At 74.2% G+C, this 56,901-nt stretch carries 53 protein-coding genes (2 of these 53 running past the window's edge); 34 read left to right on the forward strand and 19 right to left on the reverse strand.

All coding sequences use genetic code 11. The features are described 5' to 3' along the window. From R2737_07865 to R2737_07895, 7 genes are all read left to right on the forward strand, one after another. Positions 1-168 carry the 3' portion of a hypothetical protein gene (locus R2737_07865; GenBank protein MEZ5116169.1) on the forward strand. Its footprint begins 135 nt before the window's first position, so the window shows 168 of its 303 coding nt (coding positions 136-303); its start codon lies off the left edge, out of view; its stop codon occupies positions 166-168. Then, a complete protein-coding gene (locus R2737_07870) occupies positions 165-329 on the forward strand; it encodes a hypothetical protein (protein MEZ5116170.1) in 165 nt (54 codons plus the stop codon). The genes R2737_07865 and R2737_07870 overlap by 4 nt, the downstream gene beginning before the upstream one ends. A gap of 362 nt (positions 330-691) precedes the next feature. Beyond that, positions 692-1,570, forward strand: coding sequence for a hypothetical protein (locus R2737_07875; protein MEZ5116171.1), 879 nt, complete (start codon positions 692-694; stop codon positions 1,568-1,570). After that, complete coding sequence (locus tag R2737_07880) at positions 1,567-1,827, forward strand: hypothetical protein (GenBank protein MEZ5116172.1); 261 nt, start codon at positions 1,567-1,569, stop codon at positions 1,825-1,827. Before R2737_07875 ends, R2737_07880 begins: the two co-directional genes overlap by 4 nt. Positions 1,828-1,939: 112 nt before the next feature. Further along, positions 1,940-2,200, forward strand: a complete 261-nt coding sequence (locus R2737_07885; GenBank protein MEZ5116173.1) for a hypothetical protein — start codon at positions 1,940-1,942, stop codon at positions 2,198-2,200. 49 nt (positions 2,201-2,249) lie between these two features. Beyond that, positions 2,250-2,663 carry a hypothetical protein gene (locus R2737_07890; GenBank protein ID MEZ5116174.1) on the forward strand — a complete coding sequence of 138 codons (414 nt, stop codon included), beginning with the start codon at positions 2,250-2,252 and terminating at the stop codon, positions 2,661-2,663. Further along, positions 2,650-2,895 (forward strand): hypothetical protein, encoded by a 246-nt coding sequence (locus R2737_07895; GenBank protein MEZ5116175.1) that lies wholly within the window; start codon positions 2,650-2,652, stop codon positions 2,893-2,895. Before R2737_07890 ends, R2737_07895 begins: the two co-directional genes overlap by 14 nt. A 408-nt stretch (positions 2,896-3,303) precedes the next feature. Here R2737_07895 and R2737_07900 read toward each other — a convergent pair whose 3' ends face one another. Continuing rightward, the gene (locus tag R2737_07900) at positions 3,304-3,882 is read right to left on the reverse strand and encodes a GNAT family N-acetyltransferase (GenBank protein ID MEZ5116176.1); all 579 of its coding nucleotides are present in this window, start codon (positions 3,880-3,882) and stop codon (positions 3,304-3,306) included. A gap of 82 nt (positions 3,883-3,964) precedes the next feature. On the opposite strand from R2737_07900, the gene R2737_07905 reads away from it, so the two are divergent. Continuing rightward, complete coding sequence (locus R2737_07905) at positions 3,965-4,876, forward strand: acyltransferase (protein MEZ5116177.1); 912 nt, start codon at positions 3,965-3,967, stop codon at positions 4,874-4,876. Here the strand turns inward: R2737_07905 and R2737_07910 are convergent. Genes R2737_07910 through R2737_07920 form a run of 3 tightly spaced genes read right to left on the reverse strand, consistent with a single transcriptional unit; the run spans position 4,857 to position 8,466 of the window. Then, complete coding sequence (locus tag R2737_07910) at positions 4,857-6,116, reverse strand: glycosyltransferase family 4 protein (protein ID MEZ5116178.1); 1,260 nt, start codon at positions 6,114-6,116, stop codon at positions 4,857-4,859. The genes R2737_07905 and R2737_07910 overlap by 20 nt on opposite strands. A 50-nt stretch (positions 6,117-6,166) precedes the next feature. Next, complete coding sequence (locus R2737_07915; GenBank protein ID MEZ5116179.1) at positions 6,167-7,711, reverse strand: 1,4-alpha-glucan branching protein domain-containing protein; 1,545 nt, start codon at positions 7,709-7,711, stop codon at positions 6,167-6,169. Continuing rightward, positions 7,708-8,466 carry a methyltransferase domain-containing protein gene (locus tag R2737_07920; GenBank protein ID MEZ5116180.1) on the reverse strand — a complete coding sequence of 253 codons (759 nt, stop codon included), beginning with the start codon at positions 8,464-8,466 and terminating at the stop codon, positions 7,708-7,710. Before R2737_07920 ends, R2737_07915 begins: the two co-directional genes overlap by 4 nt. Before the next feature lie 62 nt (positions 8,467-8,528). Here R2737_07920 and R2737_07925 point away from each other — a divergent pair, with 62 nt between their 5' ends. The 5 genes from R2737_07925 to mnmA all read left to right on the forward strand — a co-directional run bounded on the left by R2737_07925 (position 8,529) and on the right by mnmA (position 13,632). Then, positions 8,529-9,245 carry a TIGR00266 family protein gene (locus tag R2737_07925; protein MEZ5116181.1) on the forward strand — a complete coding sequence of 239 codons (717 nt, stop codon included), beginning with the start codon at positions 8,529-8,531 and terminating at the stop codon, positions 9,243-9,245. Between the two features lie 189 nt (positions 9,246-9,434). Beyond that, a complete protein-coding gene (locus R2737_07930; GenBank protein MEZ5116182.1) occupies positions 9,435-10,196 on the forward strand; it encodes an electron transfer flavoprotein subunit beta/FixA family protein in 762 nt (253 codons plus the stop codon). A 30-nt stretch (positions 10,197-10,226) separates the two neighbouring features. Next, complete coding sequence (locus R2737_07935; protein MEZ5116183.1) at positions 10,227-11,180, forward strand: electron transfer flavoprotein subunit alpha/FixB family protein; 954 nt, start codon at positions 10,227-10,229, stop codon at positions 11,178-11,180. A gap of 119 nt (positions 11,181-11,299) precedes the next feature. Continuing rightward, complete coding sequence (locus tag R2737_07940; protein ID MEZ5116184.1) at positions 11,300-12,517, forward strand: cysteine desulfurase family protein; 1,218 nt, start codon at positions 11,300-11,302, stop codon at positions 12,515-12,517. Between the two features lie 11 nt (positions 12,518-12,528). After that, positions 12,529-13,632, forward strand: coding sequence for a tRNA 2-thiouridine(34) synthase MnmA (gene mnmA, locus R2737_07945; protein MEZ5116185.1), 1,104 nt, complete (start codon positions 12,529-12,531; stop codon positions 13,630-13,632). 132 nt (positions 13,633-13,764) lie between these two features. Here the strand turns inward: mnmA and R2737_07950 are convergent, their stop codons facing one another. Both R2737_07950 and R2737_07955 read right to left on the reverse strand, forming a co-directional pair. Continuing rightward, the gene (locus R2737_07950; protein MEZ5116186.1) at positions 13,765-14,466 is read right to left on the reverse strand and encodes a TRIC cation channel family protein; all 702 of its coding nucleotides are present in this window, start codon (positions 14,464-14,466) and stop codon (positions 13,765-13,767) included. Next, complete coding sequence (locus R2737_07955) at positions 14,463-15,137, reverse strand: TRIC cation channel family protein (protein MEZ5116187.1); 675 nt, start codon at positions 15,135-15,137, stop codon at positions 14,463-14,465. Before R2737_07955 ends, R2737_07950 begins: the two co-directional genes overlap by 4 nt. A gap of 23 nt (positions 15,138-15,160) precedes the next feature. Between R2737_07955 and R2737_07960 the strand changes: the two genes are divergently transcribed. From R2737_07960 to R2737_07990, 7 genes are all read left to right on the forward strand, one after another. Then, complete coding sequence (locus tag R2737_07960) at positions 15,161-16,231, forward strand: methionine synthase (GenBank protein ID MEZ5116188.1); 1,071 nt, start codon at positions 15,161-15,163, stop codon at positions 16,229-16,231. After that, entirely contained in the window at positions 16,224-18,425 is a 2,202-nt protein-coding gene (gene ligA / locus R2737_07965) for an NAD-dependent DNA ligase LigA (protein ID MEZ5116189.1), read from the forward strand. The genes R2737_07960 and ligA overlap by 8 nt, the downstream gene beginning before the upstream one ends. Before the next feature lie 104 nt (positions 18,426-18,529). After that, positions 18,530-20,590, forward strand: coding sequence for an EAL domain-containing protein (locus tag R2737_07970; GenBank protein ID MEZ5116190.1), 2,061 nt, complete (start codon positions 18,530-18,532; stop codon positions 20,588-20,590). Between the two features lie 43 nt (positions 20,591-20,633). Then, positions 20,634-20,930 carry an Asp-tRNA(Asn)/Glu-tRNA(Gln) amidotransferase subunit GatC gene (gatC, locus tag R2737_07975; GenBank protein ID MEZ5116191.1) on the forward strand — a complete coding sequence of 99 codons (297 nt, stop codon included), beginning with the start codon at positions 20,634-20,636 and terminating at the stop codon, positions 20,928-20,930. A 2-nt stretch (positions 20,931-20,932) separates the two neighbouring features. Beyond that, on the forward strand, positions 20,933-22,432 hold the full coding sequence (gene gatA / locus R2737_07980; protein ID MEZ5116192.1) for an Asp-tRNA(Asn)/Glu-tRNA(Gln) amidotransferase subunit GatA: 1,500 nt from the start codon (positions 20,933-20,935) through the stop codon (positions 22,430-22,432). Continuing rightward, entirely contained in the window at positions 22,429-23,946 is a 1,518-nt protein-coding gene (gene gatB / locus R2737_07985) for an Asp-tRNA(Asn)/Glu-tRNA(Gln) amidotransferase subunit GatB (protein ID MEZ5116193.1), read from the forward strand. The genes gatA and gatB overlap by 4 nt, the downstream gene beginning before the upstream one ends. 63 nt (positions 23,947-24,009) lie before the next feature. Then, positions 24,010-24,813, forward strand: a complete 804-nt coding sequence (locus R2737_07990) for a TipAS antibiotic-recognition domain-containing protein (protein MEZ5116194.1) — start codon at positions 24,010-24,012, stop codon at positions 24,811-24,813. A gap of 170 nt (positions 24,814-24,983) precedes the next feature. Here R2737_07990 and R2737_07995 read toward each other — a convergent pair whose 3' ends face one another. Together R2737_07995 and R2737_08000 are read right to left on the reverse strand one after the other, a co-directional pair. Beyond that, on the reverse strand, positions 24,984-26,150 hold the full coding sequence (locus R2737_07995) for a PQQ-dependent sugar dehydrogenase (protein ID MEZ5116195.1): 1,167 nt from the start codon (positions 26,148-26,150) through the stop codon (positions 24,984-24,986). Positions 26,151-26,184: 34 nt separating this feature from the next. Then, positions 26,185-27,480 (reverse strand): hemerythrin domain-containing protein, encoded by a 1,296-nt coding sequence (locus R2737_08000; GenBank protein ID MEZ5116196.1) that lies wholly within the window; start codon positions 27,478-27,480, stop codon positions 26,185-26,187. Between the two features lie 74 nt (positions 27,481-27,554). Here R2737_08000 and R2737_08005 point away from each other — a divergent pair, with 74 nt between their 5' ends. After that, positions 27,555-28,178, forward strand: coding sequence for a TetR/AcrR family transcriptional regulator (locus R2737_08005; protein ID MEZ5116197.1), 624 nt, complete (start codon positions 27,555-27,557; stop codon positions 28,176-28,178). Here R2737_08005 and R2737_08010 read toward each other — a convergent pair. The 3 genes from R2737_08010 to R2737_08020 are packed head-to-tail and all read right to left on the reverse strand — an operon-like array spanning position 28,123 to position 30,781. Further along, positions 28,123-28,956, reverse strand: a complete 834-nt coding sequence (locus R2737_08010; GenBank protein MEZ5116198.1) for an endo alpha-1,4 polygalactosaminidase — start codon at positions 28,954-28,956, stop codon at positions 28,123-28,125. The two genes, R2737_08005 and R2737_08010, sit on opposite strands and share 56 nt — an antisense overlap. A 3-nt stretch (positions 28,957-28,959) precedes the next feature. Further along, on the reverse strand, positions 28,960-29,877 hold the full coding sequence (locus tag R2737_08015; protein ID MEZ5116199.1) for an aldo/keto reductase: 918 nt from the start codon (positions 29,875-29,877) through the stop codon (positions 28,960-28,962). Between the two features lie 16 nt (positions 29,878-29,893). Beyond that, entirely contained in the window at positions 29,894-30,781 is an 888-nt protein-coding gene (locus tag R2737_08020) for an alpha/beta hydrolase (GenBank protein ID MEZ5116200.1), read from the reverse strand. A 234-nt stretch (positions 30,782-31,015) separates the two neighbouring features. Here R2737_08020 and R2737_08025 point away from each other — a divergent pair, with 234 nt between their 5' ends. Both R2737_08025 and ilvD read left to right on the forward strand, forming a co-directional pair. Further along, the gene (locus tag R2737_08025) at positions 31,016-31,939 is read left to right on the forward strand and encodes a 2-hydroxyacid dehydrogenase (protein MEZ5116201.1); all 924 of its coding nucleotides are present in this window, start codon (positions 31,016-31,018) and stop codon (positions 31,937-31,939) included. Between the two features lie 30 nt (positions 31,940-31,969). After that, complete coding sequence (gene ilvD, locus R2737_08030; protein ID MEZ5116202.1) at positions 31,970-33,658, forward strand: dihydroxy-acid dehydratase; 1,689 nt, start codon at positions 31,970-31,972, stop codon at positions 33,656-33,658. On the opposite strand, the gene sulP is transcribed toward ilvD, so the two are convergent. Further along, positions 33,629-35,359 (reverse strand): sulfate permease, encoded by a 1,731-nt coding sequence (sulP, locus tag R2737_08035; protein ID MEZ5116203.1) that lies wholly within the window; start codon positions 35,357-35,359, stop codon positions 33,629-33,631. The two genes, ilvD and sulP, sit on opposite strands and share 30 nt — an antisense overlap. 85 nt (positions 35,360-35,444) lie before the next feature. On the opposite strand from sulP, the gene R2737_08040 reads away from it, so the two are divergent. Continuing rightward, positions 35,445-36,698 carry a S8/S53 family peptidase gene (locus tag R2737_08040; protein MEZ5116204.1) on the forward strand — a complete coding sequence of 418 codons (1,254 nt, stop codon included), beginning with the start codon at positions 35,445-35,447 and terminating at the stop codon, positions 36,696-36,698. 13 nt (positions 36,699-36,711) lie between these two features. Here R2737_08040 and R2737_08045 read toward each other — a convergent pair whose 3' ends face one another. The 4 genes from R2737_08045 to R2737_08060 form a co-directional block, all read right to left on the reverse strand. Beyond that, positions 36,712-39,318: a CHAT domain-containing protein gene (locus R2737_08045; GenBank protein MEZ5116205.1), complete on the reverse strand. Its 2,607-nt coding sequence runs from the start codon at positions 39,316-39,318 to the stop codon at positions 36,712-36,714. A gap of 23 nt (positions 39,319-39,341) precedes the next feature. Next, positions 39,342-39,797, reverse strand: a complete 456-nt coding sequence (locus tag R2737_08050) for a hypothetical protein (protein ID MEZ5116206.1) — start codon at positions 39,795-39,797, stop codon at positions 39,342-39,344. Then, positions 39,794-40,429 (reverse strand): sigma-70 family RNA polymerase sigma factor, encoded by a 636-nt coding sequence (locus tag R2737_08055; protein ID MEZ5116207.1) that lies wholly within the window; start codon positions 40,427-40,429, stop codon positions 39,794-39,796. Before R2737_08055 ends, R2737_08050 begins: the two co-directional genes overlap by 4 nt. A 113-nt stretch (positions 40,430-40,542) precedes the next feature. Beyond that, a complete protein-coding gene (locus R2737_08060) occupies positions 40,543-41,001 on the reverse strand; it encodes a hypothetical protein (GenBank protein ID MEZ5116208.1) in 459 nt (152 codons plus the stop codon). Positions 41,002-41,534: 533 nt separating this feature from the next. Between R2737_08060 and R2737_08065 the strand changes: the two genes are divergently transcribed. The 5 genes from R2737_08065 (at position 41,535) to R2737_08085 (ending at position 47,834) form a co-directional block, all read left to right on the forward strand. Next, on the forward strand, positions 41,535-43,343 hold the full coding sequence (locus R2737_08065; GenBank protein MEZ5116209.1) for an acetolactate synthase large subunit: 1,809 nt from the start codon (positions 41,535-41,537) through the stop codon (positions 43,341-43,343). Then, on the forward strand, positions 43,343-43,867 hold the full coding sequence (ilvN, locus tag R2737_08070) for an acetolactate synthase small subunit (protein ID MEZ5116210.1): 525 nt from the start codon (positions 43,343-43,345) through the stop codon (positions 43,865-43,867). The genes R2737_08065 and ilvN overlap by 1 nt, the downstream gene beginning before the upstream one ends. Positions 43,868-44,002: 135 nt before the next feature. After that, positions 44,003-45,022, forward strand: a complete 1,020-nt coding sequence (ilvC, locus tag R2737_08075) for a ketol-acid reductoisomerase (GenBank protein MEZ5116211.1) — start codon at positions 44,003-44,005, stop codon at positions 45,020-45,022. A gap of 114 nt (positions 45,023-45,136) precedes the next feature. Continuing rightward, on the forward strand, positions 45,137-46,723 hold the full coding sequence (serA, locus tag R2737_08080; GenBank protein ID MEZ5116212.1) for a phosphoglycerate dehydrogenase: 1,587 nt from the start codon (positions 45,137-45,139) through the stop codon (positions 46,721-46,723). A 109-nt stretch (positions 46,724-46,832) separates the two neighbouring features. Continuing rightward, a complete protein-coding gene (locus tag R2737_08085; protein ID MEZ5116213.1) occupies positions 46,833-47,834 on the forward strand; it encodes an NAD-dependent epimerase/dehydratase family protein in 1,002 nt (333 codons plus the stop codon). A 61-nt stretch (positions 47,835-47,895) separates the two neighbouring features. Here R2737_08085 and leuA read toward each other — a convergent pair whose 3' ends face one another. Both leuA and R2737_08095 read right to left on the reverse strand, forming a co-directional pair. Beyond that, positions 47,896-49,653, reverse strand: a complete 1,758-nt coding sequence (leuA, locus tag R2737_08090) for a 2-isopropylmalate synthase (GenBank protein ID MEZ5116214.1) — start codon at positions 49,651-49,653, stop codon at positions 47,896-47,898. 197 nt (positions 49,654-49,850) lie between these two features. Beyond that, complete coding sequence (locus R2737_08095) at positions 49,851-50,354, reverse strand: hypothetical protein (protein ID MEZ5116215.1); 504 nt, start codon at positions 50,352-50,354, stop codon at positions 49,851-49,853. Between the two features lie 106 nt (positions 50,355-50,460). On the opposite strand from R2737_08095, the gene R2737_08100 reads away from it, so the two are divergent. The 3 genes from R2737_08100 to cimA all read left to right on the forward strand — a co-directional run bounded on the left by R2737_08100 (position 50,461) and on the right by cimA (position 54,514). Continuing rightward, entirely contained in the window at positions 50,461-51,507 is a 1,047-nt protein-coding gene (locus R2737_08100; GenBank protein MEZ5116216.1) for a 3-isopropylmalate dehydrogenase, read from the forward strand. Between the two features lie 68 nt (positions 51,508-51,575). Beyond that, positions 51,576-52,745 (forward strand): branched-chain amino acid aminotransferase, encoded by a 1,170-nt coding sequence (locus R2737_08105; GenBank protein MEZ5116217.1) that lies wholly within the window; start codon positions 51,576-51,578, stop codon positions 52,743-52,745. A 176-nt stretch (positions 52,746-52,921) separates the two neighbouring features. Next, positions 52,922-54,514, forward strand: a complete 1,593-nt coding sequence (gene cimA, locus R2737_08110) for a citramalate synthase (protein MEZ5116218.1) — start codon at positions 52,922-52,924, stop codon at positions 54,512-54,514. A 6-nt stretch (positions 54,515-54,520) separates the two neighbouring features. Here cimA and R2737_08115 read toward each other — a convergent pair whose 3' ends face one another. Further along, positions 54,521-54,775, reverse strand: coding sequence for a hypothetical protein (locus tag R2737_08115; GenBank protein ID MEZ5116219.1), 255 nt, complete (start codon positions 54,773-54,775; stop codon positions 54,521-54,523). A gap of 74 nt (positions 54,776-54,849) precedes the next feature. Between R2737_08115 and R2737_08120 the strand changes: the two genes are divergently transcribed. After that, the gene (locus R2737_08120) at positions 54,850-55,641 is read left to right on the forward strand and encodes a fumarylacetoacetate hydrolase family protein (GenBank protein MEZ5116220.1); all 792 of its coding nucleotides are present in this window, start codon (positions 54,850-54,852) and stop codon (positions 55,639-55,641) included. Then, positions 55,634-56,901, forward strand: the 5' portion of a protein-coding gene (gltX, locus tag R2737_08125) for a glutamate--tRNA ligase (GenBank protein ID MEZ5116221.1). 229 nt of this gene lie beyond the right edge of the window; the window shows 1,268 of its 1,497 coding nt (coding positions 1-1,268); the start codon lies at positions 55,634-55,636; its stop codon lies off the right edge, out of view. Before R2737_08120 ends, gltX begins: the two co-directional genes overlap by 8 nt.

A 56,901-nucleotide genomic window follows, 5' to 3' on the forward strand; every position in this document is an offset into this window, starting at 1 on the left:
GACCCGCTGCCGCTGACCCTCGCCCAGCACCCCGACGGCGGCTGGGGCGTGGCCCTCGTCCTCGACGGCTGGTACGCCGGCGAGTCCGACGCGCAGGCCGTCCTCGACGGCTACTGGCGCGAGGTCGTCCGCGCTGCCGTGGACGCGACCCGGGAGCCGACGCCGTGACCGCCCCCGACCTGCACCACCGGCCTGGCTGCGGCGAGCCGCCGCCCGTCGTCACCGTAACCCGGCCGTCGGCCGACGGCGCCGGCTGGCCGTGGAAGGTCGCCCGCTGCTCCGACTGCGGGGCGGTCGCCGTCGAGCCGCTCGACGGCGAGGAGGACTGACGTGTACGTCTGCAGGGACCACCACGACGTCGTCCTGCGCGGACCGACCTCGAGGTGCGCCGTCTGCGCCCGAGCCGCCGTCCGACGCCGCGACGCCGAACGCGCCGAACGCGCCCGCCTGCGCCGCGAGAAGGCCGCGAGAAGGGCGGGCTACGGATGAGGACGACCTGCCCGTTGTGCGAACCCGGCGACCACGACGCCCAAGCCGGCGTGCCGCACGACACCGCCTGCGCCGCCCGGGCCGTCCCCGTCGACCCGCCGGCCGTCGTCCGGCTGCGGGCCCGCCTGACTCCCTACGAGATCGCCGAGCGAGCCCTCGGATCACCAGCCCCGCACCACCCGACAGCGAACGGAGATCGAACGTGAGCACCTACCTCGACACCGACCCGCCCACCGACATCGAGCCGCGGCCGCGGCCGTGGACGCCGCCGGACCCGCCGCGCTGGCGCTACGGCACCGTCAGCAAGAACAGCGCCGCCGGCCTGCGCCTGGTCGCGGAGGCGTTCGACTCCGCCGGCGTCGGCGAGGCGGTCCGGCCGTGCGTCGACCTGCTCGACCGGGCCGACGCCTTGGACGCCGAGCACAAACGCATGAGGGCCACCCTCGCGGACAATGCCGAGGCCTCGCTCGACGCCCTGGTCGCCGGCGACGTCACCCCGCAGCAGGCGGCTGCGAGGCTGCGGAAGGCCCGCGCCGAGCAGGCTGACGCCGAGCAGGCCTGCGAGGCCCTCGCCATCGCCCGGGACCGGGCCCGACGCGAGGCTCTGGACTGGTGTCGCGCCAACGCCGAGCCGCTGCTGGCCGCCCTCGACGGGGTCGTCCGGGATGCGGCCGCGGACTGCTCGGAGGCGGCGCTGCAGCTCGACGGCGTGACGACCGCCGAGGATGCGACCCGCGCCGGCGTCGGCGACCACTGGGGGGCCATGCTCCGGGCCGTCGACAAGGCGGACGCCGCGTGGGCCGCCTCCGACCGGCTCGACGCCGCTGCCGCGATCCTCGAGTGCGCGATGCCGTCGGTCCTGCCGGCACGCTCCCCGTGGCGACACTGCCACCGGCCCGACAGGCTGCCGCAGCGACTCCCCGTCGACCCCGGGCTCCGGCTGGCCGCCGCCCTCGACGCCGGCGCGAGGCCCGGCGTCGTCGGTGTCGAGCAGGCGTGGGCCAACGTGATCGAGTACGCCACCGAGCAGGCCGCGGCCGGACGGCACCCCGAGCCGTGGAACGTCGGGGGCCTGCGATGACCGCCGACCCGACGCCACGCGAGCTCGCGCTCGCCGCCCGCAACCGGACGTGGTCGCACGGCCGAGACAAGGGCGCCGACTCCACGCGACTTGACCCGATCTTCATCGAGCCCGACGTCGACGACGACCCGGCCGCGCGTATCCGCGCCGGCAAGGGCGGAGCCGACACCTCGGGGGACCCCAGCGGCTACGACGGACCCTCGGCGCGCGAGCTGGCACGTCGAGCCCGCGACCGGGCGGCCGGCGAGGGCCGCTGAATGAGACCCCCGGCCGGGCGGGCTGCGCCCGCGGTGTCAGTTCCACGGGGCGGCACCGCCCGTGGCCGGCGCTCCCGCCCGGTCGGGACCCCTGCGCGAGAACGGAGACCCCGTGCCCGTACTGCACCGCGGCGCACTCGCACCGCGACCCGGCGAGGACGTCGCCGACACCGTGGCCCGGGTCCGCGCCGAGCTGCACCGCCGCGGCATCGGCGACGCAGCACTGGCGCAGGCCGTCGACCTGCTGCGGCGCACCGGCGCACCCGCCGTCCGCATCCTCGACGACCGGGTCGAGCCGCTGACCGACGCCGACGTCGTCCAGCACCCCTGGGGAGGGACCCTCCCGGCCGGCGCCCCGCCCTGGTCGGCATAGCGCTCCCCGCCCGCTGGAATGCCAACACGAGCGATCCTGAGAGGACACCATGACCGCGAAGGACAAGCCCCCGGCCCCGCCCAAAGGGCTCGGGGACGCCGGCCGGAGCCTGTGGCGCAGCATCACAACCGAGGTCCACGACGCCGGGTTCGAGCTCGACGGCCGGGAGTGCGCGACCCTCGCCGCCGCCTGCCGCCAGGCCGACGACATCGCCGCCCTTGAGGCGGTGATCGACCGCGACGGACTGGTCGTGCTCGGCGCCGCCGGCCAGCCGAGACTCAGCGCCGCCGTCACCGAGGTGCGACAAGGCCGGCTGGCGCTGGCGAAGATGCTCGGCGAGCTGGCGCTGCCCGACGAGGACGGGGTGACCCGCACCCAGTCCCAGGCGAGGGCAGCCCGGGCCGCAAACGCGCGCTGGGACAGGTTCCAGGGCCGGCGCGGGGTGCGCGGTGGCACGGCGTAGCGGTGCAGCCGGCGGCACCGACGTGCGGGGGTTCCTGCTGGCCGAGGAGCGCCGCCTGGCGGCCGTGTACGACGAGGTCGAGGGCGCACCGTTCGCCGCCCGGGCGGCCGCCCTGCTGGCCGGCGAGGACGTCGTGGTGCGCGGGTACGACCTGCCGCACGGCGTCGTTGAGCACCCGATGGGCCGATACCGGGTCGACGGCGACGGCACCGTGAGCGAGGTCGAGCCGTGACGACCACGACCACCGACCACGACCTGCCGAGCCGTCGCTGTCCGGCCTGTGGCCGCCCCATGCGCGGGCGCCCGGTCGACGACCGCACGACCAGCGGGCGGTCCGCGCGTCGACCTCGAGGCCGGCCATCGGGAGGTTGCAGGCCGGGCAGCGGCGGGACGGGATCGGCATGGGGACGACGGTAGGCACGGGCCGCGAGTCCGCAAGGAGTCCGCAAGACGTCCGACAACGCTCCCCGCGTCCCAACGGCTCCCAACGGTGTTTCCGCAGGTCAGAGGCGGTATGACCCCGAGTCCCCTCACGGCACCGCCCCTCAAGGTGAGTTCTTCTACAACGTCTGCGTCACCGGCCTGAAGCCCTGACGACGGGGCACCACAACGCGGGGGACCGGGGCGACGACGTACGCCGTCAGGGGCGGGGCGGCCGGACCGGGGGGTCGTCGGGCTCGATCAGCCCGCCGAGGCTGCCGGTGCCCAGCAGCAGCCGCCCGACCAGCGTCCCGTCGCCGGGCTCCTCCCACGCGGCCGCGCCGGCCGCGGCCAGGACCCGGCGCGCCGCGTACGACGACGGCAGGGTGAGCGCCCGCACGGCCCGGTGGCGCAGCAGCCGGGCCACCCCGGCGGCGTGCCGGACCAGCAGGGTGCCCAGGCCGCGGCCCTGATAGGCGTCCTCGACCAGCACGGCCAGGTCGGCCTCCCCGTCCCCGCGCGGCGAGGCGTTGAGCAGGGCGACCATCCGGCGCCCGTCCCACACGGTCAGCGCGACCTCGGTGAGCAGCAGCCGGCGCTGCCAGGACCGGCTGACCTGCGGGACGGCGGTCAGGTAGCGGCGGTAGACCGTCTCGGGGCTGCACCGCCCGTGCAGCAGTGCGGCGGCGTCCGCGTCCGCCGTCCGGGCACCCCGGACCAGCACGACGGTGCCGTCCGCGAGCGGGACGGTGCGCGGGGCCGCGGTCCAGGTCAGGACGGGGGCGCGCCGGGCGTCCATGCCGCCAGGGTCCGCCCGGTACGTGTCGTGCGCGTTTCCCGCGGGCTTCGGGCCGGTGAACGCACCGGTAGCCTGTCCGCCCGTGCTCCGCCGTCGGCCCCGTGACCCCCGTCAGGCCCGTTTCCTGACCTGGGCGTCGCTGCGCTGGGTCGTGCGGCACCGGGCCTGGACCCCGTGGTACCTGGTCCGCTACTGGCGGTTCTTCTGGTTCAAGGTCCGCAACCCGCACGTCGTCACCGAGGGCTTCGTCTTCATCGGCCGCCGGGTGCAGCTGTACGCCCGCAGGGGCTACGGCCGGCTGGTCCTCGGCCGCTGGGTGCACGTCGGGGACGAGAACCGGCTGCGCTGCCACGAGGGCGTGCTGACCGTCGGGGACAAGTGCGTCTTCGGCCGGGACAACACGGTCAACTGCTACCTGGACATCGAGATCGGCGGCGGCACGATCGTCGCCGACTGGGTCTACGTCTGCGACTTCGACCACGTGACCGCCGACATCCACCGGCCGATCAAGGACCAGGGCCTGGTGAAGTCGCCGGTCCGGATCGGGCCGGACGTGTGGATGGGGACGAAGGTGACCGTGCTGCGCGGCACCACCGTCGGGCACGGCAGCGTGCTGGCCGCGAACTCGGTGGTGCGCGGCGACGTGGCGCCGATGTCCGTGGTCGGCGGCGTACCCGCGCGGCTGCTGAAGGACCGGGTCGCGGTGTACGAGGCGGACGCCGCGCGACGGGCGGCGCTGGCCGACATCGCCCGCAAGACCGCCGTCGCCGCCCGCGAGGTGGCCGGCGGCGGGCCGGCGGGGGAGAGCGCTCCGGCCCTGCCCGGTCCGGCACAGCCCGGGCCGGCACAGCCCGGGCCGGCACAGCCCGGGCCGGCACAGCCCGGTCCGGGCCAGCCGGGGCCGCCGGAGCCCGCGGCAGGGTCCGGTCCGGCGGCAGGGTCCGGTCCGGCGGCAGGGTCCGGTCCGGCGGAGGTCAGGCCGTCCGGTCGCTGAACAGGTTGCCGTCCGGCAGCACCGGCCGCACGTCCTCCGGTCGGCCCGGGGGCGCCGCGCCGACCGCGGCGGCGCGCCGGTAGGTCTGGACGGTCCGGTCCGCCAGCAGGTCCCAGTCGTGCTCGCGCTCGACCAGCCGCCGGGCCGCGGCGGCCCGGCGGGCGGTGGCCTCGGGATCCTCCAGGGCGGCGGTGACGGCGTCGGCGAGGGCGACCGGGTCGCCGGCGGGGAACGCCAGCCCGGTCGCGCCGTGCCGCACCACCTCACCCAGCCCGCCGGTGTCGGAGACCACCAGGGGCGTCCCCAGCGCGGCGGCCTCCAGGGCGACGATGCCGAAGGGCTCGTACAGGCTCGGGACGACCGCGACGTCGGCCGCGGCGACCAGGGCGTGCAGGTCGCGCTCGGGCAGCCAGCCGGTGCGGACCACCGTGTCTCCCAGCCGCAGCCGCGCGCACTGCTCGGCCAGGTCCGGGGCCGTGCCTCCCTTGCCGGCGATCACCACCCGCAGGCCGGGGAAACGCCGGCGCAGCGCCGGCACCGCCTCGAGCAGCACCTGCGGGCCCTTCTCCCACTCCAGCCGACCGGTGAAGACCACCAGCGGGCCGTCCCCGGCGAAGCGGGCGCGGACCTCCGTCTCGGCCTCCGCGTCCGTACGCCACTCGTCCAGGTCGATCCCGTTCGGGATGACGTCGACCCGGTCCGCGTCGACGGCGAACAGCCGGGTCACCTCCCAGCGCATGTGCTGCGAGCAGGCGATGACGCGGGTGGCCTCGTACGTCAGCCACCACTCGGTGGTGTGGATCGACCGCGACATCGCCGTGGGCAACCAGCCCTGGTGCCGGCCGGCCTCGGTCGCGTGGACCGTCACGACCAGCGGGACGTCCGCCGCCTGCCGCAGCGTGGTCGAGGCGTGCGCCACCATCCAGTCGTGCCCGTGCACGACGTCGGGACGCCAGCGCTCGACCAGGTCCAGCCCCGCGTGCCCGAGGTCGTGGTCGAACGCCGCGACCCACGGCAGCAGCCGGTCGAGGTCGAGCGGGAGCAGGTCGCTACGCGGGGTCACCCGCACGATGCGGACGCCGTTGACCACCTGGTCGGCGGGCGCCTGGTCGGACCCCTGGGTGAGCACCGTGACGTCGTGGCCGCGGCGGGCCTGCGCCTCCGCCAGTGCGTGCACGTGCCGACCCAGCCCGCCGTAGACCACCGGCGGGTACTCCCAGGACACGTGCAGGACGCGCACCGGTCGATGGTAGGACCCACCCCGGGGAGTTGCCCGCCGGACCGCGCCGGTCACAGCAGCCGGGCGTCGAGGTGGCCGAACGGCCCGTCGTACGCGCGCTGCCGGGCCGCCTCCGCCGCCGCGGCGACGGTCCGCCCGGACTCGACCAGGTCGGCCAGCCGGTGCAGGTCCGACGCATGGCCGTGCGCCCGGTCCCGGGCGTAGCCGGCGGCGGAGTCCTTGGTGACCATGAACGCCCAGTCGCTGGCCAGGAGCAGCAGCAGCTGGCGGACCAGCTGGTCCAGGGCAGGGTCCCGGGCGTCGCGGCCGCCCGGGCGGTCCATCGCCTTGTCCACGGCGTCCAGCACGCGGTGCTGCGCCGCCCGGTGGGACTCCACCAGGTCGGCGACGCCGGGTCCGTCCCACACCCGCCAGTCCTTGCCCGACCCCCAGGACCCCGCGCCCGGCCACACCGCGCCCTCGACCAGGCCGGCCTCGCGCGCGCCGTTCAGCGTGGTCACCCGGATGCCGGCCTCCGGCAGCAGCCGCAGCACCCGTTCCAGCCACTGCGGGCCCTCGTGCCACCAGTGCCCGAACAGCTCGGTGTCGTACGCGGCCACGACCATCCCGGGGCGGCCCTCTCGCTCGGCCCGGAGGTCCGCCAGCCGGCCGCGCACGACCTCGACGAAGTCCCGGGCGTCGGACTCCACCGCCACCGCCGCGCGGGCCGGGTCGTACGGCGCCTTGTCGTGCGAGGGGGTCCGGGTCGAGGTCACCCGCGCAGGCCGGAAGCCGGAGTCGTGGTCGAGGGTGTGGAAGTCGCGGTACCAGCGGCCGCCGGGGTAGCCGCGGCGGGGCGACCAGACCCGGTAGGACACCTCCAGGTCGCGGCCGAAGGCCACCACGTCGCTGTCGCCGAGCCGCCAGCCGGCCGCGGTCGATCGCCCGGCGCCCAGCAGCGTCGGCCCGTCCACGAGCAGGTGCCCCACGCCGGCGGCCGCGTACAGCCGCTCCAGCCCCGGCCGGTAGCCGCACTCGGGCGCCCAGATGCCGGCGGGGGCGCGGCCCAGCCGCTGCCGCGCGTCGTCGCGGCCCACCTGCAGCCCGTACGCCACGACCCGGTCCTCGGTGAGCGGCTGGAACGGGTGGGTGGCCGGACCGCCGAGCAGCTCGACCGCGCCACTGTCGGCGAGTCCGGCGAGCACCGGCGACGCGCCGTGCGTCCAGCGCCGCTCGAACGCGGCGAACGCCTGCTGGGCGCGGCGGAACTCGTAGGAGCCGAGCTCGCGGGCGCGGGGGTCCGAGCGCGACCCGAGCGCCTCGGCCCGGGCCTGCCAGAAGCCCAGCCACACGTGCTGCTGCTCCAGGCAGTACGGGTCGTCGAGCTGGGCCGCGAGCACGGGGGTCATGCCCAGCGTCACCAGCTCCCGGCGACCCTCCGCGGCCAGCCGCTCCAGCAGGTCGAGCACGGGCAGGTAGGAGCTGGACCAGGCCTGGTGCAGCCACTCCTCGCCCACGGGCCAGGCGCCGTGGTGGGCCAGCCAGGGAAGGTGGGTGTGCAGCACCAGGCAGAACGTGCCGACCGGCTCGCGGTCCGCCGCGCCGCCCCCGGTCACGGCCGCACCGCCGAGACCAGCAGGTCGTGCGCGTCGTCCACCCGGTCGTCGACCACGAAGTCGGCGACCGTGACGGACTCGACCGCCCGGGCCAGGTCGTCCGGCCAGGTGCCGCCGAGCACGGCCTCGACCTGCGCGCCGACGAGGGGGCCGTGCGCCTCCTCCCAGGCCGACAGCCGGGGGCCGTGGTGCAGACCCTCGACCCGGACGTCCGTGAACCCCGCCGTGCCGACGAGGTCCGCGACCTCCGCGGCGTCGAACTCCTGCACGTGGTACGGGTGCACGGGGCGCTCGCCCCGACCCAGCCCGGGGGAGTGGACCGGCCGGTTCGGCGTGCTGGCCAGCAGCAGACCGCCGGGGCGCAGCACCCGCGCGCAGTCGCGCAGGAAGCCCCGCAGATCCCACAGGTGCTCGACGACCTGCAGCGTCACGACCACGTCCACCGTCGCCTCGCGCACCGGCAGCGCGGCCAGGTTGGCCCGCGCCACGGCCAGCCGCGGGTACGCCGTCGCGGCGTACCGGGTGGTGGTTGCGTCGTAGTCCAGCGCCAGCACGGTGGCGGCCCCCTGCGCGAGCAGCCCGTCGGCCCCGTACCCCTCGCCGGCGCCCGCCTCCAGGACGGTCGCGCCGACCAGCGCGGAGCCGGCCCGGGCGGCGGCCCAGGCGTAGCCGGCCTCGTGCCGGCGGAACCAGTACGTCTCCTCGGCGACCCCGGGCAGCGTCCGCTCGCCGGTGAGCGGGAGGGCGTGGGTCACGGGGCGTGACTCTACGACCGGGATCCCTGGTCGTCGCCGCCGCCTGCGGGCAGGATCGGGGCATGACCCAGCAGCCCGGTGCCGGCACCCTCCAGGTCCAGATCCGCCACCAGCCGTCGTTCGCGGTGGCCCGACTCCTGCTCGAACCCGGGCAGCGGGTGCGGTGCGCCTCGGGCGCGCTGTACATGCGGGCCGCAACGCTCACGTACGAGGCGAAGATGGAGGGCGGCTTCATGGGCGCCCTCAAGCGCAGCGTCGGCGGCCAGTCCTTCTTCACCACCACGTGGATCGGCGACCCGGCCGCGTCCTCGTGGCTCGACCTCGCCCTGGCCCTGCCGGGCGACATCACCACCCTCGACATCGACCCCGCGCACGGGATCGTGCTCACCCAGGGCAGCTGGCTGGCCTCGACCGACGACGTGCAGCTGGACACCAAGTGGGGCGGCTTCAAGTCGATGCTCGGCGGCAACCGCTTCTTCGCCGTGCACCTGACCGGGTCCGGGACCGCGGTGGTCGCGTCGTACGGCGCGCTGGACCACTTCACCCTGGAGGCCGGGCAGAGCGTCGTGGTCGACCTCGGCCACGTCGTCGGGTACGACGACGGGATGGGCGCCCAGGTGCAGCAGCAGGGCGGCGGTTTCCTCAACTCGGTGAAGTCGGGGGAGTGGCTGGCGGTCCAGCTGACGGGTCCCGGCCGGGTCTGGACGCAGTCGCGCAGCATCCGCGAGCTGTCGGACTGGGTCCGCGAGCAGGTGCCCAGCCAGACCAGCTCGTCCTGACTTCCTACTGACCGGTAACATAGCCGCGCACCCACCTCGGGGGGTGCGCCGGACCCGGTCGTCCGGCACCCGACGCCGGGGGGCATCCTTGGGGTCATCGCAGGGCGCGGCGGGCGCCCACCGCCCGGCCTTGGCCGGGCCGGCTACCGACACGGGAGGTCGGCGAGCAGCATGAAGATTGCGGTCTGCGTGAAGCAGGTTCCGGACACCTGGGCGGAGAAGACCCTCCGCGCCGACGACTCGACGCTCGACCGCGCCGCGGCCGACGGCGTGATGAACGAGATCGACGAGTACGCCGTCGAGGAGGCGCTGAAGATCGTCGAGGCCGCCGGTGGCGAGGTCGTCGTCGTCTCGATGGGCCCCGACCGCGCCGCGGAGACCATCCGCAAGGCGCTGAGCATGGGCGCCGACAGCGGCATCCACCTCGTCGACGACGCGCTGCACGGCTCCGACGCGCTGGGCACCTCGTACGCGCTCGCCGAGGTCCTGCGCGACCGCGGCTTCGACATCGTGATGTTCGGCTCGGAGTCCACCGACGCGCGGATGTCCGTGGTGCCCGCGATGGTCGCCGAGCGGCTCGGCCTGCCGCAGGTGACGTTCTGCCAGAAGGTCGACGTGGACGGCTCGAGCATCACCGCGCAGCGCGTGACCGAGTACGGCTACGACACCGTGACCGCCTCCACCCCGGCCGTCGTCAGCGTGGTCGAGAAGATCAACGAGCCGCGCTACCCGTCCTTCAAGGGGATCATGGCGGCGAAGAAGAAGCCGGTCGAGACGCTCAGCGCGTCCGACGCCGGCCTGGACGCCGCGAAGGTGGGCCTGGGTGCGTCGTGGTCGGTGGTCGAGGACTTCGCCGCCCGGCCGCCGAAGGCCGCCGGCACGATCGTCACCGACGAGGGCGACGGCGGCGTGAAGATCGCCGACTACCTGTCCGAGCAGAAGTTCCTCTGACCCCGCCGACGAGAGCGAAAGAGACGACCCATGGCTGAGATCCTCGTTCTGGTCGACCACACCGACGGCGTGGTCAAGAAGGTCACCACCGAGCTGCTGACGCTGGCCCGCTCCCTCGGCGAGCCGTCGGCGGTGTGGGTGGGCCCCGGCTACGACACCGGCGCCGCGACGCTGGCCGAGTTCGGCGCGCAGAACGTCTACGTCGCCGACGCCGCCGACCTGGTCGACCACCCGGTCGCCCCGAAGGCCGAGCTGCTGGCGCAGCTGGTGGCGGAGAAGTCGCCGGCCGCCGTCCTGGTCCCCTCCACCGCGGAGGGCAAGGAGGTCGCCGCGCGGCTGGCGGTGAAGACCGGCTCCGGCATCATCACCGACGCGGTCGCGGTGTCCCCGGACCTGGTGGCGACCCAGTCGGTGTTCGGCGGCTCCACGATCGTGCACTCCAAGGTCACCGCCGGCACGCCGGTCATCACCATCCGGCCCAACTCCACCCCGCCGGAGGCGGCCCCGGCGCAGCCGGCCCGTACCGACGTCGCCGTGGCCGTGTCGGACGCGGCCAAGGCGGCCACGGTCGCCGACCGCACCGTGGCGGCCAAGGGCGGGCGCCCGGCGCTGACCGAGGCGGCCGTCGTCGTGTCCGGCGGTCGCGGAGTCGGCGGGGCCGAGGGCTTCGCGGTCATCGAGGCACTGGCCGACTCCCTCGGCGCGGCGGTCGGCGCGTCCCGCGCGGCCACCGACGCCGGCTGGTACCCGCACCAGTTCCAGGTCGGGCAGACCGGCAAGACCGTCTCCCCGCAGCTGTACATCGCCAACGGCATCTCCGGGGCGATCCAGCACCGCGCCGGCATGCAGACCTCGAAGACGATCGTCGTGGTCAACAAGGACCCCGAGGCCCCGATCTTCGAGCTGGCCGACTTCGGCGTGGTGGGCGACCTGTTCGCGGTCGTCCCGCAGCTGACCGAGGAGATCGGCAAGCGCAAGGGCTGACGCGCCCCGCGCATTCCGGCGCCCCCGCGCCCACCCGCTTGTGGTGCCGGTTCCGTGAGCTCCAGCTCACGGAACCGGCACCACAGTGCGTCTCGGGCCGGGGCGTCTATCCTCGGCGGGTGTCCCGCACGTCCCCGGCCACGTACCTCGACCACGCGGCCACCACGCCGCTGCTGCCCGAGGCCCGCGCGGCCTGGCTGGAGCACTCCTCGTACGTCGGCAACGCCTCGTCGCTGCACGCATCCGGCCGTCGTGCCCGTCGGGTCGTCGAGGAGTCCCGCGAGGCGCTGGCGGCCGCGCTGGGCGTGCGCTCGGGCGACGTCGTCCTCACCGCCGGCGGGACCGAGTCCGACAACCTGGCGCTGAAGGGCCTCGCCGCTGCGCGCCGCGCCGAGTCCCCGCACCGCCGCCGCGTGCTGGTGTCGGCCGTGGAGCACCACGCCGTCCTGGACCCGGCGGAGTGGCTGGGCACGCAGGGCTTCGACGTCACGCTGCTCCCGGTCGACCGGACCGGGCGGGTGGACCCGGCCGCGGCCCGCGACCTGATGAGCGCCGACCCCGACGCCGTCGCGGTCTGCTCGGTGATGTGGGCCAACAACGAGGTCGGCACGGTGCAGCCGGTCGACGAGTTGGCGGCGCTGTGCCGGGACGCCGGAGTGCCGTTCCACAGCGACGCCGTCCAGGCGGTCGGCCACCTGCCCGTCGACGCCGGCCGGGTCGACGCGCTCACCCTCAGCGCGCACAAGCTGGGCGGCCCGACCGGAGTGGGTGCGCTGGTGCTCGACCGCGCGCTGACGCCCGTCCCGCTGCTGCACGGCGGTGGCCAGGAGCGCGACATCCGCTCCGGCACGGTCGACGTCGCGGGTGCGGCCGCGTTCGCCGCCGCCGTCACCGTGTCGGTCGGCGACCGCGAGGCCGAGGCCGCCCGGGTGCGCGCGCTGCGGACCCGGCTGGTCGAGGGTGTCCTGTCCCTGGTCCCCGACGCGGTTCTCAACGGACCCGACCCGGTCGACGACCCGACGCAGGACGCCCGCCAGCGGCTGCCGGGGGTGGCGCACCTGTCCTTCCCCGGCTGCGAGGGTGACGCGCTGCTGATGCTGCTGGACGCGGCCGGGGTCGAGTGCTCCACCGGGTCGGCCTGCACCGCCGGCATCCCCCAGCCCAGCCACGTCCTGCTGGCCATGGGCGTTGACGAGGAGACCGCGCGGGGGTCGTTGCGGTTCTCGCTGGGCCACACCTCGACCGACGAGGACGTGGATGCGCTGCTCGACGCCCTGCCCGGTGCCGTGCAGCGGGCCCGGCGCGCGGGCCTCGTCCGCATCCGGCCGACGGGCTGAGACGGTTCCGCATGCGCGTGCTCGCGGCCCTGTCGGGCGGTGTCGACTCCGCCGTCGCCGCCGCTCGGGCGGTCGACGCCGGGCACGACGTCACCGCGGTCCACCTCGCGCTGGCCCCGGACCCGGACCGGCACCGCACGGGCAGTCGCGGGTGCTGCACCCTGGACGACGCCCGCGACGCCCGGCGGGTGGCGGACGTGCTCGGCATCCCGTTCTACGTGTGGGACCTCGCGGACCGGTTCCGGGCGGACGTCGTCGACGACTTCGTCGCCGAGTACGCGGCCGGCCGCACGCCCAACCCGTGCCTGCGCTGCAACGAGCGGATCAAGTTCGCGGCGTTGCTCGACCGGGCCCGGGCGCTGGGGTTCGACGCCGTCTGCACCGGCCACTACGCCCGCCGCCTGGACGGCCCGGACGGCCCGCGCCTGCACCGGGCGGTCGACCCCGACAAGGACCAGTCGTACGTGCTCGCCGTCCTCGACGCGGAGCAGCTGGCAGGGGCGCTGTTCCCGATCGGGGATTCTCACAAGGCCGACGTGCGGGCGGAAGCGGCCGCGCGCGGCCTGCTGGTCGCCGACAAGCCGGACAGCCACGACATCTGCTTCATCCCCGACGGCGACACCGCCGGCTTCCTGCGCTCCCGGCTCGGTGCCCGCCCCGGTCCGGTCGTGGACGTGGTGACCGAGGAGGTGTTGGCCGTGCACGAGGGGGCCTACGCCTTCACCGTCGGCCAGCGCCGCGGGCTCGGCCTCGGCCGGCCGGCACCGGACCACCGGCCTCGGTACGTCGTCGGCGTCGAGGCGGACCGCGCGACCGTGCTGGTGGGGCCGGCCGAGCTGCTCGGTGTCGGCGTGATCGAAGGCACCGCGGCGCGCTGGTGCGGGCCGGCGCCGGGCTCCCCGTTCGACGCGGCCGCCCAGGTGCGCGCGCACGCGCCCGCCGTCCCCGCGACGGTCGAGGTGACGTCGGCCGGGTCCGGCGAGGGGGGCGCTGCCGGCGAGGGGGTCGTGGTCCGTCTCGCCGAGCGGGTCCGCGGAGTGGCCCCGGGCCAGGCGGTGGCGCTGTACGACGGCGACCGGGTCCTGGGGTCGGCGACCATCGCCGGGACGGCCTGACCCGCGCTGCTGCGCCTCCGCGTCGGAAGATCCTCGCGAGACACCACAACGGGCCGGGTTCCGCCGGTCCCGGTGGGCCCCTTCTGGTGTTTCGCGGGATCTGGAATCCGGCCGCGGTCAGCGGCGCGTCGGTCAGTCGCCGGCGGGGTCGGGGGCCCGGGCGACCGGGATGCCCAGGCCGCCCGCAGGCTGGGTCTGCCAGTGCCAGCGCAGCGACGCCGCCCGCAGCGCCGACGCGCTGATGATCGTGACGACGATCCGTGCCTCCAGGGGTACCCCGGCGAGAGCGAGCCCGACGAACACCACCGAGGCCACGAAGGCGGCCAGGGCATTGAACTCGCCCGGGGTGAAGACCCGGGGCGTGCGACGGGCGAGCAGATCGCGCAGCAGGCCGCCGCCGGTGGCTGTGACCAGCCCCAGGAACACCGCCGCGGGCCCGCTCAGCCCGAGCACCAGCGCCTTCTGGGCGCCGATGACCACCCACAGGCCGAGCAGGAGCACGTCCACCACGTCCATCGCACGCTGCACCCGGGTGATCAGACCGGCGAAGAGGTAGCCCACCACTGCCGCGAGAACGGCGTAGGCCAGGTAGTTCGTCCCGACCAGGAACACCGGCGGCCCGCGGTCCAGCAGGGTGTCACGGATCGCTCCGCCGCCCACGGCGGTGCACAGCGCCACGGTGAAGACACCGATCGGGTCCAGTCTCATCCGGGCGGCGTGGGCGGCGCCGGACAGGCCGCCCATGACGATGACGGCCATGTCGAACGTCGGCGGGAGCGAGACGAACTGCGTCTCCACCTCCGCCGCCGCCGACACGGCCGCCAGCAGGGTCACAGCCGGTCGCCCACCTTGGCCCACAGCTGCCAGATCCGGTCGGTGTAGTCGACCGCGGGGCGCGTCTCCCAGTCCCGCCAGCGAGCGCCCACGCGCAGCAGCACCACGACCGCGACGGTGGTGAGCTGGACGATGCTGCCGGGCAGCTGGGTGTAGCGCTGCAGCGCCATGAACACCACGGCGCCGGCGAGGGCGGCCACCGCGATGAACACCCCGGGGCGCAGGATCTGCGGCGCCTCGCCGGACAGGATGTCGCGCAGCACCAGGCCGCCCACGCCGGTGACGACGCCGATGAAGATGGCCGACCCGGCCGGCAGGGCGAGCCGGACGGCCTGGTCGGTGCCCACGCTCACCAGGAAGCCCAGGGCGAAGGCGTCGAACACCAGCAGCAGGTTGCCCACCCGTGAGATCAGGCCGGCGAAGAAGTAGCCGGCGAGGGCCGCGAGGCTGGCGCCGACGATGTACTGGCTCTGCAGCAGCACCACCGACGTCCCGGCCTGCAGCAGGATGTCACGCAGCAGCAGCCCGCCCAGTCCGGTGGCGATGGCCAGGCCCAGCACGCCGATCACGTCGAAGCCACGCCGGGCGGCGTGCGTGGCGCCCGCGACCGCGCCGATGACGACGGCGGCCAGCTGGGACCAGGAGGGCAGCGCGAGGAAGTTCTCCCACATGCGGCGGACGATAGCCTCGCGTCGTGGGTGCGGAGGGTGAGCTCTGGCCGCCGGCCGCGGCGACCGGCGTCGGCAGCCTCCCCGGCACCGACGCCCGGGAGGCCACCCGGATCGTGCTGGGCGAGCTGCCCGACCTGCCGCACCTGGTCGAGCTGCCGGCGCGCGGCCCCGGTGCCGACCTGGTCGGACGTACGGCCGCCCTGCTCTCGTCGGTGGCCCGCGACCTCGCGGTGGAGACGACGGCGACCGGGTGGCGCTTCGCCGACGCCCCGGGCCGGGTCACGCGGCGGGCACGGTCCTGGCTGGGTGAGGACCTCGACGCCCTGGAGGAGGCGGCTGCGGATCGCCACGGCGCGCTGAAGTCACAGCTGTGCGGCCCCTGGACGCTGGCGGCGGCGCTGGAGCTGCGGACCGGAGAGCGGGCCGTGTCCGACCCCGGTGCGGTGCGCGACCTCGCCCAGGCGCTGGCCGCGGTGGCGGCCGACCACGTCGCGGATCTGCGCCGGCGCGTTCCGGGCGCCGACGTGGTGCTGCAGCTGGACGAGCCCTCGTTGCCCGCCGTGCTGCGCGGCGGAGTGCCCACGCAGAGCGGGCTGTCCCGCTACCGCGCCGTGGACCTCCCGGACGCGCAGGCCCGGCTGCGTGACGTGGTGGAGGCGGTGGCCGCGGCGGGCGCCGTGCCCGCGGTGCACTGCTGCGCCGCCGACGTCCCGGTCGACCTGGTCGTCGGGGCCGGGGCCCGGGTCCTGTCGGTCGACCTGGCACTGGTGGCCGGTCGCGACGACGAGGCGTGGGGCCGCGCCGTCGAGGACGGGGTCGGCCTGCTGCTCGGGATCGTGCCCACGACACCGGTGGCGGTGTCGGACCTCGCGGCTACCGTCGCTCCCGTGGAGCGGTGGTGGCACCGGCTGGGGTTCGCCCCCGAGACGCTGGCGGCGAGGGTCGCCCTCTCGCCGGCATGCGGACTGGCCGGTGCGTCGCCGGAGTGGGTGCGCACCGCCTACGCGCGGTGCGTCGCGGCCGGCCGGGCCCTGCGCGACGACCGCGTGGACCCCGGAGACCCGATGACGGAGGAGCAGGATGGCCGTGGCTGACCCGGCGCCGGCACCCGCCGACGCCCGCGTGCCGGAGGCGGCCCGCGCGCGCTGGCGGGAGCTGGTCGACGTCGTCGAGCAGGCGCGGACCCGCTACTACCAGCAGGATGCGCCGACGCTGTCGGACGAGGAGTACGACCGCCTGTTCCGGGAGCTGCAGGACCTGGAGCGGGAGCACCCGCAGCTGGCGGGGGGCGACTCGCCGACGCAGACGGTGGGCGGGCGTCGCTCGGAGATGTTCGAGCCGGTCACGCACCTGGAGCGGATGTACAGCCTGGACAACGCGTTCTCCGTCGAGGAGCTGCAGTCCTGGGCCGGTCGGGTGGAGCGCGAGGTCGGCACGTTCCCGCCGGTGATCTGCGAGCTGAAGGTCGACGGGCTGGCGGTGGACCTGGTCTACGACCACGGCGTGCTGCGCTCGCTGGCGACCCGCGGGGACGGCCGCGTGGGCGAGGACGTCACCTACAACGCGCAGTTCGTCCCGGCGCTGCCGCGGCGGCTCACGCCGACCGGCGACCTGCCGGTGCCGCCGCTGCTGGAGGTGCGCGGGGAGATCTACTTCCCGGTCGCGGAGTTCGAGCGCATCAACGACGAGCAGTTGGCGCTGGGGCTGTCCCCGTTCGCCAACCCGCGCAACACCGCCGCCGGGTCGCTGCGCCAACGGGTGGACCGCCGCCAGGAGGAGCTGGAGGCGGCGCAGGCCCGTGGCCGGGAGTCGACGATCGTGCGGCAGCGGGCGGAGCTGGACCGCGCCGTGCAGCGGCTGGCGGCGCTGCGGCTGGTGCTGCACGGGATCGGCGCGCACGAGGGCGTGACGCTGACGTCGCAGAGCCAGACCTACGACGTGCTGGCCGCTCTGGGCCTGCCGGTCAGCGACCGGGTCCGGGTGTGCTCGTCGCTGGCCGAGGTGCAGGCCTACGTCGACTTCTACGGCGAGCACCGGCACGACGTGGAGCACGAGATCGACGGTGTCGTGGTCAAGGTGGACGACCTGGCGCTGCAGGGGCGACTGGGCTCGACGTCGCGGGCGCCGCGCTGGGCGATCGCCTACAAGTACGCCCCCGAGGTGGTGCGCACCCGGCTGCTGGACATCCGGGTCAACGTCGGCCGCACCGGCCGGGTGACCCCGTTCGCGGTGATGGAGCCGGCCAGGGTGGCCGGGTCGACGGTGTCCATGGCCACGCTGCACAACGCCGACGAGGTGCGCCGCAAGGGCGTGCTGATCGGCGACCTGGTGTTCCTGCGCAAGGCCGGCGACGTCATCCCCGAGGTCCTCGGGCCGGTGGTGGAGGACCGCGACGGGTCCGAGCGGGAGTTCGTGATGCCGACGCACTGCCCGGAGTGCGGCACGCCCCTGGCGCCGGAGAAGGAGGGCGACGTCGACATCCGTTGCCCGAACTCCCGGTCCTGCCCGGCGCAGCTGCGGGAGCGGCTGTTCCACGTCGGGACCCGGGGCGCGATGGACGTGGAGGGGCTGGGTTGGAAGGCGGCCGTGGCGCTGCTGGACTGCGGCCTGGTCGCCGACGAGGGCGACCTGTTCGCGCTGACCGGTCAGGACCTGCTGCGCTGCCCGTTCTTCACCCGGGAGCCCGGGCCCGGGGAGGACGGCCCCCAGCTCAGCGAGAACGCCCGGCACGTCCTGGCCCAGCTCGAGCAGGCCAAGGGCCGGCCGCTGTGGCGGGTCCTGGTGGCGCTGTCGATCCGGCACGTCGGGCCGACCGCGGCGCAGGCGCTGGCCCGTGAGCTCGGCTCGGTCGAGGCGATCGCCGCGGCCGAGCCCGAGCGGCTGGCCGCGGTCGAGGGGGTGGGGCCGGTCATCGCCGACGCGCTGCGCGAGTGGTTCGAGGTCGACTGGCACCGCGAGGTCGTCGACAAGTGGGCCCGGGCCGGAGTGCGGATGGCCGAGGAGCGGGCCGACACCGGTCCCGGCCCGCTGACCGGGCTGACCGTCGTCATCACCGGGACGCTGGCCGACTACTCCCGCGACGCCGCGACCGCGGCGGTCCAGCAGCGCGGGGGCAAGGTCACCGGGTCGGTGTCGAAGAAGACGTCGTTCGTCGTCGTCGGGGACAACCCCGGCTCCAAGTACGACAAGGCCCTCGCGCTCGGGGTCCCCGTCCTGGACGACGCCGGGTTCGCGGTGCTGCTGGCGGACGGCCCCGAGGCGGCGCGGTCGGCCGCGGTCCCGGGCTGACCCCGGGGCTCAAGAACCCGGCCCGGTCGGCCGATGGTCCGGGTAGGTGGTCCCGCGGCACGCTGTGGGCCGGGGTCGGCTCGAGCCGCGAAGGGGTGGGAATCGTGACCGACGTACGTCGCGACCGCCCCTCGCTGGTGCGGCCGAGCCTGTTCGCGCTGACGTGGAACGTCGCCGTCTGGGGCGGCTGGGCCGTGCTGGCGTTCGCGGTGGCGCGCGCGATCGGCGACGGGCTGGTCAGCGTCGGACCGGCCCTGCTGATGCTCACCGTGCTGGTGGTGGTGTCCGAGCTGCGGCCGGCGGTCACCCGCGTGTTCGGCGGGGACACGGTGTCGTCCTCCCTGGCGTTCGTGCTGGCGGCGCTGTACCTGTGGGGGCCGGTCCCCGCGCTGCTGCTGCAGGCCCTGTCCGGCCTGATCGGGGAGCTGGTCGCGCGCAAGCCACCGTGGAAGCTGCTCTTCAACATCGGCCAGTACGAGCTGAGCCTGCTGGCGGCCTGGGTCGTCATGGTGGTCGCCGGGGTCACGCCCTCGCCCTCCGCGCCCCTGGAGGGGCTGCGGGCAGCCGACCTCGGCTGGATCGTGCTGACCTGGGTCGTCTACCACCTGGTCAACCTGGCCCTGGTCGCCGGCCTGTGCGAGTCCGACGACCAGACCTGGTGGGCCTCGTTCACCGAGGACTTCTGGTTCTACACGCTGTCCACGCTGGCCGTCGTCGCCATCTCGCCCCTGGTGGTGCTGGCGGCGGTCGCGTCCCCCCAGTCGTGGGTGTTCATGCCGCTGCTGCTGGTCCCGGTGATGGCCGTCAACCGCACCGCGGAGCTGGTGCAGCAGCGCGAGCACGAGTCCCTGCACGACCACCTGACCGGGCTGCCCAACCGCAAGCTGCTGTCGTCGCGGGCCGAGCGGGTCCTCGCCGGCGCGCGCCCCGACAGGGGCGTGACCCTGTTCCTGCTCGACCTCGACCGGTTCAAGGAGGTCAACGACACCCTCGGTCACGCGACCGGCGACCGGTTGCTGGAGGTCGTGGCTCGCCGGGTTGCGGGCGCCGTACGACCCAGCGACACGGTGGCGAGGCTCGGCGGCGACGAGTTCGGGGTCCTCCTGCCGGGGGTCACCGACGAGTCGGAGGCGGACGTGGTCGCCGGCCGGGTCCGCGCCACCCTCGCCGAGCCGATCCACCTCGACGGTGTGCTGCTCGACGTCGAGGTGAGCATCGGGATGGCCCGGGCCATCGGACCCGGCACGCCGTTCGAGGAGCTGCTGCGCGAGGCCGATGTCGCGATGTACGTCGCCAAGGGGACCCGGTCCGGCGTGGCCATGTACCGACCCGAACTCGACCCGCACTCCGCCCAGCGGCTCGGTGCGGTGACCCGGCTGCGGGAGGGGCTCGACGCGCGCGAGCTCGAGGTGCACTACCAGCCGAAGGTGGCGGCCCGCGGGGGCGCGGTCGTCGGCATGGAGGCGCTGGTGCGCTGGCGGGACCCGGAGCGCGGGCTGGTGGGCCCGGAGGACTTCGTCCCGCTCGCCGAGCGCTCCGGCCTGGTGCACCGGATGACGGCCTACGTCCTGGCCGAGGCGCTCGACCAGGCGCGGGCGTGGTGGGACGTCGGCCTCAAGGTCCCCGTCGCCGTGAACGTGTCGATGCGGGACCTGCAGGAGACGGACCTGCCCGCCCGGGTCGATCGCGAGCTGCGCCGCACCGGCCTGCCGGCCTCCGCGCTGGTCCTGGAGGTCACGGAGTCGGTCCTGGTGCAGGAGCCGACCCGGGCGGTCGCCGCGCTGCGGAGGCTGGCCGAGCGCGGGGTGCTGGCCTCGATGGACGACTTCGGCACCGGCTACACGACCCTCGCGCTGCTGGAGCACCTGCCGGTCAGCGAGCTGAAGATCGACCGCTCCTTTGTGTCCCACCTCGGGCACCCCGACGCCAGCCCCGCGATGGTGGGCTCGATCATCGCGCTCGCGCACGCCCTGGGGCTCACCGTCGTCGCCGAGGGCGTCGAGACCGAGGCGGTGCGGGCCAGTCTGGAGCGCCTGGAGGTCGACGCCGTGCAGGGCTGGCTGGTCGCCCGGCCGATGCCCCCCGAGCACGCGACCCGCTGGTTGCTGGAGCGCGCGGGGGCCCGCGGCACCGGGCTGAGGCTGCTGCCCGGCTCGGCCGGCTGACCGCCCGCGAGCCGCCGGGGCGCCGACACCTAGGATTCGGCGCATGTCCGCGATCACCCGAGATGAGGTCGCCCACCTGGCCCGGCTGGCCCGGCTCGCCCTCGACGACCAGGAGCTCGACCACTACGCCGCCCAGCTCGACGTGATCCTGCAGTCCGTCGCGCGGGTGTCCGAGGTGGCCGCCGACGACATCCCGCCGACCTCGCACCCGGTGCCGCTGGCCAACGTGTTCCGCGCCGACGAGGTCACGCCGGGGCTCACCCCGGAGCAGGCGCTGTCCGGTGCGCCGGCGGCCGAGGACGGCCGGTTCCGCGTCCCGCGGATCCTCGACGAGGAGTGAGCGTGAGCTTCGAGCACCTGACCCGGCTGACCGCGTCCGGGCTGGCGGAGGCCCTCGACCAGCGCACGGTGTCCTCCGTCGAGGCCACCCAGGCCCACCTGGATCGCATCGCCGCGGTCGACGACCGGGTGCATGCCTTCCTGCACGTCGACACCGAGGGCGCGCTGGCGGCCGCCCGCGCCGTCGACGACAAGCGGCGCGCCGGGGAGCCCGTGGGCCCGCTGGCCGGTGTCCCGCTGGCGCTGAAGGACATCCTGGCGATGAAGGACGTCCCCACGACCTGCGGCTCGCGGATCCTCGAGGGCTGGCGCCCCCCCTACGACGCGACCGTGGTCCAGCGGCTGCGGGCCGCGGACGTGGTGATCCTCGGCAAGACCAACATGGACGAGTTCGCGATGGGCTCGTCCACGGAGCACTCCGCGTACGGGCCCACCCGCAACCCGTGGGACCTCGAGCGGATCCCGGGCGGCTCCGGCGGCGGCTCGGCCGCCGCGGTGGCCGCGTTCGAGGCGCCGCTGGCCATCGGCACCGACACCGGTGGCTCGATCCGCCAGCCCGCGGCGGTCACCGGCACCGTGGGCGCCAAGCCGACGTACGGCGGGGTGTCCCGCTACGGGCTCGTCGCCCTGGCCTCGTCGCTGGACCAGGCGGGTCCGTGCGGCCGCTCGGTGATGGACACCGCGCTCCTGCACGCCGTCATCGCCGGCCACGACCCGCGCGACTCGACGTCCATCGACGCCCCGGTCCCCGACGTGGTGGGGGCCGCCGAGCGGGCGGACGTCCGCGGGATGCGGGTCGGCCTGGTCCGCGAGCTGTCCGGCGAGGGTTACCAGCCGGGCGTGGAGCTGCGGTTCCGTGAGGCCGTCGCCGTGCTGGAGGAGCTCGGCGCCGAGGTCGTCGAGGTGTCCTGCCCGAGCTTCGACTACGCGCTGGCCGCGTACTACCTGATCCTGCCCAGCGAGTGCTCGTCCAACCTGGCCCGGTTCGACGCGATGCGCTACGGCCTGCGGGTGGGTGACGACGGCGAGCGCACGGTCGAGGAGGTCATGGCGCTGACCCGCGAGGCCGGGTTCGGCCCCGAGGTGAAGCGCCGCATCATGCTGGGCACGTACGCCCTGTCCAGCGGCTACTACGACGCCTACTACGGCTCGGCGCAGAAGGTCCGCACGCTCATCACCCGCGACTTCGCGGCTGCGTTCGAGCAGGCCGACGTGCTGGTCTCCCCGACGGCGCCCACCACGGCGTTCCGGCTGGGGGAGAAGCTCGACGACCCGCTGGCCATGTACCTCAACGACATCGCCACGATCCCGGTCAACCTGGCCGGCAACTGCGCGTTGTCGCTGCCGGTGGGGCTCAGCCCCGACGACGGCCTGCCGGTGGGCCTGCAGGTGATGGCCCCGCCGATGGCCGACGACCGCCTGTACGCCGTGGGTGCCGCCCTCGAGGCGGCGCTGGTGGACCGCTGGGGCCACCTGCTGATCGAGGAGGCTCCGGACCTGTGACCCCGACCCACGCGACCGTCCCGTTCGACGAGGTCGTCGCCCGCTACGAGCCGGTCCTCGGCCTCGAGGTCCACGTCGAGCTCGGCACCGCGTCGAAGATGTTCTGCGGCTGCCCGACCACGTTCGGCGGCGAGCCCAACACCCAGGTCTGCCCGACGTGCCTCGGGCTGCCCGGGTCCATGCCGGTGGTGAACCGGACCGCGGTGGAGTCGACCATCCGGATCGGCCTGGCGCTGAACTGCTCGGTGGCGGAGTGGTGCCGGTTCGCCCGCAAGAACTACTTCTACCCGGACATGCCGAAGGACTACCAGATCAGCCAGTACGACGAGCCGCTGTGCACCGACGGCTGGCTCGACGTCACGGTCCCGACCGAGGACGGGCACACCGTCGTGCGGGTCGGGATCGAGCGGGTGCACATGGAGGAGGACACCGGCAAGCTCACTCATGCCGGTGGCGCGACCGGTCGCATCCACGGTGCGGACTACTCGCTGGTCGACTACAACCGGTCGGGCATCCCGCTGATCGAGATCGTCACCAAGCCGATCCCCGGCACCGGCGCGCTGGCGCCGGAGGTGGCGCGGGCCTACGTCACCGAGCTGCGCGACCTGATGCGCGCGCTCGGCGTCTCCGACGTACGGATGGAGGAGGGCTCGCTGCGCTGCGACGTCAACGTGTCCCTCAACCGGCCCGGCGACGCGTGGGGCACGCGGACCGAGACCAAGAACGTCAACTCGCTGCGCTCGGTGGAGCGGGCCGTACGCTCGGAGATCGAGCGGCAGGGGCACGTGCTGGACTCCGACGGCCGCGTGGTCCAGGAGACCCGGCACTTCCACGAGGACACCGGCGTCAGCACCTCCGGCCGCAACAAGGAGCAGGCCGAGGACTACCGCTACTTCCCCGAGCCCGACCTGGTCCCGGTGGCGGCGGCGCGGGAGTGGGTCGAGGAGCTGCGGGGCACGCTGCCGGAGCTGCCGTCGGTGCGCCGCGAGCGGCTGAAGGCCGACTGGGGCGTGACGGACTTCGAGATGCAGTCGATGGCCAACGCGGGGGCGCTGGACCTGGTCGAGGCCACGGTCGCCGCGGGTGCCACCCCGGCCGCGGCACGCAAGTGGTGGTTGGGCGAGCTGGCCCGGGTCGCCAACGAGCGCGGGGTGGAGCTCGACGTGCTCCCCGTGACCCCCGCCGACGTCGTACGGGTCGAGGAGCTCATCGCCGAAGGTCGCGTCAACGACAAGCTGGCCCGCCAGGTGCTGGAGGGCGTGCTCGCGGGCGAGGGCTCGCCGGACGCTGTCGTGGCGTCCCGCGGGCTCGCCGTCGTGTCCGACGACTCCGCCCTGCTGGCCGCGATCGACGAGGCGCTGGCCGCCCAGCCGGACGTGGCGGAGAAGATCCGCGGCGGCAAGGTGCAGGCCGCCGGCGCCATCGTGGGCGCGGTCATGAAGGTGACCCGCGGCCAGGCGGACGCCGCCAAGGTGCGGGCGCTGCTGCTGGAGCGGCTCGGCGTCGAGGGCTGAGCGCGCGCGGGTTGCGCGTACGGCGTTGACGTTGACGCAGCGTCAACGCCTACCGTCGTCGGCATGAGCGCGCAGCCGGAGCGGGTCGTCGGCGGCCTGGTGCCCATCCACGAGGTGGCCCGGCTGGCCGGCGTCACGTCGCGCACCCTGCGGCACTACGACGCCGTCGGCCTGCTGTCGCCTGCCGCTGTCGCTGCGAACGGGGTGCGCTGGTACGGCGACCCGGAGTTGTTGCGGCTGCAGGAGATCCTGCTGCTGCGGGCGACCGGGCTGGGCCTGCGGGACATCGCCGCGGTGCTGGCCGGGGAGACCGACCGGGTCGCGGCACTGCGAACGCACCGGCAGCGCCTGGTGGCCGAGGCGGAGGCGCTGGCGGCGCTGGTCGTGACGGTGGACCGCACGATCGCCGGACTGGAGGAGGGACGGGAGATGGCACCCGAGGAGCTGTTCGAGGGGTTCGACGGGGTCGACCCGCAGACGCAGGCGCGCCACGAACGCGAGCTGGAGGAGCGGTACGGCCCGGCTGTGCGGGAGCACATCGACCAGAGCCACCGCCGGGTCGCGGCGATGACGCCGCAGGACAAGGCGGCGGTCGGCCAGGACCTGGAGGTACTGGAGTCCCGGATGGCCGCGCTGCTGGCGGCCGGGCACGGGCCGGGCGACGCGGAGGTCCAGGCCGTGGTCGCGGACCACTACGCCTGGGTGTGTCGGTTCTGGACGCCGGACGCGGACGCCTTCGCCGGGTTGGGCGACCTGTACGTGGACCACCCGGAGTTCCGCGCCCACTACGAGGACCGGGCGCCCGGCCTGGCGGAGTTCTACCGCGACGCCATGACCGACTACGCCCTGCGCACCCTCACCCCCTGACCCCCGGGGGGCACTCCTGCGCCCGCCCCGGCTCCCCACCGCGACGGAATGAGTCTGGGCGTTGCTCAGGGGGCCTAGTTCGGGCTCCAAACGACGCCCAGACTCATTCCGTCGCGTAGCGAGGGCGAACTCAGACGGGGGCGCGGCGCCCGGGGCCGGGGGGTGCCCGGTCAGGACAGGGTGAGGCGGAGGATGCGGTCGTCGTCGGGGCCGGGCTCGGCGCGTCCGTCGGTGTTGCTGGTCACCAGCCACAGCGACCCGTCGGGGGCCGGTTCGACGGTGCGCAGCCGGCCCAGCTCCCCGGTGAACCACGCCACGGGCTCGGCCGCGCGGTCACCCACCAGCGGCACCTGCCACAGCCGGGCCCCGCGCAGCGAGGCCACCCAGGCGGAGCCGTCGAGGATCGCCAGCCCGCTCGGGGACGCCAGCGCCGTGGGGGACCACTCGACGACGGGGTCGACGTACGCCGGGTCGTCGCCGCGGCCCTCGTACACCGGCCAGCCGTAGTTCGACCCGGCCGTGATCAGGTTCAGCTCGTCGACGTCCTTCGCGCCGAACTCGCTGGCCCACAGCCGACCCTCGTCGTCGAAGGCCAGGCCCTGGACGTTGCGGTGTCCCAGGCTCCAGACCGGCGACCCGGGGTCCGGGTTCCCCGGGGCGGGCTCGCCCTCGGGCGTGATCCGCAGGATCTTGCCGGCCAGGCTGGCCGGGTCCTGCGCGTTCTCGGGCACCCCGGCGTCGCCGGTGGCGACGTACACGAACCCGTCCGGCCCGAAGACCAGCCGGCCGCCGTCGTGGAACCCGGCCTTGGGGATGCCGGTCAGCACCGGGGTCTGCTCGCCCAGGGCGGCGCCGTCCCAGCCGAGGCGGACGACCCGGTTGTCGTCGGGGCCGGTGTAGTAGGCCAGCACGTGGTCGGGGGAGTCTCCGGGCGGCACGGCGATGCCGAGCAGGCCGCCCTCGCCCTCGGGGGCGACCCCGTCCACCCGCCCGACCTCGGTGACCGTCGCCTCCCCGCCGTCGGGGTCCGGCACGACCCGGCGCACCACCGCGTCGTCGCGGCCGGTGACCAGTGCCGAGCCGTCGGGCAGGAACGCCAGCCCCCACGGCGCCGGCAGTCCCGTCGCCACGACCCCGTCGATCTCCGGCGCGACGGCCGCCGAGGTCGGCGTCGCCGGCGAGGCCACCGGAGTGCGGGTGGCGACGACGCCACCACCGTCCGCGCCACCGGCGCCGCCGCCGTTCCCGTCGAGGAGCCCGCAGGCCGGGAGCACCAGGAGCGCGGCGAGGACGGCGGCCGGCGCCGCGGGACGGATCGGGGGACGACGTCTGCGCACCCGTCCATGGTGCCCCGGGCGGCCGTCGAGCGCCTCAGGAGCGGGTGCCCGCCAGGGTGCCCCAACGCCGCTGGGCCGCGCGGTCGTACGCGGATCCGTACCGCAGCGACAGCACCCACAGCAGCGGCGCGGGGATCTGGGTGCGGACCAGGGCGGCGCGCTCGGGGTCGAGGTCGTCCAGGAACCAGGTGCCGACCTGGCCGAGGTCGGCCAGCGAGCGGCCCTTGCGGAAGTAGTTCTTGTCCAGCCACGCCCAGTCGTCATCGTCCAGCACCTCGACGACGACCGGCATCGCGGCGGTCTCCTCGTGCTCGAGGTGGGGGAGCGTGGCCTCCTGCATCGCGACCACGGCGGCCAGCATGGCGGCCCGCTTCTCGTCGGACCCGTCCTCGCCGTACGCGGCCGCGGCCGCGCGCAGCCGGTCCGCCGCCGCCGCCAGGACCTCGTGCTCGGACTCCATCTGGTCGGCGAGGACCTGCAGGTCCGGCGCCTTGGCCAGCACGCGCGGCCAGATGCCCTCGTCCTCGCCGATGTGGTGGTGGTGCAGCTCGGCCAGCAGCCACGGCGTGAAACGGCACAGCGCCACGCGCTGGTCGTCGGGCACCGGCCCGGACAGCACCTGGCGCATCCGCTCCAGGTCGCGTCGCAGCCCGTCGTGGATCACGGTGTTCATCACGGTGTGGGGGTTCAGGGCGGTCACAGGCTCCTCCTCGTGCGTCTCGACGCGATCCGATCCGATCGCGGTCAGGCGGCCCAGGTACCCCACCAACCCGACCACGGCGGCAGCGAAGGCCGCAAGGAACGCGGGGTGCCCGAACGCGCCGGGCACCGATCCCAGCGTCCCGAGCAGGTAGCCGCCGCCCCCGGTCGTCGCCAGGACGCCCAGGGCGCGGTCGCCGTTCCTGCGCAGCGTGCGCACCCCCACCACCAGCAGCCAGGCACCCAGCACGGCGAACCCGGCCAGCTGGAGCAGCAGGCCGCCACCTCCCGGCAGGTCCACCAGGCCGGAGTCGTCCGCCAGCAGCCCGACCGCCCCGACGCCCACGGCGGCCAGGCCGGCCAGTCCGAGGAACCGGGCGGACCGGACCGCTAGGACGACGGGGAGCATCGCCAGCGCGAACAGCAGCGTGGCCAGGTCCGACAGCGTCGCCCAGGCCCCGTGCGGATCCCCAGAGGCCATGAAGGCCGCGCCGGCCGCGTACAGGGCCAGGGCGGCGAGGAGCGCGATCGCCGCCTCCCCGCGCCGAGGGCGCGCGGGAGCGGGTACGCCGGGCCGAGGGGCCGCGACGGTCGGTGCGGGCGAGCCGCCCGCCAGGGTGTGTCGGGTCATGGTGTTCCCTCCCAGGTCGGGTGTACCGTCCGGACCGAGAGTAGTTATTTGAATGAACATGTCAAGGAAATGAAATGAGTCCACGTCCCTACCGGATGGGGAAGCGCGCCGACGCGGTCGCCGAGACCCGGCGCCGCATCCTCGACGCCGCGCTCGAGGAGTACGCCGAGAAGGGGATCGCGGACGCCTCGATGCAGGGCATCGCCCGGCGGGCCGACCTGGCAGCGGGAACCGTGCTGTACCACTTCCCCGACCCCGACGCGCTGGCCGAGGCGGTCATCTCCGGGCGCGCCGAGGCGACCCGGATGCCGATGCCGGAGTCGGTGGACACCAGCGCGCCCCTGGAGCGCCGCGTCCGCGACTTCACCGAGGCCGTGTTCGCCGTCTACGCCGCGACGGACCTGGACTACCAGGCCTACCAGCGCAGCCGTGAGCATCCGGTGATGCGTCGGTGGGAGGAGTGGTACAACCGCGCCTACGGCGAGGGGCTGGTCCGTGTGCTGGGCCCGAGACACACGGAACCGACTGCGCTGCAAGTGGTCTCAGCCCTGATCGATCCCGGGTTCCGTGGCTCGCTGCGGCTGCGGGGGCTGACGGAGGAGCAGGCCGTCGACAGCACCGTGCGGCTCGTGCTCGGCTGGCTCAGCGGCAGCGGCGCACCCACGGGCCCAGGTCCCGTCGCCGGAGCTCCGCGCTGACGCCCAGCCGGGCTGCTGCCCGGCACACCGACGCGAACGCCACGTCGCCGTACTCCAGCACCGTGACCGACTTGGCGGCTCGCACGAACGGGCGGTACCGCGCGCACTCGTCGTACGTCACGCACTCCTCGACCAGCGCCCAGTCGTACGAGGCCACCAGGTCTGCCACGAGACCGGGGGAGTTCTTCAGCCCGGGGGACAGCCCGTGGCGGCGGGCCAGCGCAGCCAGCGCCCGGTCGTAGCGCAGCTGGTCCCGGCGGGTGATCGGGAAGCCCGTGCGGTTCGCGTAGCCGTCGACGTTGTCGAACTCCACGCCCCGGAACCCCTTGTCCGCGCAGGTCCGTACGCGCCGCTCGATGAGCGGGAGCAGCACGTCCAGACGGCGTACGTCGAGCCACCGCTCGTCCGGCCACCCGTCGAGGCGGCGGCCGAGGACCGACCGGGGGAAGTCGCCCGCGTCGTCGCGGTAGCGCTCCCAGGAGCCGGCGGACACGTAGCAGACGACGGTCAGCCCGTAGGCGCGCAGTCGCCGCACGGTCCGCGCCGGGGTGTCCTCGCCGTCCAGCTCCACGGCATCCGTCCCCGCGGGGATGCGCAGGGAGCCGGAGAGCTGGACCCACAGCCGCTGTCCGGGCAGCACCGCGGGCGCCGGTCGCTCGGCGGCGTACGTCGGGCCGGAAGCGAGCGGCCCGGAAGCGAGCAGAACGACGACGGCCAGCACGGCCAGGACCCTGCCGGCCGCTGCGGTCCGCAGCGCCGTGGGTCGCCGCCCGGTCATCGGTCAGCCCCCGGCGAGCTCGGCCAGGTCCTCGGGGGTGAGCGTGAGCTCGACCGCGGCGGCGAGCTCCCGCAGGTGGTCAGGCCGGGTCGAGCCCACCAGCGGCACCACTGTCGGGCCCTGGGCCAGCAGCCACGCCACGGCGACCTGCGGCCGAGGACGGCCCAGCCGCTCGGCCACCCGCCGCAGGTGGTCCAGTGACGCCGGATCGGGGCGCCGGTCGCCCAGCGACACCCAGGGGTGCCGGCGGACCGGGGTGGTGTCGACGGCCACCTCGTGCTGCCGCCCGGCGAGCACGCCGCGCGCCAGCGGGGCCGACGCCAGGAACCCGACGCCGTGCGAGGTGCACCAGCGCACCAGGTCCAGCCGGTCCGGGTGCGCCAGCGACAACTCCGCCTGGATCGCGGTGACCGGGAAGTGGGTCTGGCAGCGCGGCAGGCTGTCGCCGCTGGGCTCGACCAGCCCGAGCGCCCGCACCTTGCCCTCCGCCACCAGCTCCGCCATGGCTCCCCAGGTCTCCTCGACCGGGACGCTCGGATCGACCGCCTCGAGCTGGTACAGGTCGATCCGGTCGGTGCGCAGCCGGCGCAGCGAGTGGTCGCAGGCCGCCCGCACGTGCGCGGGGGTGCCCGCACGCAGCAGCGTGCCGTCGGGCTGGCGCACCAGACCGACCCGGGTGGCGAGCACGGCCTCGTCCCGGCGCGACTCCAGGGCCCGCCCGACCAGTAGCTCGTTGGTGAACGGTCCGACCGCATCCGAGGTGTCCAGCAGCGTCAGGCCGAGGTCGAGGGCCAGGTGCACGATCGCGACGCCCTCGTGGTCGGCCTCGGCCCGCGAGCCGTGCTCGGTGGATAGCAGGGCGCAGGCCAGGCCCAGCGCGCCGACGGAGAACCCGGACGAGCCGACCTGTCGCTGCCGCATCCCCCGACGGTAGTCGTCAGCCCGCCTCGGCGAGCTCGTCGTCGGCGCGTGTCCGCAGGTCGTCGAGCATCCGCATGATGCGGTCGGGGAACTCCAGCGGGAGGAAGTGGGTGCCCGGCAGCACGTGCACCTCCGCGTGCGGGATCCGCTCGGAGATGGCCACCACGTCGTGCATGGACGTCAGGACGTCCCACCGGCCGGCCGCGATCGTGACCGGGCAGGTGACGAACGACGGGTCCAGCGCCTCGTGCCGCGCGAGCGCGAGAGCGAGCTCGAAGTACCAGTCGAAGTCGTGTCGCAGGAAGGTCTGCAACCAGGGGACGACGTCGTCGGGATCGGCGTACGGGAGCATGAACCCGCTGTGCCGCAGCACTTCTGCGAAGGTCCGTCCCTTGGGTACGGAGCGCGCCAGCAGGCTCAGCGGCCGGCCCATGAGCTTGCCAGAGTGGGTGACGGCGAGGCCGACCGGCCGGCGTAGGGGGCGCGGGACGAGCAGCGGCGCGAACAGGGTGTCGTAGGTGCCACCGGGCACGCCCGCGACCGACAGCAGACCGAGGACACGGTCCGGGTGCCGGGCGGCGAGCTCGAACGACACGTTGACCCCGAGCGACCACGACACCAGCAGCGCCCGCTCCCAGCCGCGCTGGTCCATCAGCGCGAGCGCGTCGTCCACGTGGTCGAGGATCTCGATGCGGCTCGGGTCCTGGGGGCGGTCGGAGCCCATCCCGCCGCGGTGGTTCCAGCCGGCCACCTCGTAGCCGCAGCCGGGGTCCAGCAGCCGCGGCCAGGCCTCCGGCGGGACCCCCATGCCGTTGCACACCAGCACCGGGGTGCCGTGCCCGTCGTTGGTCCAGGCGGTCAGCCGGGTCCCGTCGGAGGCGACCAGGTCGTACTCGCGATGCATCGCACCATGGTCGCTGCCGGGCCGGGGCCGTCGGGCGTCGGGTCCCCCGGTCTGGCGTGAGGTCGTCGGGCGCGGGGTCGTCGGGCGTGGGCCTTCGGTCGGGTACGGTGTCGCCGCCCGATCGCGACCCCCCGGAGGCCACGCCGTGCGGATGCCGCGTCCCCTCGCGCCGTTCGCCGACAACCCCGTCGTGCTGGCGACCCTCGGCCGTCGTCCCCGGGAGCGGTCGAGCCCGTGACCGCGTCGGTGCTGCTGCCCTCGTACCTCGTCGACGGACCGCTGAACGGCCGCAACGACACCGCGACGTACGACGGCGGCCCGCCACCGCCGGACGAGACGCTGGCCGGTGCGCGGTTCTACGTCCCCCCGTACATGGGCGCTCCTGCCGACCTCGCGCTGATGGCGCGCATGCCGGCGCTCGAGGTCTGCCAGACCCTCACGGCCGGGTACGACAACGTGCTGCCGCACCTGCCGGGCGGGGTGGTGCTGTGCAACGCCGGAGGCGTCCACGACGCCAGCACCGCGGAGCTCGCCCTCGGCCTGATCCTGGCAAGCCTCCGTGGCATCGACGAGTTCGCGCGGGCGCAGCCGTCGGGGGAGTGGCGGCACGGTCGGCGGTCGTCCCTCGCCGACCGCCGTGTCCTCGTCGTGGGCAACGGGGGCGTCGGCCGCGCCGTGCGGGCCCGGCTCGAGCCGTTCGAGGTCGACCTGACCGTGGCCTCCCGCACTCCCCGCCCGGATGCCGATCCGCCCGTCCACGGGATGGACCGTCTGCCGGCGCTGCTCGCGCACGCCGAGGTGGTCGTGGTCGCCGTACCGCTCGACGACCGGACCCGCGGCCTGGTCGACGCCGACTTCCTCGCGGGCATGCCGGACGGGGCCTTGGTGGTCAACGTCTCCCGGGGTCCGGTGGTCGACACCGACGCCCTGCTGGCCGAGACGTCGACCGGCCGGCTGCGGGCCGCGCTCGACGTGACCGACCCGGAGCCCCTGCCGCCGGACCACCCGTTGTGGCGAGCGCCCGGCGTGCTCATCAGCCCGCACGTCGGCGGCAACACGACGGCCTTCCTGCCCCGGGCCCGGCGGATGGTCGCCGCGCAACTGCGCCGCTGGGACGCCGGCGAGCCGCTGGAGCACGTGGTCCGGCCCGCGGGCTGACCTCGCCGGGACGGCCCTAGGCTGTGCCGCATGGCCGACCTGAAGCCCCGCAGCAAGGACGTCACCGAGGGTCTGGAGCGCGCCGGCGCGCGCGGCATGCTCCGAGCGGTCGGCATGACCGACGAGGACTTCCCCAAGCCGCAGATCGGGGTCGCCTCGTCGTGGAACGAGATCACCCCCTGCAACCTGCCACTGGACCGGCTCGCCACCGCGGCCAAGGAGGGCGTGCACGCGGCCGGCGGATTCCCGCTGCAGTTCGGCACGATCTCGGTGTCCGACGGGATCTCGATGGGCCACGAGGGCATGCACTTCTCGCTGGTGTCTCGCGAGATCATCGCGGACTCCGTCGAGGCGGTGATGGAGGCCGAGCGACTCGACGGCATGGTCACCTTCGCCGGGTGCGACAAGTCGCTGCCCGGCATGCTGATGGCGGCCGCCCGCCTCGACATCGCGTCGGTCTTCGTCTATGCCGGGTCCATCCTGCCGGGACACGTGACCCTCACCGACGGCTCGTCCCGCGACGTCACGATCATCGACGCCTTCGAGGCGGTCGGGGCCTGCGCCCGCGGGCTGATGTCGCGCGAGGACGTCGACCTGATCGAGCGTGCGATCTGCCCCGGCGAGGGTGCCTGCGGCGGCATGTACACCGCCAACACGATGGCCTCCGCGGCCGAGGCGATGGGCATGTCGCTGCCGGGGTCCGCGGCCCCGCCGGCGGTCGACCGGCGCCGGGACGGGTACGCGCGGCGCTCCGGCGAGGCGGTGGTCCGGCTGATCGCACAGGGCATCACGACCCGGGACATCATCACCAAGCGATCGCTGGAGAACGCGATCGCTGTGGTGATGGCGTTCGGCGGCTCCACCAACGCCGTGCTGCACCTGCTCGCGATCGCGCACGAGGCCGACGTCGACCTGACCATGGAGGACTTCCACCGGATCGGTTCGCGGGTCCCGTTGCTGGCGGACGTCAAGCCCTTCGGTCGCTACGTGATGAGCGACGTGGACCGCGTCGGTGGTGTCCCGGTGGTCATGCGGGCGCTGCTCGACGCCGGCCTGCTGCACGGCGACTGCCTCACCGTGACCGGCCGCACCGTGGCGGAGAACCTCGCGGACATCACTCCGCCCGACCCCGACGGAGAGATCCTGCGCGCGGCCAGCGCGCCGCTGGACCACCACGGCGGGATCACGATCCTGTCCGGGTCCCTCGCGCCCGAGGGTGCGGTCGTCAAGAACGCCGGGGTTCCGGTCGACGTCTTCGAGGGCACCGCGCGGGTGTTCGAGCGCGAGCAGGCGGCCATGGCCGCGGTCGAGGACGGTGCGGTCCAGGCCGGCGACGTCGTGGTCATCCGGTACGAGGGCCCCAAGGGCGGTCCGGGGATGCGCGAGATGCTCATGGTCACCGGGGCCATCAAGGGCGCCGGGCTCGGCAAGGACGTCCTGCTCATCACCGACGGCCGCTTCTCCGGCGGGACCACCGGGCTGTGCGTGGGGCACGTGGCGCCGGAGGCCGCGGACGGGGGGCCGATCGGGCTGGTGCGCGACGGCGACCGGATCCGCATCGACGTGCGGGAGCGGACCCTGGACCTGCTCGTCGACGAGGCCGAGCTGCAGCGTCGCCGGGCGGAGTGGGAGCCGCTGCCGCCGCGCTACCAGCGCGGGGTGCTGGCCAAGTACGCCAGGCTCGTGGGCTCAGCCTCCCGCGGGGCCGTCTGCGACTGAGCGCGGGTTCGCCGCGGCCCAGGCCCGGTAGCCCTGGACAGCGGTCGGAAGCGTGGGGAAGATCCGGTCCTCGCCGACCGAGTCGAGCAGCCCGGCGCGCTCGAGCTGGACGCGCAGGTCCATCTTCACCCGCGCCATGCCGAACTCGAGGCCGCGTGCGGTGACAGTGGCGCGCAGGTCGTCGATCGCCTGAGCCGCCGTGGAGTCGATCTCGACGTTGGCCTCGGCGTTGACCACGAACCAGCGGGTGCCGGGCCGCTTGTCCAGGGCCTCGACCGCCTTCTCCTGGAAGTCGCTGGCGTTGGCGAAGAACAGCGGCGAGTCGTACCGGAACACGACCAGCCCCGGCTCCTCGGTGGCACCGGGGTAGTCGGCGACGTCGTGCATGCCGGCCATCCCGGTCACGAACCCCTGCACCGCCCACGGCGGACGCGCCACCCGGGCGAGCAGGTCCAGCACCGACAGGCCGACGGCGAACAGGATCCCGTACAGGATGTCGAAGACCAGTACGCCCATGGTGGCGGCGACGGCCAGCGCGAACTCGGTGCGGCGGAAGGCCCACAGCGCGCGGAACTCGGGCACGTCGATCAGTCGCAGTGCCGCGTACACGACCAGCGCCCCCAGCGCGGCGTCGGGGAACGACGACAGCAGCGGACCGGCGAACAGCAGCACGGCCACCAGCGCGGCCAGGACCACGAGCGCGTAGCCCTGGCTGCGTCCGCCGGAGGATTCGGCCAGCGCGGTGCGGCTGCCGCTGCTGGAGATGGGGAACCCGCTGGTGAGTGCGGCGCCCACGTTGGACGCGCCCAACGCCCGCAGCTCGGCATCCCCGTCGATCGGCGGGTCGCCGCGCTGGGCGAAGCCGCGTCCGGTCAGCACCGTGTCGCTGAACGCGACCACCGCGATGCCGACGGCCGGCAGCAGCAGCGACGCGTAGTCGGACCCGGACACACCGGGCATGCCCACCGGCGGAAGGCCCTGCGGGACGTCGCCCACCACGGCCACGCCCTGGTCCTCCAGGCCGAACGCCAGCACCACCAGGGTGGCCAGCAGGACGCCCACCAGTGGGCCGGGCACCCGGGGCCACAGCCGGGTGCTCACCAGCAGGAAGGCGAGCACCGCCACCCCGAGACCGAAGGTGAGCGGGTCGATGTCCCCGAGGTGGGTGGCCAGGTAGGCCAGCGACGAGAAGAACCCGTCGGACTCGATCTGCATGCCGGTCAGCCGCTCGAGCTGGCCCTCGATCATGAGGAACGCGACGCCGGCCATGTATCCCGCGAGCACCGGCCGGGACAGCAGGTCGGCGACGAAGCCCAGCCGCGCGGTGCCGGCGAGGACGAGGAGACCTCCGACGACCAGCGCGGTGGCCGACGCCAGCGCGGCGTAGCGGACCGGGTCGCCCGCCGCCAGCGGCGCCACGGCGGCCGCGGTCATCAGTGCCGTGGTCGACTCCGGGCCGATCGACAGCAACCGCGAGGTGCCCAGCACCGCGTACAGCGCGAAGGGCGCGAGCGCTGTCCACAGCCCCACCACCGGGGGCAGTCCGGCGACCCCGGCGTAGGCCATGACCTGCGGGACCATGTACGCCGCCACCGTGACGCCGGCGACCAGGTCGCCGCGCAGCCAGGACCGGGGGTAGCCGCGCAGCCGGACCAGTCCGGGCACCCATGCCTGCCATCGCGGGGGTGCCGAGATCGTCATGTCCGGAGGGTAGGGCCCGCCGAGGTCTGGTCGGCGCCGTCTCACGGTGGGACCCTGGGTGCTTCCGCACGCGGAGGGGGAGACCATGACCGAGCCGGACTTCGCGACCCGTGATGACACCTGGTGGCGGGAGAGGCGGGCGGAGCGGCTCGCGCGCGACGTAGTCGCGACCGACACCTGCCTGTTCCGTCCCGACCAGCTGCTGCTGTCCGACGCTGCGGCCGCGCTCGTGGCCGACGAGCTCGAGCAGCTGAACGGGCGACCGGATGACGGGAACGAGGCGCTGGCCGCGGTCGGCCTCCAGCACTGGCGCGTGCCCGGTCGCGAGGACCTGCCCGAGCAGGCGCTGCGGCTGCGGGCCGTGGCGGAGGCCCGCAGGGACGACCGCGAGGGGGAGTCGGACCTCGTGGTGTCGCTCAACCACGTCCTCACCGGTCAGCCGAAGTGGGCGGGGGGTCCGGCGACGCATCCGGTGGCCACGAAGGACAGCCGACCGGAGTCGCGCGGGTCGGCCGGACGCCCACCCGACATCACGGTCCTCGACACCGGCTACGACCACTCCGTGCGTGCGGTGCACCCCGGCATGGCCGCGGCCCTGCGACCCGATCCCAGCGACGTGGACGCGCTTCGTGCGCCGGGCACCACCGAGCTGCTGGGAGAGGCGGGGCACGGCACCTTCATCATCGGGCTGGTCCTGCTGATGGCGCCCGACCTCGCGGTGGACCCGGGCCGGGTGCTGGACCCGGACGGGGTGTGCGACGACGTGCAGCTGTGCCAGGAGCTCCTCGAGGCGCGGCACAGCTCGCCGGTGATCAACATGTCCCTGGGCGGCTACACCTTCGACGACGCCCCGCCCCCGGGCGCGAGCCGCATGATCGAACGGCTCATGCCCGACCGGGTGATCGTGGCGGCCGCGGGCAACCATGGCTCCACCCGACCGTTCTGGCCGGCCGCGCTGAAGCACGTGGTCGCGGTGGCCGCGATCGACGACCCCGCGGCGCCGACGCCGCCCGCCTGGACCAACCGCGGGCCGTGGGTCGACGTCTGCACCCAGGGCGTGGACCTCGTCAGCACGTACGTCGAGGGCGTGTACCCGACCGGGCCGACCACGTCCGAGGACTTCACCAGGCATGCCTGGGCGCGCTGGAGCGGGACGTCGTTCGCCGCCCCGCTGGTGGCGGCGGAGCTCGCCCGCCGCGTGGTCGAGGGGAGGGCGCAGGGTCAACCGGTCAGTGCCGACCAGGCCCGGCGGGACCTGCTCGCCTCGCTGTCGCCGGTGCCCGGTCACCCGGAGCTGGGTCTGCTCTACGAACCGCCGGTCGACCCCCGTCGTCCCTGACTGCCGGTCGCCGCTACCCGCCGAAGACCACGAACGACGCCGCGGTCGCTGCCGCGCGCGCGTCGTCGGGGTCGATCGCGGCCTGCACCGCGGCCAGCGCGGCCGCTGCCGGCTCCTGCGCAGCGAGCCGCCGGTGCAGGGCGACCATGAGAGCGGCGGTGAGGTCGTCCGGCACCGCGGTGAGGGGGGCCACGACCTCACCGGCACCTCCCGCGAGGAGGGTCCAGGCCAGTCCGAGGGTCTCGTCCCCGGCGGGGGCGCGACCCCGTCCGGCGTGGCAGGAGGGCAGCACCACGGTGCGAGGCATCCCCTCCACCCGCTCCAGGTCGTAGCCGGTCAGCGGCCCGTCGGCCAGGGTGACCTCCGACAGCAGCGGGTTGTCGGCACGCAGTCGACCGTGCGCGGCCAGGTGGGCCACGTCGCTGGCGCCGAGCCCCGACAGCACCGCTGCGACCGTCGACCGCTCGCCGGCCAGGGTTCGACCGCTGGGATAGCACGCCGCCACCGTCCGTGCCTCGGGGGCGGCCTGGGCGAGACCCGGGCCGGCCGCCGCCAACGCCCGCAGCCGCGGGGGGCGGTTTCGGGTTCGCTCACGGCACCACGCGCTCAGCGACGGAGCCACGCTCACGGGCCGAGCCCGGCAGCTCGGCAGGACGGACCAAGGGACCTCGCTCAGTGCGGACGTGGGTGAGACCACCAGCGACCGGTCCGCCAGGCCCTGCGACCAGGGCAGGAGCAGCAACCGGTCCAGCGCGGCGGCCGCGTCGTGCACCGAGGCCCACGCCGCGGCCCGACCGGCGGTCGTGCCGAACCCGCTGGCGACCCGGCCCAGCCCGAACGCCCCCCGCCGCAGGGCGGCGGCGACGGTCGCGACGGGGGCCAGCTCGAACAGCCGGCTCCGGGTCCGGTCGGTCACCACGGCCACCAGCGCCCCCCGGACCTCGGCGTACTGCACCACGACGGTGTCCGGGTCGAGTGCGGAGCGCACCGACCGTGCGGATGTCCGCCACCGGACGGGCCCCGCGCCCGGGACGGTCCGGGCCAGCGTCACGACTCGGCGCTCGGCCCGGGCCCGGCGCCCGGCTGCGGGGGACGACGAGGCGCCGTCGAGCAGCGTCTGCTCCTCCTCCCGCGCCGCCGTGCGGAGCTCGTCCAGCGCTGCGGCCAGCTCGCGGTCCCGCGGTGGGCGGACGCGGGGATGCCGCAGGTGCGCGGCCCGTCCCCGCTCGGCCCAGGCCAGCGTGGCTGCCTCGGAGCCGCGGTCGACGGCGAGACGGAGCCCGGTGGCGACCAGATCCCGTGCCTGCGGCGCCACCAGCGCGCGCAGTTCGGCCGCTCCCCGCAGCTCCCGGTCCGCCTCGATCCGGTCCCAGGTCCGCCGCAGCTCGCGATCGGCCCGGCGGAAGTCCCCCTCCGCCGCCGCGACGAGGCCACGGGCATGCAGCACCCGGCGCAGCAGGGAGGGACGGGTGGTCCGGGTGGCGGCGAGCGGTGCGAGCACCCGTGCCGCCGCCGGACCCCGCCCCGCGTCCAGGGCAGCGGCAGCGACCGCGAGCCGGAGGTCGGCGGCGTGCGTGGTCCAGCCGGCCTGCTCCAACTGGCGGGCGACCCGCAGGCTCCTGCCCGCGTCGCCCGGCCGGGCGCGCACCCGGACGTAGTCCGCGAGCCGCTGCCAGCCGGCCCGCCCCTGCGCCGCCAGCAGGCGGGCGGCCCGGTCCCCCTCCCGCGCCGCGGTGTCCGGGTCGCCCGCGGCCAGGGCGCACTGCGCATGCAGGAGCACGGCCTCGGCTCGCAGCGACTCCCACCCGCTGCCGACGAGCGTCCCGGCAACCTGCTCGGCCGCGGCGCGGGCCTCCGCGTACAGGCCGGCCCGGAGCAGCACCTCCGCTCGGTCCACGTGCCGTTCGGGCACGTCGAGCCCGGCGCACTCGACCTCGGCCTCCTCGTACAGCGCCAGCGCCCGGGGGATGTCACCGGACATCCCGGCGATCCAGGCCAGGTTGCACAGCGTCCACGCGGCGAGGACGGTCTCGCCGACCGCCAGGGCGAGCTCGCGGGCCCGGCCGAGGTCCTTCTGGGCGGCCCGCGGGTCGCCCAGGTAGGCGAGCAGCAGGGCCCGGTTGTTCAGCGCGCGGGCCCGCCACAGGTCGTCGCCGGCCAGGCCGAGCGCCGGCAGGGCGGCCGTGTAGGCATCGAGGGCCGCCCGCGTGCGCCCGCTGCGGGCCAGCACGGTGGCGCGCTGCACCTGGAGCCGGGCCGACTGCGTGCCGGCCAGTCCGGGGGCCGCGCGGTCCGCGGCGGCGATCGCCGCGCGCATGCGGCCCTGCTCCAGCAGCGCATAGGCCAACGACATCCGCGCCTGCGCGGTGACCTCGGAGTCCCCGGACCGCAGGCCCAGCCTCTCGGCCCGACGCAGCCGGCGTTCCGCCTCGGTGGGGTCGCCGCGGGCGAGGAGGGCCAGAGCGGCGGCGCGGTGCGCGACCGCGGCCGCGCGAGCGGCCTCGCCCACGGGCCGGCTCGGGAGCCGGGACGTCAGCGCGTCCGCCCGGGCCAGCGCGTCGGCCGGGTCCCGGCCGGCGAGGTCGAGGATGTCCCGGGCGGCGGCGGTGAGGTCGGCCACCGTCCCGTCGGCGGGCCGAGCGGTCAGAGCGTCACCCAGGTCGTGGTGACGCGACGGCCATCCGCGGTGACTGCCTCGATCCGGACCGGACCGGCCGGGAGGTCGCGGGCCTCGAAGGAGCCGGACTCCAACGGGAGCGGTGCCCGCCGGTCCGGGTGGACCAGGGTGAGGCCCACGACGTCGCCCACCACCACCCCGCGCAGGGACCGCAGCCCGGTCACGTGGTCGGTCTCGACGTCGATCTCAAGGGTGACCTCCCCGCACTCGAAGGTGAGCATGCGCACGTCGGCGGTGACTGCGCGCGTGGTGACCGTCTCCACATCCGCCCAGGAGTCGGCGGTGAGCGTGGCCAGCTCCGCGTCCAGGGAGCGCAGGGCCAGCGCGGCCCGGGCCGCCTCCAAAACGGAGTCGGGCGGTGGGTCGGCCTGCGCGGCGGCGTCGCGGAGGCGCTCCTCCCACAGGTCGTCGGTGGCGCTCATGGTGCGCCGTCCTCTCTGTGTCGGTCTGTGGTTCCGTCGGCCGGGCCGGCGGCCTCGTCGGCGAGCAGCGGCGATGTCATCGCCGACTCGCGGAGCCGGGCCAGGCAGCGGGAACGAGTGGGTCCGATGCTGCCGATGGGCATGTCCAGGGCGGCGGCGACCTCGGCGTAGCCGGGCGCGGGGGTGGCCGCCAGGACCCGGAGCAGGCGTCGACACCGTTCGGGCAGCAGCTCGAACACCCGCCACAGCTCGGCGTCCCGCTCGTCGGCCAGCAGCGCGGCGTCGAGCGGGTCAGCCCCGTCGGCCACGGTCGAGAAGGTCTCGTCCGCGGGGACCGGGGACTCACGGCGGCCCCGGCGCTGGGCGTGCAGGCACTCGCGTCGCGCCGTCGTGGCCAGCCAGGACGCCAGCCGCTCGGGCTCCTCGATCCGGTCCAGGTTCTCGACGAGGCGCAGCCAGGTGGTCTGGACGACGTCGGCGGCCTCGGCCGTCGGGAGCCGGAACGACCGGGCGATGGACCAGAGCAGGCCGGAGAAGCGGTCCACGAGGGCCGACCAGGACGCCTGGTCGCCCGAGGCGGCGGCGGTGAGCAGGCCCTCGAGGTCGGCCGTGACGGCAGCGTGACGCGGCATCGTCCCTCCCGGTCGCATTGTGCTCCTCCTGCGTGATCGGGGCGCGTGCTTTGCCCGGGCCGGGTGAGCCGCAGGTCCCGGGGGCGATACGCCCCCGGGACCTGCATCCCCCCTCAGCGGTATCCGCGCTTGGGCACACCGACCCGCAGCGGGCTGGTCGACGTGCTGGTGCCGAAGTGCATCTCCAGCGACTCCTGGGAGGCGCCGAGGACCCCGGCGGTCGCGTGGTGCTGGGCCAGGGCGTCCGGGCCGCCGGCCCGCGCCGGCGTCTGCGGCGCGGAGGCCACGCCGGCGACCGAGCCGTAGTAGTGGCGCTCGACGTCGACGGCCGACGGGCCACGGACCGCACTCGGCGCCCGGTGGGCCGCCAGGGCGTCCGGGCCACCGGCTCGGGCGTGCTGGACGACGGTCGAGGTGGTGGTGCTGGTCGTCCCCGTGTCGGTGCCGAGTTTCGGCACGACGACGAGACCGAGCGCGACCAGGCCGGTCGCGGCGATGCCGGTGACGAGCCAGCCGGTGCTGATGCGCGGCGAGCCGGTGGACGGGGACGGGGTGGCGGTGATGCTGGTCATGACGATGTCTCCTCGTGTGCAGTGCTGATGTGCGGACGGGTGGGTGGAGCCGGTGCGAAACCGGTCAGGCCGGGGCGAGTCCGGTCCGGCCGAGGTGCTCGAGCAGCCCGGTGAGGGGGACCGGAGGACGCCACGCCGGCCGGCGTCCGGGCAGGACGGCGGTGCAGCACAGCGCCAACGCGTCCCGCACGAGGCGGGGCAGTCGCGTGGCTCCGGGGTGTCGGTTCATGGCTGACTCGACTTCGTTCGGCCGGACCGGGTGGTCGCGGGTCGTGGTTGCTGACACCCGTACAGAGCGCGGACCGTGCGCCCTGATACGTCCGCGCGGAACGACTTCTCGCGGCGTCTCGGATGGCGAGACAGGCCGGGCGCGGCTTGACACCGCCGTCGGAGCCCGGTCAGTCTGACCCCGTGCACAACACCGTCGTCGTAATCACGCAGCGCGCAGGCTGAGCCCCACCCAGCCCGCGCGCACCCCTCGCTGCCCGACCCGGGCCGGGGGGTTTTTCATTGCGCGGGAGCGGTGGGGGACGATGGACCCGCACACCGACCTACATGAGCAGCCCGACACACCCGGCCCGACCGAAGAGCAGGACGCGATGAGTGAGCAGATCACCGGAGCCCAGAGCCTGATCCGTTCCCTGGAGGCGGCTGGCGTCGACACCGTCTTCGGCATCCCCGGTGGCGCGATCCTCCCGGCGTACGACCCGCTGATGGACTCCCACCAGATCCGGCACGTCCTGGTCCGGCACGAGCAGGCCGCGGGGCACGCGGCCGAGGGCTACGCGTCGGCGACCGGCCGGGTCGGCGTGTGCATGGCGACCAGCGGCCCGGGCGCGACCAACCTGGTGACGCCGATCGCGGACGCCTACATGGACTCGGTCCCCATGGTCGCGGTGACCGGGCAGGTGCCCAGCTCCGCCATCGGCACCGACGCCTTCCAGGAGGCGGACATCCGCGGCATCACGATGCCGATCACCAAGCACAACTACCTGGTCACCGACCCCGCAGACATCCCGCGGGCGATCGCGGAGGCGTTCCACCTCGCCGGGACCGGCCGACCCGGCCCGGTCCTGGTGGACGTGTCCAAGGACGCGCTGCAGTCGACCACCGAGTTCCACTGGCCCGAGCACCTGGACCTGCCCGGCTACCGGCCGACCACCCGCCCGCACGCGCGCCAGGTGCGCGAGGCAGCGCGGATGATCGTGGAGGCGCGCCGACCGGTGCTGTACGTCGGCGGCGGCGTCATCCGCGCGGGCGCCAGCGCCGAGCTGCGCCGGCTGGCCGACCTCACCGGCATCCCCGTCGTCACCACGCTGATGGCTCGCGGCGCCTTCCCCGACAGCCACCCGCAGCATCTCGGCATGCCGGGCATGCACGGCACCGTGGCCGCGGTCGGCGCGCTGCAGAAGAGCGACCTCATCGTCGCCCTCGGCGCGCGGTTCGACGACCGGGTGACCGGCAAGCTGTCGTCGTTCGCGCCCGACGCCAAGGTCATCCACGCCGACATCGACCCGGCCGAGATCTCCAAGAACCGCACCGCCGACGTGCCGATCGTGGGCGACGCGCGGGAGGTCATCGCCGACCTGGTCGCCGCCATCCAGTCCGAGCACGCCGCCGGCCGCGTCGGCGACTACGAGGGCTGGTGGGTCACGCTGAACCGCTGGCGCGACACCTACCCGCTGGGCTGGAGCCACCCCGACGACGGCACCCTGGCGCCGCAGTACGTCATCGAGCGCCTCGGCGCGATCGTGGGCCCGGAGGCGATCTACGCGGCGGGCGTCGGGCAGCACCAGATGTGGGCCGCGCAGTTCGTGCAGTACGAGAACCCCGGCACCTGGCTGAACTCCGGTGGCCTGGGCACGATGGGCTTCGCGATCCCGGCGGCGATGGGCGCCAAGGTCGGCCGGCCGGAGAAGACGGTCTGGGCGATCGACGGCGACGGCTGCTTCCAGATGACCAACCAGGAGCTGGCCACCTGCACGATCAACAACATCCCGATCAAGGTGGCGCTGATCAACAACAGCAGCCTGGGGATGGTCCGCCAGTGGCAGACGCTGTTCTACAACGAGCGCTACTCCAACACCGACCTGCACTCGCACCGGTTCCCCGACTTCGTGCGCCTGGCCGAGGCGTACGGCGCGGTCGGCCTGCGGTGCGAGAGCCCGGACCAGGTGGACGCCACGATCGAGAAGGCGATGGCCGTCGACGACGTGCCCGTGGTCGTGGACTTCCAGGTGCACAAGGACGCCATGGTCTGGCCGATGGTCGCGGCCGGCACGAGCAACGACGACATCATGGTCGCGCGCGAGATGGCGCCGACGTGGGAGAGGGAAGACTGATGTCCCGCCACACGCTGTCCGTCCTGGTCGAGGACAAGCCCGGTGTCCTGGCCCGCATCGCGGCCCTGTTCTCCCGGCGCGGCTTCAACATCGAGTCGCTGGCGGTCGGTCCGACCGAGCTGCCCGAGGTCTCCCGGATGACGATCGTGGTCAACGTCGAGGGGCTGCCGCTGGAGCAGGTGACCAAGCAGCTGAACAAGCTGGTCAACGTGCTCAAGATCGTCGAGCTCGACTCCGAGGCGTCGGTCCAGCGCGAGCTGATGCTGGTGAAGGTCCGCGCCGACCTCGAGACCCGGTCGCACGTGCTCGAGACCGTGCAGCTGTTCCGGGCGAAGGTCGTGGACGTGGCGGCCGACGCCGTCACCATCGAGGCGACCGGCAGCCACGACAAGCTCGAGGCGCTGCTGCGCGTGCTCGAGCCGTTCGGGGTCAAGGAGCTGGTGAAGTCCGGGGTCGTGGCCGTGGGCCGCGGGGCCCGCTCGATCACCGACCGCACCCTGCGGGCCGCCGACCGGCCGGCCTGACCCCTCCGGATACCCTGCACCGGCCGCCGCGCCGTCCCCGAGCAGCGCCTGGCCGTACCGAGGCACCCACGACGTACCGCGGCAACGCCGTACGCACCCACCGCACCGACGAAGGAGCACGCCCCCGTGGCCGAGATGTTCTACGACGACGACGCCGACCTGTCGATCATCCAGAACCGGGTGGTCGCCATCATCGGCTACGGCAGCCAGGGCCACGCCCACGCGCTGTCGCTGCGCGACTCCGGCGTCGACGTGCGCGTCGGCCTGGCCGAGGGCTCCAAGAGCCGCGCCAAGGCCGAGGCGGAGGGCCTGCGGGTCGTGGACCCGGCCACCGCGGCGGCCGAGGCCGACGTGATCATGGTCCTGGTCCCGGACCCGGCGCAGCGCAAGCTCTACGCCGAGGCGATCGAGCCCAACCTGCAGCAGGGCGACGCGCTGTTCTTCGCGCACGGCTTCAACATCCGGTTCGGCTACATCACCCCGCCGGACTTCGTCGACGTGTGCATGGTGGCCCCGAAGGGCCCCGGCCACCTGGTCCGGCGCGAGTACGCCTCCGGCCGCGGCGTCCCGGTGCTGGTCGCCGTCGAGCAGGACGCGACCGGGGAGGCCTGGCCGCTGGCGCTGTCGTACGCGAAGGCGATCGGCGGCCTGCGGGCGGGCGGCATCAAGACCACGTTCACCGAGGAGACCGAGACCGACCTGTTCGGCGAGCAGGCCGTCCTGTGCGGCGGGGCCTCGCAGCTGGTCATGTACGGCTTCGAGACCCTGGTCGAGGCCGGCTATCAGCCGGAGGTCGCCTACTTCGAGTGCCTGCACGAGCTGAAGCTGATCGTCGACCTGATGTACGAGGGCGGCATCGCCAAGCAGCGCTGGTCGGTCTCCGACACCGCGGAGTACGGCGACTACGTCTCCGGTCCCCGGGTCATCGACCCGCGGGTGAAGGAGAACATGAAGGCCGTGCTCGCCGACGTCCAGAACGGCGCCTTCGCGCAGCGGTTCATCGACGACCAGGACGCCGGTGGCCCGGAGTTCCTGGCGCTGCGCGCCAAGGGCGAGCAGCACCCGATCGAGCAGACCGGACGCGAGCTGCGCAAGCTGATGGCGTGGGTGGACTCCGGCGACGACGACTACACCGAGGGCACCGCCGCACGCTGATTCCCACCTCTCGGGAGAGGGTGTCTCAGTATCCGGACCTCGTGAAGGGGTTCACAAGGCCCCCGGTAGAATCGGGTCCTCGCTGAGGCTCCCTCTCCCCGAAGGTGTTCCGCCGTGTCCAAGCCTGTCGTCCTGATCGCCGAAGAGCTCTCCCCGGCCACCGTCGAGGCGCTCGGCCCCGACTTCGAGATCCGCCACTGCGACGGCGCCGACCGCGCCTCGCTGCTCCCGGCGATCGCCGACGTCGACGCAGTGCTGGTCCGCTCGGCCACCCAGATCGACGCCGAGGCGCTCGCCGCCGCGAAGCGGCTGAAGGTGGTCGCTCGGGCCGGGGTCGGCCTGGACAACGTGGACGTCAAGGCCGCGACGCAGGCCGGCGTGATGGTGGTCAACGCGCCCACCTCCAACATCATCAGCGCCGCGGAGCTCGCGGTCGCGCTGCTGCTGGCCAGCGCGCGCAACATCGTGCCGGCCAACCAGGCCCTCAAGCAGGGCGAGTGGAAGCGGTCGAAGTACTCCGGTGTGGAGCTGTCCGACAAGGTCGTGGGCGTCGTCGGGCTGGGGCGGATCGGCGTCCTGGTGGCCCAGCGGCTGTCCGCGTTCGGGGTGCGCCTGATCGCGTACGACCCCTACGTCCAGCCGGCCCGGGCCGCGCAGATCGGCGTGCGCATGGTCACCCTTGAGGAGCTCCTGCAGGAGAGCGACTTCATCACCGTGCACCTGCCCAAGACCCCGGAGACGATCGGCCTCATCGGCGCGGAGCAGCTGAAGCTGGTCAAGCCGACGGTGCACATCGTCAACGCCGCCCGTGGCGGGATCGTCGACGAGGCGGCGCTGTTCACCGCGATGACGGAGGGCCGCATCGCCGGCGCCGGGCTCGACGTCTACGCCAAGGAGCCGTGCACGGACTCCCCGCTGTTCGCCCTCGACACGGTGGTGGCCACGCCGCACCTGGGCGCCAGCACCGACGAGGCGCAGGAGAAGGCCGGTATCGCCGTCGCCCGGTCGGTCCGGCTGGCGCTGGCGGGCGAGCTGGTGCCGGACGCGGTCAACGTGCAGGGCGGCGTCCTGGACGAGGTGCTCAAGCCGCTGGTCCCGCTGGCCGAGCGACTCGGCCGGATCGCCAGCAGCCTGGCGGAGACGGCGGCCGTACGCATCGACGTGGAGGTGCGCGGGGAGTCCGCGGACCTCGACGTCCGGGTGCTGGAGCTGTCGGCGCTCAAGGGTGTCTTCCAGGTGCTGGTCGACGACCCGGTGTCGTTCGTCAACGCCCCGGTGCTGGCGCACGAGCGCGGCGTCGAGGTGTGCCTGTCCACCGACCGGGAGAGCACCGACCACAAGTCGCTGGTGCGCGTGCGCCTCACGTTGACGGACGGGTCCACGGTGTCCGTCGGCGGCACGGTCACCGGTCCTCGGGATCAGCAGAAGCTGGTGGAGGTCGACGAGTTCGACGTCGACGTCCCGCTCAGCGAGCACATGGCGCTGTTCCGCTACCACGACCGCCCCGGCGTCGTGGGTGTCGTGGGCCGCATCCTCGGTGATGCCGGCATCAACATCGGCGGCATGCAGGTCGGCCGCGACCTGGTCGGCGGACACGCACTCATCGTGCTCACGGTGGACTCGGCCATCCCGGCCGAGACGCTGGACCGGATCCGCGACGAGGTGGGTGCCCACTCCGCCCGCGCCGTCGACCTGGACTGACCCGTCTCCCTGGCACCGCCGGGATCGGGCCACCGACGTTGTGGTGCCGGGTGCGCGAGCTACAGCTCGCGCAACCGGCACCACTGGGCCGGGGTGGCATGCTCCCGGGATGCGCCTGCTGATCCTCGGGGGGACCCGGTTCGCCGGACCGGCCGTGGCGGCCGAGGCCGTGGCCCGCGGCTGGGACGTCACGGTCGCCCACCGGGGGCGCAGCGGACCCACTCCCGCGGGTGCGCGGCACGTCGCTGTGGACCGTACCCGTCCCGCGGACCTGGAGCGGCTGGCGGACGGGTCGTACGACCTGGTCGTCGACACCTGGTCCGGGGCACCCGCCGTCGCCCGTGCCACGGCCGCCGTCCTCGCGCCAGTGACCGGTCGGTGGGCGTACGTGTCCAGCCGCTCGGTGTACGCGCCGCCGCCCGCCCGCGGCGCCGACGAGAGCGCCCCCCTGGTCGACGCCGACCCGGACGCGGGGCAGACCGACTATCCGGCGGACAAGCGCGGGGCGGAGCTGGCGCTGGAGCGCGAGCTCGGCGCGGACCGGGTCGTGAGCCTGCGCTGCGGCCTGGTGCTCGGACCGGGGGAGGACGTCGGGCGGCTGCCCTGGTGGCTGCGCCGTGTCGCGCGCGGGGGCGACGTGCTCGCACCCGCCCCGCCGGACCTGGGCGTGCAGTACGTCGACGTGCGCGACCTCGCCCGGTTCGCCTGCGACGTCCTGGCGGACGGACGCTCCGGCCCCGTCGACGTCGTCCGGCCGGCCGGTGACGTCACCCTCGGCGACGTGCTGGGCGCCTGCGTCCGGGTCACCGGGGGCCGGGCGCGCCTGGTGTGGGTGGATCCCCACCGGCTGGTGGCCGCCGGAGTGGCCCCCTGGACCGACCTGCCGCTGTGGATCCCGTGGAACGACCCCTGGTACGGGCTGCTGGACTCCGACGAGTCGCGGGCGCGGTCCTGGGGGCTGCGCTCGCGGCCGGCCGACGACACCGTCGCGGCCACCTGGGACTGGGTCCGCCGGGTCGACGCCGACGGCAGTGCGCCCCCGCCCCGGTCACCCGTCGGGCTGGACCCGGACCGCGAGGCCCGGCTGCTGGCCGACCTGGCCCCCCGCTAGACGCGTGTGGTGCCGGTTGTGCGCGCGCCAGCGCGCACAACCGGCACCACACGCACGAGGACTAGGCGGTGCGCAGGGCGGGCCGGGTGGCCCGGTTGACGGCGCTCACCACGGCCTTGAGCGAGGACGTCGTGATCGACGGGTCGATCCCCACGCCCCACAGCACCCGGCCGCCGACCGCGCACTCCAGGTACGACGCTGCCGTCGCGTCGCCGCCGGCCGACATGGCGTGCTCGGCGTAGTCGAGGACGCGTACGTCGATCCCGTAGTCCTGCAGCGCCACGCAGAAGGCAGCGATCGGGCCGTTCCCGGTGCCGCTGAGCGCGACCTCGGTGTCCTCCACCCGGTCGCGGAGCACCACGTCGACCGTGGTGTCGCCGTCGACGTCGGAGTCCTGCTTCACCGACACCAGCCGGAACCGACCCCAGGTGTGTTGCGGGGTCGGGAGGTACTCGTCGGCGAACACCTGCCACATCTGCTCGGGGGTGACCTCGCCGCCTTCGTGGTCGGTGTGCTGCTGCACCACCTGGGAGAACTCGATCTGCAGCCGGCGCGGCAGCTCCAGCCGGTGCTCGGTGCGCATGATGTACGCGACGCCGCCCTTGCCCGACTGCGAGTTGACCCGGATCACGGCCTCGTAGGTGCGCCCCACGTCCTTGGGATCGATCGGCAGGTACGGGACCTCCCAGCGGAAGTCGTCCACCTCGACGCCGGCCTCGTCGGCCTCGTCCGCCAGCGCGCGCAGGCCCTTGTTGATCGCGTCCTGGTGCGAGCCGGAGAACGCGGTGTAGACCAGGTCGCCGCCGTAGGGGTGCCGCTCGTTGACCGGCAGCTGGTTGCAGTACTCCACGGTGCGGCGGATCTCGTCGATGTCGCTGAAGTCGATCTGCGGGTCGATGCCCTGGCTGAACAGGTTCATGCCCAGCGTGACCAGGCAGACGTTGCCGGTCCGCTCGCCGTTGCCGAACAGGCAGCCCTCGATCCGGTCCGCACCGGCCAGGTAGCCCAGCTCCGCCGCGGCCACGGCCGTCCCGCGGTCGTTGTGGGGGTGCAGGGACAGCACCACGGAGTCGCGGTGGTGCAGGTGCCGGTTCATCCACTCGATCTGGTCGGCGTACACGTTCGGCGTGGCCATCTCGACGGTGGCCGGCAGGTTGAGGATCACCTTGCGGTCCGGCGTCGGCTGCCACACGTCGGTGACCGCGTTGCACACCTCGACGGCGTACTCCAGCTCGGTGCCGGTGAACGACTCGGGGGAGTACTCGAAGAAGACCTCGGTGTCACCGGCCATCTGCTCGGCGTACTTCTTCACCAGCTGCGCGCCGTGGACGGCGATGTCCTTGATGCCGTCGCGGTCCAGGCCGAACACCACACGCCGCTGCAGCGTCGACGTGGAGTTGTAGAGGTGCACGATCGCCTGCTTGGCGCCCGCGATCGCCTCGTACGTCCGCTCGATCAGGTGCTCGCGCGACTGGGTCAGCACCTGGATGACCACGTCGTCCGGGATCGCGTCCTGCTCGATCAGCTCGCGGACGAAGTCGAAGTCGGTCTGCGAGGCCGACGGGAACCCGACCTCGATCTCCTTGTAGCCCATCCGGACGAGCAGGTCGAACATCCGCCGCTTCCGGGCGGGCGTCATGGGGTCGATGAGCGCCTGGTTGCCGTCCCGCAGGTCCACCGCGCACCAGCGCGGCGCCTGGGTGATGGTCCTCGACGGCCAGGTGCGGTCGGGCAGGTCGATGGGGGTGAACGCCCGGTAGCGCTGCCACGGCATCGGCGAGGGCTGCTGGGCGTTGCGTACGTCGTACGTGCTGGTCACGGCTGTCTCCTGCGAGTGATCGTCGAGGGGGACGACCGGCGCGCGCGAATCCCCGCGACGAGGAGGCCGGTCGGTCAGCGGGCCCCGTCGCGGCCGCTAAGGAGCAGGCCGGCGTACGACATGACCAGGCGAGGGTAGCAGGCGACCGCGGGAACGCCACCCCCGCGACGGCGGGCCACCGGAACCGGCCCCCGCGGTCAGCGCAGGACCGTCACGGTCACCTTGAGCGCGACCGCACCCCCGAGCGCGGCCGTGCGGGCGCCGGTGAGCGTGCCGGCCCCGGTGGCTCCGGCGTAGCCGCCGCTGCCGCCGATCACGGCGACCGACCCCGTGAAGCGGGTCGCGCCGGTCGGCACGGCCACCGCGGCGCCGCCGACGGACAGCCCCAGCCGGGTTCCGTCGGACCGGGTGATGGTCAGCTGCCCGGTGAACGGTCCGGACCCGTCGGTGTAGTCGACCAGGGCCAGGAACACCACCCTCGCCTTCCGCCCGGCCCAGGTCGTGGATCCGACCAGGCGGTTCGACCCGTACACGTGGCCGCCCGGCAGGGTCGTGAGCTCGGTGCCCGTGCTCGACACCGTCATCCGGAACGTCAGGGTCGTCGCGCGGGCCTCGGCCGCGGTGGCCGGCTGCGCGACGGCGGGGGCGAGCAGGGCGGTGACGGCTAGGACGAGGGCGGCGAGGGCCGGGCGACGGGTCATGGCCGGCGATCATGCCGTCCCCGCGGCGCCCCGTCGAGGACCGCTCGATGTCCATCATCCGGACGTTCCGTCCGGTCAGCGAGACACAGCGCTAGGCTCCGGCGGCATGACGCGCACCCTCCGGCTGGCGGTGATCCCCGGCGACGGCATCGGCACCGAGGTCGTCGCGGAGGGCCTGAAGGTGCTCGACGCCGTCGGCTCGCGGCACGGCCTGGCGTTCGAGCGGACCGAGTACGACCTCGGTGCCCGGCGCTACAACGCCACTGGGGAGACGCTCCCGGACAGCGTCGTGGAGGAGCTGCGCGGGCACGACGCGATCCTGCTCGGCGCGATCGGTGACCCCAGCGTCCCGCCGGGAGTCCTGGAGCGCGGAGTCCTGCTCCCGCTGCGCTTCCTGCTCGACCACCACGTCAACCTGCGCCCGGTCCGGCTGTTCCCCGGCGTCAGCGGCCCGCTGGCGGGGAAGGGGCCGGAGGACATCGACTTCGTGGTGTGCCGTGAGGGCACCGAGGGTCCGTACGCCGGTGCCGGCGGCTTCCTGCGCCGTGGCACCGCGCACGAGGTGGCGACCGAGGAGAGCCTCAACACCGCGTACGGCGTCGAGCGGATCGTGCGGGACGCGTTCGAGCGCGCCACCCGTCGACGCAACAAGCTCACGCTGGTCCACAAGACCAACGTCCTGGTGCATGCGGGCAGCCTGTGGCAGCGCACGTTCGACCGGGTGGCGGCGGAGTACCCCGGGGTGCAGACCGACTACCTGCACGTCGATGCCGCGTCGATGTTCTTCCTCACCCAGCCCGAGCGATTCGACGTCGTCGTGACCGACAACCTGTTCGGCGACATCCTCACCGACCTCGGCGCGGCGATCGCTGGCGGCATCGGGCTGGCGGCCAGCGGCAACCTCGACCCCAGCCGCACGAACCCCAGCATGTTCGAGCCGGTCCACGGGTCGGCCCCCGACATCGCCGGCCAGGGGAAGGCGGACCCGACCGCCACCGTGCTCTCGGTCGCGATGATGCTGGACCACCTCGGCGCGTCCGAGGCCGCGGCCGAGGTCGAGCGGGCCGTCTCCGACGACCTGGCGACCCGTGGCGACGCCGGCCGATCGACCGCCCAGGTCGGCGACGCGCTGGCGGCGCGAGTATCCGGCTGACGCCCGCACCCAGCCGTCAGCCCGCCGTCCCGCCGACCGGGACCCGCCCGAAGGGGTAACGTCCGACCATGTCCTCGACCACCTCCGATTCCGTCGACGCGCCCGCGACCCCGTCCGCGGCCGCTCCGGACCAGGGCACCGCCCTGTGGCCGATCTCCCTGCACCCGTCCGACCACCGCCGCAGCGCCGCCGATCGCGACGCGATCCTCGACAACCCGGGCTTCGGCCGGCACTTCACCGACCACATGGTGCGCGCCCGCTGGAGCGAGGACCGGGGCTGGCACGACGCGGAACTGGTGCCGTACGGCCCGATCACGCTCGACCCGGCCACCAACTCGCTGCACTACGGCCAGTCCATCTTCGAGGGGCTGAAGGCCTACCGGCACGCCGACGGCTCGATCAAGACGTTCCGGCCGTTCGCCAACGCCGGCCGGATGAAGCGGTCGGCGCGCAGGCTCGCGATGCCCGAGCCGCCGGTGGAGCTGTTCCTCGGCTCGATCGAGGCGCTGGTGCGCGCCGACCGCGACTGGGTCCCGCCCGGTCCGGAGAAGTCGCTCTACCTGCGCCCGTTCATGTACTCCACCGAGGTGGGGCTGGGCGTGCGTCCGGCCAACGCGTACGACTTCCTGCTGATCGCCTCGCCCGCCGGGGCGTACTTCCCCCGCGGCGTCCAGCCGGTCAGCGTGTGGCTGTCCGACGACTACGTCCGTGCCGCTCCCGGCGGCACCGGTGAGGCCAAGTGCGCGGGCAACTACGCCGCCTCCCTCGTCGCCCAGGCCGAGGCCATCGCGCACGGCTGCGACCAGGTGGTCTGGCTCGACGCGGTGGAGCGCCGCTGGGTCGAGGAGATGGGCGGGATGAACCTGTACTTCGTGTACGGGACCGGCGACTCGGTGCGGCTGGTCACGCCCCAGCTCACCGGCACGCTGCTGCCGGGCATCACCCGCGAGTCGCTGCTGGTGGTCGCCGAAGAGCTCGGCCTGCGTGCCGAGGAGGGTCGCATCAGCGTCGACGACTGGCGTGCGGGCAACGAGTCCGGCGAGATCAGCGAGGTCTTCGCCTGCGGCACCGCCGCGGTCATCACGCCGGTCGGCGAGGTGAAGTCGCGCACGTCGGGCGCCTGGACCGTGGGCAGCGGCTCGCCGGGCCCGGTGACGATGCGGCTGCGGCAGGCGCTGCTGGACATCCAGACCGGGGCCGCGCCGGACCGGCACGGCTGGCTGCACGGAATCTGCTGAGGCGCTGCTTGTGACGTCAGCCCCGGGGGCCGCCGCGCTCCCGGGGCTGTGCCACACTGTCCCCGTGACGTCCCACGTCATCATCATTCGCTAGCGCGTCGACACGCACCGCGTCGACGCGCTGACCCCCTACGCCAGACGGCGAGGGGGTTTTTCGTTGGAGAAGGACGACCGGCATGACCCGCCCCTCGGACGAGTTCCACGTCTACGACACGACCCTGCGCGACGGCGCCCAGCGCGAGGGAATCTCGTACTCGGTCAACGACAAGCTCGCCGTGGCGCGGCTGCTGGACGACTACGGAGTCGCCTTCATCGAGGGCGGCTGGCCCGGGGCGCTGCCCAAGGACACCGAGTTCTTCCAGCGTGCACGGACCGAACTCGACCTGGTCAACGCCGAGCTGGTCGCGTTCGGGTCGACGCGGAAGGCCGGGGTACGGGTCCAGGACGACGGCCAGGTGCGCGCGCTGCTGGAGAGCCAGGCTCCCGTCGTCACGCTGGTCGCCAAGTCCGACGTCCGCCATGTCGCGGAGGCCCTGCGCACGACCAACGAGGAGAACCTGGCCATGGTCACCGACACGGTGGCCTACCTGGTGGGCGAGGGCCGGAGGGTGTTCGTCGACCTCGAGCACTTCTTCGACGGCTACCGGCACGACCCGGACTACGGCGTACGGCTGCTCGTCGCGGCCGCGGAGGCGGGCGCCGACGTCGGCGTACTGTGCGACACCAACGGGGGCATGCTCCCCGGCGGGATCCACCGGGTGGTGTCGGACGTGCTGGCGCGCAGCGGGGTGCGGCTGGGCATCCACTGCCAGGACGACACCGGCTGCGCGGTGGCCAACTCCGTGGCTGCGGTCGAGGCCGGTGCCACCCACGTGCAGTGCACCGCCAACGGCTACGGCGAGCGCACCGGCAACGCAGACCTGTTCGTCGTCGTGCCCAACCTCGAGCTCAAGCTGGGCATGAAGGTGCTGCCGCCGGGTCGGCTGCGGGAGACCGTGCGGGTCTCCCACGCCATCGCCGAGATCGCCAACCTGCCGCCGGACACTCACCAGCCGTACGCCGGGGTCTCGTCCTTCGCGCACAAGGCCGGTCTGCACGCCAGCGCGCTGCGGGTCAACGCGGACCTGTACAACCACTGCGACGCGGAGGAGGTCGGCAACGACATGCGCGTCCTGGTCACCGAGATGGCCGGGCGCGCGTCGGTGGAGCTGAAGGGCCGCGAGCTGGGCTACGACCTGAGCGGCGACCCCGAGGTGCTCGGCCGGGTCGTCGACCGGGTCAAGGACCTGGAGTCGCGCGGGTGGACGTTCGAGGCGGCCGACGCGTCGTTCGAGCTGCTGATGCGCGACGAGATGCGGGGGGAGCGGCGGCGGCACTTCACCGTCGAGTCCTGGCGCACGATCGTCGAGCAGCGCGTCGACGGCCAGGTCGTCAGCGAGGCCACGGTCAAGGTGCGCGCCGCCGGCGAGCGGATCATCTCCACCGCGGAGGGCAACGGCCCCGTCAACGCCCTGGACAACGCGCTGCGCGGCGCGGTCGTGCAGATCTTCCCCGAGCTGGAGAAGCTGAAGCTGGCCGACTACAAGGTCCGCATCCTCGACGGCGTCCAGGGCACGGGGGCGGTCACCCGGGTGCTCATCGACACCACCGACGGGGACAGCGACTGGACCACCGTCGGGGTGCACGAGAACGTGATCGCGGCCTCGTGGACCGCGGTGGAGGACGCGGTCGCGTACGGCCTGCTCCGGGCCGGCCGCGAGGCCGGCTGACCCGGCCTACTCCGGGATCTCCTCCCACCACTGGCACCACCACTCGCCGCCCACCAGGATGCGCAGCTTGGGGTGCCAGCAGTAGGCGACGTCCTTGTCGGCGTCGAGGTAGTAGAGGCAGTTCAGGCACTTCTCGTCCTGGTACGGCCGGCCGCGCAGGATCGCGTCCTCCGCGAGGTGGCCGAGCTTCGCGGCGAGCTCCTCGTCGATCGGCTGGGGCTCCGGCGCCTTTATGACCTCGTCGTACAGGTTGTCGCTCATGTCCCGCAGCCTGTCACCGCCGCGGTCCCCGTCGCCATCCGGGAGGCGGCCGGGGCCGGGATAGGGTCTGCGCCGTGCGCATCGCCCGGTACTCCCACGGTGAGGACGTGTCGTTCGGGGTCGTCGAGGGCTTGGACGAGGCGGGGGTGCCCGGTCCCGACGCCGCCGTCGCGCAGGTCGACTCCCACCCGTTCGGGCCGGTGACCCTGACCGGCGTCCGGCACCGGCTGTCCGACGTACGCCTGCTCGCCCCGGTCCTCCCCAGCAAGGTGGTCGCGGTCGCGAAGAACTACGCCGCGCACGCGGAGGAGATGGGCACGGAGGTCCCGGGCGAGCCGATGATCTTCCTCAAGCCCAGCACCTCGGTGATCGGTCCCGGTGCGGCCATCGCGCTTCCGCCGCAGTCGGACCGGGTGGAGCACGAGGCCGAGCTCGCCGTCGTGATCGGCCGGATGTGCCGCGAGGTGCCGCTGGACCGGGTCGGCGACGTGGTCCTGGGGTTCACCTGCGCCAACGACGTCACGGCGCGCGACCTGCAGGCCCGCGACGGGCAGTGGGGCCGGGCGAAGGGCTTCGACACGTTCTGCCCGCTGGGACCGTGGATCGACACCGACGTCGACCCCGAGGACCTGCGGGTCACCTGCACCGTCGACGGTGCCGAGCGGCAGTCCGGGTCGACCGCGCTGATGGTGCGCGACGTCGCCGAGCTGGTCTCCTGGATCAGCGACGTCATGACCCTGCTGCCCGGCGACGTGATCCTCACCGGCACCCCCGCCGGGGTCGGGCCGCTGACCGCCGGCGAGCTGGTCTCGGTCACCATCGACGGCATCGGCACACTCACGAACCAGGTGGTCACGCGTGACTGACACGCCCGAGGGCCCGGACGTCCGGGTCCGCTTCTGCCCGTCCCCGACCGGCAACCCGCACGTCGGGATGCTGCGCACGGCGCTGTTCAACTGGGCGTTCGCCCGGCACAACGGCGGCACGTTCGTCTTCCGGATCGAGGACACCGACTCCGCGCGCGACACCGAGGAGTCGTACGAGGCGCTGGTGCGGGCCCTGCGCTGGCTGGGTCTGGACTGGGACGAGGGTCCGGAGGTGGGCGGCCCGTACGGGCCCTACCGGCAGTCGCAGCGCCTGGACATCTACGCCGACGTCGTCGCGAGGCTGCGCGAGGCCGGGTACGCCTACCCCTGCTACTGCAGCCCCGAGGAGCTGGAGGAGCGTCGCGAGCGGGCCCGCGCCGAGGGGCGCACGCCCGGCTACGACGGGCACTGCCGCGAGCTGACCGGCGAGGAGCGTGCCGCGCTGGAGGCGGAGGGGCGGGCGCCGGCCATCCGCTTCCGGATGCCGGACCGCGACTCGTCCTGGGACGACCTGGTCCGCGGGCCGCTGTCGTTCGGGCGCGAGCACGTGCCGGACTACGTGATCGTGCGGGCCAACGGCGAGCCGCTGTACACGCTGGTCAACCCGGTCGACGACGCGCTGATGCGCATCACCCACGTGCTGCGCGGCGAGGACCTGCTGTCGTCCACCCCGCGGCAGCTGGCGATGTACGACGCGCTCGCGGCGATCGGCGTCGGCGACGGGGGGACGCCCCGGTTCGGGCACCTGCCGTACGTGATGGGGGAGGGCAACCGCAAGCTGTCCAAGCGCGACCCCGAGTCCAGCCTGGCGATGTACCTCGACATCGGCTACCTGCCGGAGGGTCTGGTCAACTACCTGGCCCTGCTCGGCTGGTCGATCGGGGAGGACCGGGAGTTCTTCTCGCTGCAGGAGATGGCGGCGGCCTTCGAGATCTCCCGGGTCAACCCGAACCCGGCCCGCTTCGACCTGAAGAAGTGCACCGCGATCAACGCGGACTGGGTCCGCGCGATCACACCGGACGACCTGGCGGACCGGCTGGTGCCGTTCCTGCGCGGAGCGGGGCTGCTCGGCGATCCGGTGACGCCGGAGCAGCGCGCCACACTGGCCGCGGCGGTGCCGCTCGTCCAGGAGCGGATGGAGGTGCTCTCCCAGGGCGTGGGCATGCTGGCCTTCCTGTTCGTCGACGAGGAGCTCTTCAGCGTCGACCCCGGTGATGCGGCCGCAGTGCTGGGGGAGTCCGCGCAGCCGGCCCTGCAGGC

The sequence above is a fragment of the Candidatus Nanopelagicales bacterium genome, from assembly GCA_041393815.1.
GTDB lineage: Bacteria > Actinomycetota > Actinomycetes > S36-B12 > JAWKJK01 > JAWKJK01.

What these genes read in the sequence shown, in the direction of transcription:
- R2737_07880 (MEZ5116172.1), top strand. Translation starts at nt 1,567, where the DNA reads ATGACCGCCGACCCGACGCCACGCGAGCTCGCGCTCGCCGCCCGCAAC.
- R2737_07890 (MEZ5116174.1), top strand. Translation starts at nt 2,250, where the DNA reads ATGACCGCGAAGGACAAGCCCCCGGCCCCGCCCAAAGGGCTCGGGGAC.
- R2737_07900 (MEZ5116176.1), bottom strand. Translation starts at nt 3,882, where the DNA reads ATGGACGCCCGGCGCGCCCCCGTCCTGACCTGGACCGCGGCCCCGCGC.
- R2737_07925 (MEZ5116181.1), top strand. Translation starts at nt 8,529, where the DNA reads ATGACCCAGCAGCCCGGTGCCGGCACCCTCCAGGTCCAGATCCGCCAC.
- R2737_07935 (MEZ5116183.1), top strand. Translation starts at nt 10,227, where the DNA reads ATGGCTGAGATCCTCGTTCTGGTCGACCACACCGACGGCGTGGTCAAG.
- mnmA (MEZ5116185.1), top strand. Translation starts at nt 12,529, where the DNA reads ATGCGCGTGCTCGCGGCCCTGTCGGGCGGTGTCGACTCCGCCGTCGCC.
- R2737_07955 (MEZ5116187.1), bottom strand. Translation starts at nt 15,137, where the DNA reads ATGTGGGAGAACTTCCTCGCGCTGCCCTCCTGGTCCCAGCTGGCCGCC.
- gatC (MEZ5116191.1), top strand. Translation starts at nt 20,634, where the DNA reads ATGTCCGCGATCACCCGAGATGAGGTCGCCCACCTGGCCCGGCTGGCC.
- R2737_07990 (MEZ5116194.1), top strand. Translation starts at nt 24,010, where the DNA reads ATGAGCGCGCAGCCGGAGCGGGTCGTCGGCGGCCTGGTGCCCATCCAC.
- R2737_08000 (MEZ5116196.1), bottom strand. Translation starts at nt 27,480, where the DNA reads ATGACCCGACACACCCTGGCGGGCGGCTCGCCCGCACCGACCGTCGCG.
- R2737_08005 (MEZ5116197.1), top strand. Translation starts at nt 27,555, where the DNA reads ATGAGTCCACGTCCCTACCGGATGGGGAAGCGCGCCGACGCGGTCGCC.
- R2737_08010 (MEZ5116198.1), bottom strand. Translation starts at nt 28,956, where the DNA reads ATGACCGGGCGGCGACCCACGGCGCTGCGGACCGCAGCGGCCGGCAGG.
- R2737_08015 (MEZ5116199.1), bottom strand. Translation starts at nt 29,877, where the DNA reads ATGCGGCAGCGACAGGTCGGCTCGTCCGGGTTCTCCGTCGGCGCGCTG.
- R2737_08020 (MEZ5116200.1), bottom strand. Translation starts at nt 30,781, where the DNA reads ATGCATCGCGAGTACGACCTGGTCGCCTCCGACGGGACCCGGCTGACC.
- ilvD (MEZ5116202.1), top strand. Translation starts at nt 31,970, where the DNA reads ATGGCCGACCTGAAGCCCCGCAGCAAGGACGTCACCGAGGGTCTGGAG.
- sulP (MEZ5116203.1), bottom strand. Translation starts at nt 35,359, where the DNA reads ATGACGATCTCGGCACCCCCGCGATGGCAGGCATGGGTGCCCGGACTG.
- R2737_08040 (MEZ5116204.1), top strand. Translation starts at nt 35,445, where the DNA reads ATGACCGAGCCGGACTTCGCGACCCGTGATGACACCTGGTGGCGGGAG.
- R2737_08050 (MEZ5116206.1), bottom strand. Translation starts at nt 39,797, where the DNA reads ATGAGCGCCACCGACGACCTGTGGGAGGAGCGCCTCCGCGACGCCGCC.
- R2737_08055 (MEZ5116207.1), bottom strand. Translation starts at nt 40,429, where the DNA reads ATGCCGCGTCACGCTGCCGTCACGGCCGACCTCGAGGGCCTGCTCACC.
- R2737_08060 (MEZ5116208.1), bottom strand. Translation starts at nt 41,001, where the DNA reads ATGACCAGCATCACCGCCACCCCGTCCCCGTCCACCGGCTCGCCGCGC.
- R2737_08065 (MEZ5116209.1), top strand. Translation starts at nt 41,535, where the DNA reads ATGGACCCGCACACCGACCTACATGAGCAGCCCGACACACCCGGCCCG.
- ilvN (MEZ5116210.1), top strand. Translation starts at nt 43,343, where the DNA reads ATGTCCCGCCACACGCTGTCCGTCCTGGTCGAGGACAAGCCCGGTGTC.
- ilvC (MEZ5116211.1), top strand. Translation starts at nt 44,003, where the DNA reads ATGTTCTACGACGACGACGCCGACCTGTCGATCATCCAGAACCGGGTG.
- R2737_08085 (MEZ5116213.1), top strand. Translation starts at nt 46,833, where the DNA reads ATGCGCCTGCTGATCCTCGGGGGGACCCGGTTCGCCGGACCGGCCGTG.
- R2737_08095 (MEZ5116215.1), bottom strand. Translation starts at nt 50,354, where the DNA reads ATGACCCGTCGCCCGGCCCTCGCCGCCCTCGTCCTAGCCGTCACCGCC.
- R2737_08100 (MEZ5116216.1), top strand. Translation starts at nt 50,461, where the DNA reads ATGACGCGCACCCTCCGGCTGGCGGTGATCCCCGGCGACGGCATCGGC.
- R2737_08105 (MEZ5116217.1), top strand. Translation starts at nt 51,576, where the DNA reads ATGTCCTCGACCACCTCCGATTCCGTCGACGCGCCCGCGACCCCGTCC.
- cimA (MEZ5116218.1), top strand. Translation starts at nt 52,922, where the DNA reads ATGACCCGCCCCTCGGACGAGTTCCACGTCTACGACACGACCCTGCGC.
- R2737_08115 (MEZ5116219.1), bottom strand. Translation starts at nt 54,775, where the DNA reads ATGAGCGACAACCTGTACGACGAGGTCATAAAGGCGCCGGAGCCCCAG.